The sequence below is a fragment of the Pseudomonas sp. FW215-R2 genome, assembly GCF_058789255.1.
In genome coordinates this window covers 56,830-114,500 of sequence record NZ_JBYTBO010000002.1, presented here as the reverse complement: position 1 = coordinate 114,500, position 57,671 = coordinate 56,830, and the positions used below count along the sequence as shown (strand labels likewise).

At 61.2% G+C, this 57,671-nt stretch carries 49 protein-coding genes and 1 tRNA gene (2 of these 50 only partly in view); 20 read left to right on the top strand and 30 right to left on the bottom strand.

Going from position 1 to position 57,671, the window contains the following annotated elements:
- On the top strand, positions 1–151 hold the final stretch of the coding sequence (locus AC3WRD_RS03035; protein ID WP_096817801.1) for a DUF2780 domain-containing protein. It extends 407 nt beyond the left edge of the window; only the last 151 of its 558 coding nucleotides appear in the window; its start codon lies beyond the left edge, outside the window; the stop codon is at positions 149–151.
- A 1-nt stretch (position 152) separates the two neighbouring features.
- Here AC3WRD_RS03035 and yihG read toward each other — a convergent pair whose 3' ends face one another.
- A complete protein-coding gene (gene yihG / locus AC3WRD_RS03030; RefSeq protein WP_102619756.1) occupies positions 153–1,040 on the bottom strand; it encodes a 1-acylglycerol-3-phosphate O-acyltransferase, YihG family in 888 nt (295 codons plus the stop codon).
- Between the two features lie 173 nt (positions 1,041–1,213).
- Here yihG and rloA2 point away from each other — a divergent pair, with 173 nt between their 5' ends.
- The 3 genes from rloA2 (at position 1,214) to creC (ending at position 3,892) form a co-directional block, all read left to right on the top strand.
- Positions 1,214–1,720 carry a retropepsin-like aspartic peptidase RloA2 gene (gene rloA2, locus AC3WRD_RS03025; RefSeq protein ID WP_102619757.1) on the top strand — a complete coding sequence of 169 codons (507 nt, stop codon included), beginning with the start codon at positions 1,214–1,216 and terminating at the stop codon, positions 1,718–1,720.
- A 73-nt stretch (positions 1,721–1,793) separates the two neighbouring features.
- Positions 1,794–2,474, top strand: coding sequence for a two-component system response regulator CreB (creB, locus tag AC3WRD_RS03020; protein WP_096817806.1), 681 nt, complete (start codon positions 1,794–1,796; stop codon positions 2,472–2,474).
- Complete coding sequence (gene creC, locus AC3WRD_RS03015) at positions 2,474–3,892, top strand: two-component system sensor histidine kinase CreC (RefSeq protein WP_102619758.1); 1,419 nt, start codon at positions 2,474–2,476, stop codon at positions 3,890–3,892. The genes creB and creC overlap by 1 nt, the downstream gene beginning before the upstream one ends.
- 24 nt (positions 3,893–3,916) lie before the next feature.
- Here creC and AC3WRD_RS03010 read toward each other — a convergent pair whose 3' ends face one another.
- Positions 3,917–4,927, bottom strand: a complete 1,011-nt coding sequence (locus AC3WRD_RS03010; protein WP_102619759.1) for an acyltransferase family protein — start codon at positions 4,925–4,927, stop codon at positions 3,917–3,919.
- 165 nt (positions 4,928–5,092) lie between these two features.
- Between AC3WRD_RS03010 and creD the strand changes: the two genes are divergently transcribed.
- Positions 5,093–6,463 carry a cell envelope integrity protein CreD gene (gene creD / locus AC3WRD_RS03005; RefSeq protein ID WP_102619760.1) on the top strand — a complete coding sequence of 457 codons (1,371 nt, stop codon included), beginning with the start codon at positions 5,093–5,095 and terminating at the stop codon, positions 6,461–6,463.
- Positions 6,464–6,550: 87 nt separating this feature from the next.
- Here the strand turns inward: creD and AC3WRD_RS03000 are convergent, their stop codons facing one another.
- The 8 genes from AC3WRD_RS03000 to AC3WRD_RS02965 form a co-directional block, all read right to left on the bottom strand.
- Positions 6,551–7,180 carry a glutathione S-transferase gene (locus AC3WRD_RS03000; protein ID WP_096817813.1) on the bottom strand — a complete coding sequence of 210 codons (630 nt, stop codon included), beginning with the start codon at positions 7,178–7,180 and terminating at the stop codon, positions 6,551–6,553.
- Between the two features lie 66 nt (positions 7,181–7,246).
- Entirely contained in the window at positions 7,247–7,426 is a 180-nt protein-coding gene (locus AC3WRD_RS02995) for a hypothetical protein (protein WP_096817815.1), read from the bottom strand.
- Positions 7,423–8,553 carry a PepSY-associated TM helix domain-containing protein gene (locus tag AC3WRD_RS02990; RefSeq protein ID WP_096817817.1) on the bottom strand — a complete coding sequence of 377 codons (1,131 nt, stop codon included), beginning with the start codon at positions 8,551–8,553 and terminating at the stop codon, positions 7,423–7,425. The genes AC3WRD_RS02995 and AC3WRD_RS02990 overlap by 4 nt, the downstream gene beginning before the upstream one ends.
- A 74-nt stretch (positions 8,554–8,627) precedes the next feature.
- Positions 8,628–11,054, bottom strand: a complete 2,427-nt coding sequence (locus AC3WRD_RS02985; protein WP_102619761.1) for a TonB-dependent siderophore receptor — start codon at positions 11,052–11,054, stop codon at positions 8,628–8,630.
- A gap of 122 nt (positions 11,055–11,176) precedes the next feature.
- Positions 11,177–12,148: a FecR domain-containing protein gene (locus AC3WRD_RS02980; protein ID WP_102619762.1), complete on the bottom strand. Its 972-nt coding sequence runs from the start codon at positions 12,146–12,148 to the stop codon at positions 11,177–11,179.
- The gene (locus AC3WRD_RS02975; protein WP_096817822.1) at positions 12,145–12,663 is read right to left on the bottom strand and encodes an RNA polymerase sigma factor; all 519 of its coding nucleotides are present in this window, start codon (positions 12,661–12,663) and stop codon (positions 12,145–12,147) included. The genes AC3WRD_RS02980 and AC3WRD_RS02975 overlap by 4 nt, the downstream gene beginning before the upstream one ends.
- A 111-nt stretch (positions 12,664–12,774) precedes the next feature.
- Positions 12,775–13,482, bottom strand: coding sequence for a 3'-5' exonuclease (locus tag AC3WRD_RS02970; protein ID WP_102619763.1), 708 nt, complete (start codon positions 13,480–13,482; stop codon positions 12,775–12,777).
- Positions 13,479–15,419: a putative nucleotidyltransferase substrate binding domain-containing protein gene (locus AC3WRD_RS02965; protein ID WP_102619764.1), complete on the bottom strand. Its 1,941-nt coding sequence runs from the start codon at positions 15,417–15,419 to the stop codon at positions 13,479–13,481. Before AC3WRD_RS02965 ends, AC3WRD_RS02970 begins: the two co-directional genes overlap by 4 nt.
- Positions 15,420–15,672: 253 nt before the next feature.
- On the opposite strand from AC3WRD_RS02965, the gene AC3WRD_RS02960 reads away from it, so the two are divergent.
- Positions 15,673–16,119, top strand: a complete 447-nt coding sequence (locus AC3WRD_RS02960) for a response regulator (RefSeq protein WP_096817828.1) — start codon at positions 15,673–15,675, stop codon at positions 16,117–16,119.
- A gap of 70 nt (positions 16,120–16,189) precedes the next feature.
- Here AC3WRD_RS02960 and AC3WRD_RS02955 read toward each other — a convergent pair whose 3' ends face one another.
- The gene (locus AC3WRD_RS02955; protein WP_102619765.1) at positions 16,190–18,367 is read right to left on the bottom strand and encodes a malate synthase G; all 2,178 of its coding nucleotides are present in this window, start codon (positions 18,365–18,367) and stop codon (positions 16,190–16,192) included.
- Positions 18,368–18,820: 453 nt separating this feature from the next.
- Here AC3WRD_RS02955 and AC3WRD_RS02950 point away from each other — a divergent pair, with 453 nt between their 5' ends.
- Entirely contained in the window at positions 18,821–19,339 is a 519-nt protein-coding gene (locus AC3WRD_RS02950; protein WP_011336250.1) for a glycine cleavage system transcriptional repressor, read from the top strand.
- A gap of 223 nt (positions 19,340–19,562) precedes the next feature.
- Here the strand turns inward: AC3WRD_RS02950 and rarD are convergent, their stop codons facing one another.
- The 5 genes from rarD to AC3WRD_RS02925 all read right to left on the bottom strand — a co-directional run bounded on the left by rarD (position 19,563) and on the right by AC3WRD_RS02925 (position 25,145).
- On the bottom strand, positions 19,563–20,450 hold the full coding sequence (gene rarD / locus AC3WRD_RS02945; RefSeq protein WP_102619766.1) for an EamA family transporter RarD: 888 nt from the start codon (positions 20,448–20,450) through the stop codon (positions 19,563–19,565).
- A gap of 66 nt (positions 20,451–20,516) precedes the next feature.
- Positions 20,517–21,491 (bottom strand): serine/threonine protein kinase, encoded by a 975-nt coding sequence (locus AC3WRD_RS02940; RefSeq protein ID WP_096817835.1) that lies wholly within the window; start codon positions 21,489–21,491, stop codon positions 20,517–20,519.
- 116 nt (positions 21,492–21,607) lie between these two features.
- Entirely contained in the window at positions 21,608–23,509 is a 1,902-nt protein-coding gene (locus AC3WRD_RS02935; protein WP_102619767.1) for a PhoX family protein, read from the bottom strand.
- A gap of 72 nt (positions 23,510–23,581) precedes the next feature.
- A complete protein-coding gene (locus tag AC3WRD_RS02930; RefSeq protein WP_102619768.1) occupies positions 23,582–24,346 on the bottom strand; it encodes a TOBE domain-containing protein in 765 nt (254 codons plus the stop codon).
- A 58-nt stretch (positions 24,347–24,404) separates the two neighbouring features.
- Positions 24,405–25,145, bottom strand: a complete 741-nt coding sequence (locus AC3WRD_RS02925; protein ID WP_102619769.1) for a ComFC family protein — start codon at positions 25,143–25,145, stop codon at positions 24,405–24,407.
- Positions 25,146–25,236: 91 nt separating this feature from the next.
- Between AC3WRD_RS02925 and bioB the strand changes: the two genes are divergently transcribed.
- From bioB to AC3WRD_RS02870, 11 genes are all read left to right on the top strand, one after another.
- Positions 25,237–26,292, top strand: a complete 1,056-nt coding sequence (gene bioB, locus AC3WRD_RS02920; RefSeq protein ID WP_085731680.1) for a biotin synthase BioB — start codon at positions 25,237–25,239, stop codon at positions 26,290–26,292.
- A 67-nt stretch (positions 26,293–26,359) separates the two neighbouring features.
- On the top strand, positions 26,360–27,538 hold the full coding sequence (gene bioF, locus AC3WRD_RS02915) for an 8-amino-7-oxononanoate synthase (RefSeq protein WP_102619770.1): 1,179 nt from the start codon (positions 26,360–26,362) through the stop codon (positions 27,536–27,538).
- A complete protein-coding gene (locus tag AC3WRD_RS02910) occupies positions 27,531–28,262 on the top strand; it encodes an alpha/beta fold hydrolase (protein ID WP_102619771.1) in 732 nt (243 codons plus the stop codon). The genes bioF and AC3WRD_RS02910 overlap by 8 nt, the downstream gene beginning before the upstream one ends.
- The gene (gene bioC / locus AC3WRD_RS02905; protein WP_096817846.1) at positions 28,255–29,067 is read left to right on the top strand and encodes a malonyl-ACP O-methyltransferase BioC; all 813 of its coding nucleotides are present in this window, start codon (positions 28,255–28,257) and stop codon (positions 29,065–29,067) included. The genes AC3WRD_RS02910 and bioC overlap by 8 nt, the downstream gene beginning before the upstream one ends.
- Positions 29,064–29,744 (top strand): dethiobiotin synthase, encoded by a 681-nt coding sequence (gene bioD / locus AC3WRD_RS02900; RefSeq protein ID WP_096817848.1) that lies wholly within the window; start codon positions 29,064–29,066, stop codon positions 29,742–29,744. The genes bioC and bioD overlap by 4 nt, the downstream gene beginning before the upstream one ends.
- A gap of 106 nt (positions 29,745–29,850) precedes the next feature.
- Complete coding sequence (locus AC3WRD_RS02895) at positions 29,851–30,147, top strand: pyrroloquinoline quinone biosynthesis protein PqqE (RefSeq protein ID WP_085731685.1); 297 nt, start codon at positions 29,851–29,853, stop codon at positions 30,145–30,147.
- 275 nt (positions 30,148–30,422) lie between these two features.
- Positions 30,423–32,228, top strand: a complete 1,806-nt coding sequence (locus tag AC3WRD_RS02890; RefSeq protein ID WP_096817852.1) for a phenylacyl-CoA dehydrogenase — start codon at positions 30,423–30,425, stop codon at positions 32,226–32,228.
- Between the two features lie 261 nt (positions 32,229–32,489).
- On the top strand, positions 32,490–34,604 hold the full coding sequence (locus AC3WRD_RS02885; RefSeq protein WP_102619772.1) for a cytochrome-c peroxidase: 2,115 nt from the start codon (positions 32,490–32,492) through the stop codon (positions 34,602–34,604).
- 208 nt (positions 34,605–34,812) lie between these two features.
- Positions 34,813–36,102 carry a GGDEF domain-containing protein gene (locus AC3WRD_RS02880; protein WP_096817856.1) on the top strand — a complete coding sequence of 430 codons (1,290 nt, stop codon included), beginning with the start codon at positions 34,813–34,815 and terminating at the stop codon, positions 36,100–36,102.
- A 90-nt stretch (positions 36,103–36,192) separates the two neighbouring features.
- Positions 36,193–37,989 carry an acyl-CoA dehydrogenase C-terminal domain-containing protein gene (locus AC3WRD_RS02875; protein ID WP_102619773.1) on the top strand — a complete coding sequence of 599 codons (1,797 nt, stop codon included), beginning with the start codon at positions 36,193–36,195 and terminating at the stop codon, positions 37,987–37,989.
- Between the two features lie 184 nt (positions 37,990–38,173).
- Positions 38,174–39,952 carry an acyl-CoA dehydrogenase C-terminal domain-containing protein gene (locus AC3WRD_RS02870; RefSeq protein ID WP_102619774.1) on the top strand — a complete coding sequence of 593 codons (1,779 nt, stop codon included), beginning with the start codon at positions 38,174–38,176 and terminating at the stop codon, positions 39,950–39,952.
- Positions 39,953–40,179: 227 nt separating this feature from the next.
- Here the strand turns inward: AC3WRD_RS02870 and AC3WRD_RS02865 are convergent, their stop codons facing one another.
- Complete coding sequence (locus AC3WRD_RS02865; protein WP_102619775.1) at positions 40,180–41,109, bottom strand: LysR family transcriptional regulator; 930 nt, start codon at positions 41,107–41,109, stop codon at positions 40,180–40,182.
- Positions 41,110–41,278: 169 nt separating this feature from the next.
- On the opposite strand from AC3WRD_RS02865, the gene AC3WRD_RS02860 reads away from it, so the two are divergent.
- The gene (locus tag AC3WRD_RS02860; protein WP_102619776.1) at positions 41,279–42,562 is read left to right on the top strand and encodes an aspartate aminotransferase family protein; all 1,284 of its coding nucleotides are present in this window, start codon (positions 41,279–41,281) and stop codon (positions 42,560–42,562) included.
- Positions 42,563–42,768: 206 nt separating this feature from the next.
- The gene (locus AC3WRD_RS02855) at positions 42,769–42,927 is read left to right on the top strand and encodes a YqaE/Pmp3 family membrane protein (protein ID WP_003228885.1); all 159 of its coding nucleotides are present in this window, start codon (positions 42,769–42,771) and stop codon (positions 42,925–42,927) included.
- Positions 42,928–42,930: 3 nt separating this feature from the next.
- On the opposite strand, the gene AC3WRD_RS02850 is transcribed toward AC3WRD_RS02855, so the two are convergent.
- The 13 genes from AC3WRD_RS02850 to AC3WRD_RS02790 all read right to left on the bottom strand — a co-directional run.
- On the bottom strand, positions 42,931–44,739 hold the full coding sequence (locus tag AC3WRD_RS02850) for a S9 family peptidase (RefSeq protein WP_102619777.1): 1,809 nt from the start codon (positions 44,737–44,739) through the stop codon (positions 42,931–42,933).
- On the bottom strand, positions 44,705–45,877 hold the full coding sequence (pqqE, locus tag AC3WRD_RS02845; RefSeq protein WP_102619778.1) for a pyrroloquinoline quinone biosynthesis protein PqqE: 1,173 nt from the start codon (positions 45,875–45,877) through the stop codon (positions 44,705–44,707). Before pqqE ends, AC3WRD_RS02850 begins: the two co-directional genes overlap by 35 nt.
- On the bottom strand, positions 45,849–46,124 hold the full coding sequence (gene pqqD, locus AC3WRD_RS02840) for a pyrroloquinoline quinone biosynthesis peptide chaperone PqqD (RefSeq protein WP_007959876.1): 276 nt from the start codon (positions 46,122–46,124) through the stop codon (positions 45,849–45,851). Before pqqD ends, pqqE begins: the two co-directional genes overlap by 29 nt.
- Positions 46,121–46,873: a pyrroloquinoline-quinone synthase PqqC gene (gene pqqC, locus AC3WRD_RS02835; protein ID WP_011336228.1), complete on the bottom strand. Its 753-nt coding sequence runs from the start codon at positions 46,871–46,873 to the stop codon at positions 46,121–46,123. Before pqqC ends, pqqD begins: the two co-directional genes overlap by 4 nt.
- 21 nt (positions 46,874–46,894) lie before the next feature.
- A complete protein-coding gene (pqqB, locus tag AC3WRD_RS02830) occupies positions 46,895–47,806 on the bottom strand; it encodes a pyrroloquinoline quinone biosynthesis protein PqqB (protein ID WP_102619779.1) in 912 nt (303 codons plus the stop codon).
- Between the two features lie 84 nt (positions 47,807–47,890).
- A complete protein-coding gene (gene pqqA / locus AC3WRD_RS02825; RefSeq protein ID WP_003444522.1) occupies positions 47,891–47,965 on the bottom strand; it encodes a pyrroloquinoline quinone precursor peptide PqqA in 75 nt (24 codons plus the stop codon).
- Between the two features lie 159 nt (positions 47,966–48,124).
- A complete protein-coding gene (gene pqqF, locus AC3WRD_RS02820; protein WP_102619780.1) occupies positions 48,125–50,551 on the bottom strand; it encodes a pyrroloquinoline quinone biosynthesis protein PqqF in 2,427 nt (808 codons plus the stop codon).
- Positions 50,552–50,589: 38 nt separating this feature from the next.
- On the bottom strand, positions 50,590–51,384 hold the full coding sequence (locus tag AC3WRD_RS02815) for a carbon-nitrogen hydrolase family protein (RefSeq protein ID WP_102619781.1): 795 nt from the start codon (positions 51,382–51,384) through the stop codon (positions 50,590–50,592).
- A 12-nt stretch (positions 51,385–51,396) separates the two neighbouring features.
- Positions 51,397–53,079 carry a flavin monoamine oxidase family protein gene (locus tag AC3WRD_RS02810; RefSeq protein WP_096817873.1) on the bottom strand — a complete coding sequence of 561 codons (1,683 nt, stop codon included), beginning with the start codon at positions 53,077–53,079 and terminating at the stop codon, positions 51,397–51,399.
- A gap of 146 nt (positions 53,080–53,225) precedes the next feature.
- Entirely contained in the window at positions 53,226–53,687 is a 462-nt protein-coding gene (locus AC3WRD_RS02805) for an Lrp/AsnC family transcriptional regulator (RefSeq protein WP_007959884.1), read from the bottom strand.
- Between the two features lie 308 nt (positions 53,688–53,995).
- Entirely contained in the window at positions 53,996–54,556 is a 561-nt protein-coding gene (locus AC3WRD_RS02800) for a PBECR2 nuclease fold domain-containing protein (protein ID WP_102619782.1), read from the bottom strand.
- Between the two features lie 203 nt (positions 54,557–54,759).
- Positions 54,760–54,836: transfer RNA gene (locus AC3WRD_RS02795), tRNA-Ile, on the bottom strand.
- A gap of 15 nt (positions 54,837–54,851) precedes the next feature.
- Positions 54,852–57,671, bottom strand: partial view of a bifunctional diguanylate cyclase/phosphodiesterase gene (locus AC3WRD_RS02790; protein ID WP_102619783.1) — the 3' portion only. It continues 927 nt past the right edge of the window; only the last 2,820 of its 3,747 coding nucleotides appear in the window; its start codon lies off the right edge, out of view — the gene reads right to left on this strand; its stop codon occupies positions 54,852–54,854.

Genomic DNA, 57,671 nt, shown 5'->3' with positions numbered 1-57,671 from the left:
CTTGAACAATGCCTTTGGGGCGTTGGGCATGGACAGCGGCATGGTTGGCCAGTTTGCCCCGATACTGCTGCAATACCTCGGTCAGCAGGGTGTCGGCGGCTCGCTGTTGCAAAGCCTGGGCAGCATCTGGGGCACCGGCGCCGGCAGTTGATTCAACGGCGCCCGCCGCGCAGTTCGGCGATGCGCTGATCTTTCTCGGTCCAGAGCTGGTTGACCCAGTTCTGGATCTTCTCGCGAAACACCGGATCGTTTTCGTAGTCGCCCTGCCACAGCGCCGGGTCGAGTTCACGAGTACGGATATCGATGATCACGCGCGGCACGTTACCGCTGATCAGGTCCCAGAAACCCGGAATCTTCGGCTGTGGATAAACCACGGTCACATCCAGAATCGCGTCCAGCTGTTCACCCATCGCCGCCAGCACAAACGCCACACCGCCCGCCTTGGGCTTGAGCAGATGGCTGAACGGTGATTGTTGCTGCGTGCTTTTGGCCGCGGTATAGCGCGTGCCTTCCAGATAGTTGACCACCGTCACCGGCTGACGCTTGAACAGCTCGCACGCGGCTTTGGTGATTTCCAGGTCCTTGCCGGCCAGTTCCGGGTGCTTCGCCAGGAACGCCTTGGTGTAGCGTTTCATGAACGGGTAATCCAGCGCCCACCAGGCCAGGCCCAGGAACGGTACCCAGATCAATTCTTTCTTGAGGAAGAACTTGAAGAACGGCGTGCGCCGGTTAAGGGTCTGGATCAGCGCCGGGATGTCGACCCAGGACTGATGGTTGCTGATCACCAGATACGACGTGTCGCCACGCAGATCATCGCCGCCACGAATGTCCCATTGCGTCGGGATGCACAGGCGGAAGATCAGTTTGTCGATTTCCGCCCAGGTCTCGGCGATCCACATCACCGCCCACGAGGCGTAATCGCGAAAGCGTCCCGGCAGGATCAGCTTGAGCAGGGCGAACACCATCAGCGGGCCGAACAGCACCAGGGTGTTGAGTAATAACAGCAGGGTGACGAAACAGCCGGTGAGCAGGCGGCGCATAAGCAACTCTATGAAAGCGGATGGGCGCGCCATGATAAGTGGCTTCGGGCGACAGGCCAAATCGCGGGTTACGAATGTTTCACCTTTGGCGCGTTAGCCTTGCGGGAACGATCAAGTGAACAGCGGTCTAAAATCTCGCGTCTGACGCCCCATTTCTCAAGGAAGCCCCTTACGTGAAATCCCTCCTTGCTTTGCTTTCCCTTGTTGCCCTGCCGGTGCTGGCCGCCGAGCCGACCCTGTACGGGCGTTACGAATACATCGCGCTGCCGGAAATCGGCGGGCAAGTGCTCAAGGCAAAAATGGACACCGGCGCGCTGACCGCTTCGCTGTCGGCCAAGGACATCGAGACTTTCACCCGCGACGGCGAAGACTGGGTGCGTTTCCGTCTCGCGACCAAGGACGCCAGCAACAAGGTGTTCGAACACAAGATTGCGCGGATCAGCAAGATCAAGAGCCGCTCCGACGAGGACGACGAGGATCGCGACACCACGGAAGCCGCCAAGCGCCCGGTGGTCGATCTGGAACTGTGCTTGGGCAACGTCAAGCGTACCGTGGAGGTCAACCTGACCGACCGCAGCCATTTCAACTACCCGCTGCTGATCGGTGCCAAGGCCTTGCGTGAGTTCGGCGCAGCCGTCAATCCGGCAAGGCGCTTCACAGCCGACAAACCCGACTGCTGAAACAAGTGGTCTCATTGACGTAACGTCAGGCTTGGGGCACCGTTCGCGCACTTAATCCACAGGCTCGGACGCCATGCCTCATATCCTGATTGTCGAAGACGAAGCGGCAATTGCCGACACGCTGATTTTTGCCTTGCAGGGCGAGGGCTTCACCACGACCTGGCTGAGCCTCGGCGCGGCGGCGCTGGAGCATCAGCGCCAGACGCCGGCCGACCTGATCATCCTCGACATTGGTCTGCCGGACATCAGCGGCTTTGAAACCTGCAAGCAACTGCGCCGGTTCAGCGAAGTACCGGTGCTGTTCCTCAGCGCCCGGGATGCCGAAATCGACCGCGTGGTGGGCCTGGAAATCGGCGCCGACGACTACGTGGTCAAGCCGTTCAGCCCTCGTGAAGTGGCGGCGCGGGTCCGGGCAATTCTCAAGCGCATGGCACCGCGTCCGCCGGCCGAAGCCTGGTCGGGGGTGTTTCGTATCGATCCCGAGCGTGTGCAAATCAGCTATCGCGGCCAGGCGTTGAGCCTGACCCGTCATGAATTCCGTCTGCTGCAATGCCTGCTCGAACAACCGGAGCGGGTGTTCAGCCGCGAGCAACTGCTCGACGCGCTGGGGGTGGCAGCGGATGCCGGCTACGAGCGCAGCATCGACAGCCACATCAAGAGCGTACGCGCCAAGTTGCGCCTGATTCGCGCCGAAGCCGAGCCGATCCAGACCCATCGCGGCCTCGGCTACAGCTACAGCCCGGGGCACAGCTGATGTCGCTGGGGCTGCGGATTTTCCTGGTGTACGTGCTGTTTATCGGCCTCACCGGTTATTTCGTGCTCAACACCGTGATGGAGGAAATCCGCCCCGGCGTGCGTCAGTCCACCGAGGAAACCCTGGTCGACACGGCCAACCTGATGGCAGAAATCCTCAAGGACGATTTCAAGGCTGGTACCCTCAGCCAGAATCGCTGGCCGGAACTGCTCCGCGCCTACGGCGAGCGCCAGCCGAAAGCGACGATCTGGGGCCTGCCGAAAAACCAGGTCAACCACCGCATCTACGTCACTGACGCCAAGGGCATCGTGGTTCTGGATTCCAGTGGCCTCGCGGTCGGCCAGGATTACTCGCGCTGGAACGACGTCTACCTGACCCTGCGCGGCGAATACGGCGCGCGCTCCAGCCGCAGCGACCCCGATGATCCGAACTCTTCGGTCATGCACGTCGGTGCGCCGATCCGCGACGATGGCCAGATCATCGGCGTGGTCACCGTGGCTAAACCCAACAGCTCGTTGCAACCCTATGTCGACCGCACCGAGCGTCGCTTGCTGGGGTATGGCGCCGGGCTGATCGTCCTGGGTCTGCTGCTCGGTGCGCTGTTGTCGTGGTGGCTGAGCCGGGCACTGCACCGTTTGACCCGTTATGCCGAGGCCGTGAGCGAAGGGCGTCGGGTGGAAGTGCCGCATTACCGTGGCGGCGAGCTGGAACAACTGGCGAGCGCCGTGGAACAGATGCGCACCCAGCTTGAAGGCAAGGCCTACGTCGAACGCTATGTCCACACCTTGACCCATGAATTGAAGAGCCCGTTGGCGGCAATTCGTGGCGCTGCGGAGTTGTTGCAAAGCGAAATGCCGCTGGCGCAACGGCAGCGTTTCGTCGGCAACATCGACAGCGAAAGTGCGCGCATGCAGCAGTTGATCGAGCGGCTGCTCGATCTGGCCCAGGTGGAGCAGCGTCAGGCGCTGGAAGAACGCGTCGCTGTGCCGCTCGCTGCGCTGGTCGATGAAGTGTTGCAGGCACAGGCTGCGCGCATTGAAGGTAAACAACTGCGAATCGAGTGCACCATCCCGGCGGATTTGTCGCTGATCGGCGAGCCGTTCCTGCTGCGTCAGGCTTTGGGCAATCTGCTGGAGAACGCGCTGGATTTCACACCGCCACGGGGGTTGCTGCGATTTGACGCCGAGCGGGTTGGCGAGCAGATCGAGTTCCGGCTGTTCAACGAAGCCGCACCGATTCCCGATTACGCGCTGGCGCGTCTGACCGAGCGATTCTATTCATTGCCGCGTCCGGACAGTGGCCGCAAAAGCACGGGACTTGGGCTGAATTTCGTCGAAGAGGTGGTCAAGTTGCACGGTGGCTCTCTGCGCATCGACAACCTTGACGGTGGCGTGCAGGTGCAATTGCACCTGCCGTGAACACTCGGGCGAGCCGTCTTGCGCTCAGGACGGCGTCATCACCTCATTGATCCGGGCCTTGCTTCGGCGGTGCACCCATTGCAGTGCCGGTCGTTCGATCCACAGCCAGGACGCGATGGCCAACACGATCACGATCAGCGCCGACACGATCATGGACGGCACGAACGTCAGCGACGTCTTGTTGATCACCAATTGCTGTACGGGAAACGCATACAGATAGATGCCGTAGGAGAGGTCGAACCGGCCACGAATGGTGCTATCGATATACAACAGGCCCAGGCTCAACGTGGCCAGGCAAATGCACAGCGTGACGACCACCCCGGTCAACGGGGTTCCCGCCGCCAACGGCATCAGGCCGAGACATGCCACCAGCGTCATTGCCATTCGATGTCTGGCGCCCAGGTATTGTTTGTAGAAGGCCAGGAGCGATCCGGCAAAAAAGGCGATACCGGCACAGCCATACACCGTCAGTTTCTGCGTCAGCGCCGAGGCGGGGCCATTGCCCAGCACATAGGTCGCAACACAGAACGCCACCAGCATTGCACCGGCCGTCGCAGCCCGGCGGTACAGACTCAGCGCGGCCGCCACCAGCAGATAAAAGGCGAATTCGATCTTCAGCGTCCACAGGCTGCCATTGAACGACTCGCTGAAGATAAAACCGTTGGTGATTTCATCGATTGCCGCGCGGCCGAACAGCGAGATGCGCAGGAAGTCGATCAGCGCCGCAGGACCGGTGATATAGCCGTCGGCAAATATCCCGCCCGCCACAAACGTCATGATGAACGCGCAGGCGATCAGCGCCGGGAAAATCCTCGCGACACGTTTGGTCAGGTAGTCGGTGACGCTGCTGGCATTGAGGAAACTATGGGTGATCAGCAGGCCGGAGATCGAGAAGAAGGCGATGACGGCGATGCCGCCCAATGAGTTGTAGCCGGCGATGCCTGGCTCTTCCAGGCCCCAAAGTGCGAAGTGGTGACTGACCAGCACCATCAGCGCGGCAAAATGCCTGATCAAGTCGAATGAGTTGTTTCGCAATTGAATAATCCTTGTTCGAACCTTGCCCTTATGGCGCGAAGTGGTCCTGCACTTGATGACGGAAAAGGCGTTTTACAGGTATTTCCACACAAAGCCCACACAACCTCCATCACAAACCCACACAGCGTTTACAGACTCGCTCCATTCCAACAAGGGAGCGTTCCGATGAACCGAAATCTGACATTCAAGCTCGGGGCCATTGCCCTGTTGATCCTGTTACTGCTGGTGCCGCTGCTGATGATCGACGGCGTCATCGATGATCGCCAGCAACTGCGCGATGGTGTGCTCGAAGACATCGCCAGAAGCTCAAGCTACAGCCAGCAGATCAGCGGGCCGGTGATGGTGGTGCCGTACCGCAAAGTGGTGCGCACCTGGAAAACCAAGGAAAAGACCGATGAGCGTTATCAGGAAATCGGCGAGGAACGTGGACGCTTGTACTTCCTGCCGGAGCGCTTCGAACTCGACGGCCAGGTGCAGACTGAACTGCGTGCCCGGGGCATCTATGAAGCGCGGCTGTTCCACGCCGACAACCGCATCAGCGGGCATTTTTCGCTGCCGGCGCAGTTGGGGATCAAGGAAGATTTTGCTGATTACAAATTCGATGCGCCGTTTCTCGCAATCGGCATCAGTGACATTCGCGGGATCGAAAATGCCCTGAAACTGGAACTCGGTTCGCAACGCCTGGACTTTGTGCCCGGCACGCAAGTGGGCTGGCTCGGCGAGGGCGTTCGGGCGACGCTGCCGGCACTCGATACAACTCAGGTCACGGAACTGGCCTTCGGCTTCGACCTGCGCTTGCAAGGCACTGGCTCGTTGCAAGTGTTGCCGGTGGGCAAGACCAGCCGCGTGAATCTTTCTGCCAACTGGCCGCACCCGAGCTTCATCGGCAACTTCCTGCCGGCCAAGCGTGAAATCACCGATCAGGGCTTCACCGCCGATTGGCAGACCTCGTTTTTCTCCACCAACCTGCAAGAGGCCATGAACCGTTGCGTCTCGGGCAACGATTGCGAGGCGTTCAACGGCCGCAGTTTCGGGGTGAGCTTCATCGATCCGGTGGATCAATACCTGAAGAGTGACCGGGCGATCAAATATGCGCTGTTGTTCATTGTCCTGACGTTCGCCGGTTTCTTCCTGTTCGAGATATTGAAAAGCCTGGCCGTGCACCCGGTGCAATATGCGCTGGTGGGTGTGGCGCTGGCGTTCTTCTATCTGCTGTTGTTGTCGTTGTCGGAACACATCGGGTTTGCCCTGGCGTATCTGCTGTCGGCCAGTGGTTGTGTGTTGCTGATTGGCTTCTATGTCTGCCACGTGCTGCACAGCGTGCGTCATGGCCTGAGTTTTTCGGCGGGATTGGCGCCGTTGTATGGCCTGCTCTACGGCTTGCTCAGCGCCGAGGATTACGCGCTGCTGATGGGCTCGCTGTTGCTGTTCGGCCTGTTGGGCGTGTTCATGGTGCTGACCCGTAACCTGGACTGGTATGGCGTCGGGCAGAAACCGGCCAAACCGCTGGAGTTTGATCTCGGAGCGGTGCAATGAGCCGGTTTGTGGGGTTGCGTGAGGATCAGCGGGAGGCAGAGGTATTGGTGACGCTGATCTTTGCGTCACTGCCTCCCGCCCCGCGCATCAAACCTTCGGCATTGTCGCAATCATCGATGGCCGCTGGCTCACTTCAAAGAACCAGTTGGCCAGTTGCGGGTTGGCTTCACGCCAGCCCAGATCCGGGAAGCGCAGATCCAGATAACCCAGTGCACAGGCCACGCTGATCGAAGCGACGTCGAAATGGCAGGTCAGTTCGGCGATGGCGTCGCGCTCCAGCAGCGCCAGGGTCCGGCGGATCTTGTCGCGCTGGGCCTCGAGCCACTCGTCCCAGTGCTTTTCCGGGGCACGCAGCACTTGCTCGTAACGCACCATGACCGAGGCGTCCATGATCCCGTCGGCCATCGAGGCCAGGGTCAGACGACGCCAGCGGGCCGAGCCGTCGCGAGGGATCAGCGGGTTGCCGACGTGCTGGTGGTCGAGGTAATCGAGAATCACCCGGCTGTCATGGATGACATTGCCATCAGCCAGGCGCAGGGCCGGGATCTTGCCCAGCGGGTTGTCTTCGTTCAGCGCAGTGCTGGGGTTGACCGGTGTCAGGACGCAGTCCTGCAAGGCGACGCGATCCTGCTGGCCGGTCTCGTGCAGCAGCACCATGACTTTGCGCACGAACGGGGACAGGGTGTTGTGGAACAGGGTCATGCTGGGAGCGGACATCGGCAGGGTCTCGGTCAAGGGCAATGAACGGGCAGCATAGCGCGTTGCCCGTCAGGCTCAAGCCATTCAGTGCCGTTGCAACAGACCGCGAAGGGCGAGTGCGGCTGGCACACCCAGACCGATCCAGCTCAAGCCATCCCAGATCCCGTCGCCCAGCAGGGCGGCGAACAACCCCGCCGCACTGAGTAACGCAATCACCAATGGCGTGCTGAAGACTTTCCAGAAATTCGACTGACGCGGTTTCATGCCGAAGCCTCCGCTGTTTCCAGCACCGGTTTCGCGGCCTTGCGCCGCACCACCCACAAGTACACGCCGCTGCCGAGGACGATGATGGTCAGTACATCGAGGGTGGCCCAGAGGATTTTCATCGGCATGCCGCCGTAGTCGCCAAAGTGCAGCGGCTGCGACATGCCCATGGCGTCCATGTACCACGGCCGTTCAGCGACCGCCGTGACCTGCAAGTTGCTGGCGTCGATCAGCACCGGCGTCAGCAGATGCGAGGTCAGGTGGGTGCCACCCTTCATGAACACCGAGTAGTGATGCTCGCTGGAAAACCGCGTGCCGGGGAACGCGATGAAGTCCGGTTTCATCCCCGGCGCGACTTCGCCGGCGATATCCAGCAGGCGAGTGGCCGGGGCGAGGTGAGTCAGCGGCGGCGCATCGCGGTAGGGCGCGATCATGGCGTTGAGCGAATCGTTGCGCCAGGCCGCGATGATCAGATCGGCACAGGCGCTGATCACTCCCGTCACACCGACCACCAGCGCCCAGGTCAGGGTCACCACGCCGATCAGGTTGTGCAGATCGAGCCAACGCAGACGGGTGGATTTGTCCCGGCGCACGGTGCCGAAGTCCAGGCGACGCATGAACGGTAGGTACAACACCGTCCCGGACACGATCGCCACCACGAACAGCACGCCCATGAACGCCAGCAGCAACTTGCCCGGCAGTCCGGCAAACATGTCGACGTGCAGGCGCAGGATGAACAGCATCAGGCCGCCGTTGGCCGAGGGTGTTTCCAGGGCTTCGCCGGTGCGGGCGTCGAGCATGAAAGTGTGCGAGGAATTCGGCTCGGTGCCGGCCGTCTTCGCCATGATCGTCAGCACGGTGTTCGGCTCGTCGTCTTCGAAGCCGAAGTACTGCACGACTTCACCGGGGCGATGGGCTTCGGCGGCTTGCACCAGTTGCGCCAGATTCAGGTGCGGCGTATCGGCCGGCATCTCGCGCACCTGGGGTGCGTCACCGAGCAGATGCTCGATCTCGTGATGAAAAATCAGCGGCAGGCCGGTCAGGGCCAGCAGCAGCAAAAACACGGTGCAGATCAGGCTGGTCCAGGTGTGGACGAACGACCAGCGACGGATTGTTTTACTTTTCATTTCATGACCTTCAAAAACACCAAAGCCGTCCACGAGGGACGGCCTGGTTGCAGGGCCTGTTTCAGCTCAAGCGCTTACCACTTGTAGGTGGCACTGGCGACGACGCTGCGCTGGTCGCCGTAGTAGCAGTAGAAGCTGTCGCAGGTGGAAATGTAGTCCTTGTTCAGCAGGTTGGTGGCGTTGAGTGCCAGCGACGCGCCTTTGAGGCTGTTGTCCAGGCGACCGAGGTCGTAATGCACGCTGGCATCGAACACGGTGTAGGCGTCAGCCTTGCCCAGCCAGGTGTTGGCCTTGTCGCCGTAGGTGTTGCCGGTGTAGCGCACACCGCCGCCGACGCCGAAGCCGTCGAGCACGCCGCTGTGCCAGGTGTAATCGGTCCACAGCGAGGCTTGCTGGTTCGGCATCAGTTGCAGGCGGTTGCCCTTGTCGGCGCCGTTCTGCACTTCGGACTTGGCCAGGGTGTAGGCGGCGATGACTTTCAGGTTGTCGGTGACATCGGAGGTGGCTTCCAGCTCCAGGCCTTTGACTTTCACTTCGCCGGTCTGGCTGGTGATCGATACGCCGTTGACGAAGGAGCTTACCGAGACGTTTTTCTGGGTCAGGTCATACACCGCGGCGGACAGCAGGGTCTTGCTGCCGGGCGGCTGGTACTTGATGCCCAGTTCCCACTGCTTGCCTTCGGTCGGTTTGAGCGATTCAGTGGAAGAGGCGTCGGCGCCACTGGTGGGCTGGAAGGATTCGGCGTAGGAAATGTACGGCACGAAGCCCGAGTCGAACACGTAGCTCAGTGCGGCGTTGCCGCTGAAGGCCTTGTCGCGATCGGTGTTGGTGGCGTCGGCCTTGTTGATGAACTTCGTACCGGTGTGCACCCAGTCTTCACGGCCACCGAGGGTCAGGCGCCATTGGTCGAGGGCCATCTGGTCCTGCACGTACAGACCGGTCTGGTAGGTCTTCTGGTCGTAGTCGTAGAAGGCGGTGGAGCGCGCCGGGCGTACGATCGGCTGACCGTAGATCGGGTTGAGCACGTTGGTGGTCAGACCGTCACCGAAGATCGAGGTGTAGTTGGTGTTGCTGCGCTGGTGATCCAGACCCAGCAGCAGCGTGTGGCGGATGTCGCCGGTGGCAAAGTCAGCCTGGAAGTTGTTGTCGACGGCGAACTGGCTGATGTCCTCTTCGACACTGGTGCTGGTGCGGCCGACGTTGCCAGCGTTGTCCACCTGGGTGTACGGATACGAACCCGGGGTCAGGCTCTGGAACGACAGATCCGACTTGGTGTAACGCAGGTTCTGCTTGAACTGCCACACATCGTTCAGGCGATGTTCGAAGGCATAACCGAGCGCGTAGTAGGTGCGGTCGTAGTATTCCCAGTCCGGATCGCCGAGGTTCTTGTGGTGGGAAACCTTGCCGAACGGCATGTCGATCTTGGTGCCCTGCACTGGCAGGAACTGGCTGGTGATGCCGGTATCGTCGCGGGTGAACTGGGTCAGCAGGGTGAACTTGGTGTCGTCGTCGATGTTCCAGGTCAGGCTCGGCGCGATGTTGTAGCGCTTGTTGTCGACGTGATCGACCTGCGTGCCGCTGTCACGTACCACGCCGCTGAGGCCGTAGAGGAACTGGCCGGCATCGTCGATTTTGCCGGTGCTGGCGAAGTTGATCTGACGGTGGTTGTCGCTGCCGTACTGCAACTGGATTTCGCTGCTCTGCACATCGCTTGGACGTCGGCTGACCATGTCCAGCAAGCCGCCCGGCGGGGTCTGGCCGTAAACCGACGAGGCCGGGCCGCGCAGCAGGGCGAGGCGGTCGAGGTTCCAGGTTTCCTGTTTCGGGTTGGCGTACACGCCTTTTGGCAGCGGCAGGCCATCGAGGAACTGGGTTGGTTCGAAGCCACGCACGCGCAGCCAGTCGGAGCGGGTGTCGCTGCCGTAGCTGCTGGCGGTGATGCCCGGCATGTAGCGCACGGCGTCATCGAGGCTGTGGACGCTGCGGTCGTCCATCTGCTGGCGGGTGGCGACGGAGATCGAACGCGGTGCTTCGACCAGCGCGGTGTCAGTCTTGGTGCCGGCGGCGGTGCGAGTGGCGGTGTAGCCTTCGACCGGGCCCCAGGCGCTTTCAGAGTTTTCCACACCGATTACCGAAGTTTCCGGCAGGGCCATCACGCCTTCCGGCACCGCGACCAGGGTGTACGTGCCGGTGCTGCTTTGTTCCAGTTGCAGGCCGGTGCCGCGCAGGGCGGCGCTCAGTGCGCCTGCCGCGTCATATTGGCCGTTGACTGGCGCCGACGTCTTGCCCGCCGCCAGCGACGGATTCAGCGACAGCGTGAGGCCGCCCTGGCTGGCGATCTGGTTCAGGGTGGTGGACAGCGGCGCGGCCGGCAGGTTGTAGGCGCGAACGCTCGACGCCTGTTCTGCGGCGATCAGTTGGCTGCTGGCCAGCGGGGTGCAGAGGGCAATGGCGACCGCCAGCAAACTGGGGCGCAACAAGGTGTCTAGCGAACGGGACATACGGCGGCTCCTGAATGGAAATATTTCTCAATTGCCTGTGTGCCGGACGAGAATCGAAAAGTGATAGGGCTGGATGAAAATAATTTCCATTAACGCGAAATGGACGGCGTTATGGCAGAGGATCAGGGCTTCGGATCAGCCTTGGCCACGGTGACCCACCACGGCGTGTGCTGCTCGATCTGCACCGGCAGGGTCGGGAGCAGGGCGCTCAACGCCTTGTCGGTATCGTGCAGCGGGAAGCTGCCGGTAATGCGCAGGTCGGCCACTTCCGGCGCTGTGCCCAGATGGCCACGACGATAGCGGCCGAGCTCGTGCACCAGGTCTTCCAGACGCGCGTTGTCCACCACCAGCATGCCGCGCGTCCAGGCATCGGCACCGGGGTTGAGCGCGACGACGGCGTCCAGGCCGTTGTCGCGGATCAGCACCTGCTGGCCTTCACGCAGGATCTGTTCCTGCGGATCGGATTGCGGGTGCGCCGCGACGGCCGACTGCAACACGCTCAGGCGCGTGCCCTGTTCTTCGCGTTTGACCAGAAACCGCGTACCCAGCGCGCGCATGCGACCCTCGCGGGTTTCGACGATGAACGGTCGTGCATCGCCATGTCCGGTCTCGATGAGGATTTCACCTTCCTGCAGCACAAGCAGCCGCTGCTGGTCATCGAACCGCACATCCATGGCGCTGTGGGTGTTGAGGTTGATCACGGTGCCGTCCGCCAGCCGTACGGTGCGTTGTTCACCGGTAGCGGTGCGCTGGTCGGCGAGCCAGTAATCCAGCGGCAGATAGTGTTCTGCGGCAAACAGCGACAGGCCGACCACCGCGACAACACTGGCCAGTCCGCTGCCAAGCTTGCGCACCCGGCGGCGGATGCCTTCGCGCGATTGCAGTAACGCGCTGCGGGCCGGGCCGTTGGCCACGCTGAAACGCTGGTCGAGCATGCCCAACTGACGCCAGGCACGGGCGTGTTCTTCGTTGGCGGCGTGCCATTTGGCGAATTCTTCGCGCTCCAGCGGGCTGCTGGAATCGAGGGTCAATTGCCAGGCAATCGCCGCGTCCAGCACATGGGCCGAGACCGGTTTGGAACTGGCCGGGTTCATGTCGGCTCACCGTACAGGGCGATGTAGCACTGGCGGATACCCTGGGCCAGGTACTGGCGCACGCGCGGCACCGACACGCCGAGTTTGTCGGCGATCTCGGCATGGGTCAGGCCGTCGAGACGGTTATAAAGGAATGCGGCGCGGGCCTTGGTCGACAATTGGCCGAGCAGACGATCGATAGCTTTGAGGTCTTCGAGGATCAGTTGTTGCTCTTCCACCGACGGCTGCTCGCCTTCGGGGATCAGCATCAGTTCGGCGAGATAGGCTTGTTCCAGGGCGGCGCGACGGAAGTAGTCGAACAGCAGACCCTTGGCGATGGCCACCAGAAAGGCCCGGGGTTCGCGGGGCGTCAGCAGTTCCTCGCGACCGAGCAGGCGGACGAAGGTGTCCTGGCTCAGGTCTTCGGCGCGTTGCGGGCAGGCCACGTTGCGGCGCAGCCAGCCCAGCAGCCAGCCGCGATGGTCGCGATACAACGCACCGACGAGCTCACTGTGAGGGCTTTGGGCTGACGACACGAAGGCACCGACTGGGAAATGTTAACTAACGAGAATTGTTCGCGATTGTGGCAGAGGTGGGAATGGTTAGCAATTGGCCACCGGTCGGGTTGTCGGGCGACAACCCGGGGCTCAGAACGAATGCGTCTGCTGGCGGCGCTTCCACTGACTCAGGCGTTGCTGCAAGTTCAAGGGGCTGTGAATCTGCTGCTGACGTGCCCGGCTGAACAGAATCAACGCCAGTTCAGCCGTGGCCAGTGCGTCGGCGCTGGCATGGTGGCGCTCGAACACTTCGAGCTTGAACCAGTCGATCCACTCGTCCAGCCCAGCCTCGCGGATATGCGCCTGGGGGCAAACCAGCGGTGCAATGTCGGCGACATCCAGAAACACTTGCTGCAACTTGTGGCCCAGGTGTTCTTTCACCGCCCGGCCCAGCATGTGCTGATCGAACGGCGCATGAAACGCCAGCACCGGACTGTCGCCAATAAACTCCAGAAGGTCGAGCAATGCCTCGGCCGGCTCGCTGCCGGCGGCAATCGCATTCGGCCCCAGTCCGTGGATCAACACGCTGGGGCTGAGTTTCAGTTCGCGACATTGCAGGGTGCGTTCGAACTGCTGGCTGAAGTCGATGGCGCCGTCCTCGATCACCACCGCGCCAATCGACAGTACCCGGTCCTTGTTAAGGTTGAGCCCGGTGGTTTCCAGATCCAGCACCACCCAGCGCTGTTCGCGCAGACTGCACTCGCTCAGTTCGCGGACCGCCGGCAGTTTCGCCAGACGTTGTTGTAGATCGTCCGGCAGAACCGGGCTGGCCGGACGCAGCCACGAGAACAGGCTCATAGCTGATACCGCAGGGTCAGGCTGCTTTGCAGGCGCTGGGCCTGGCGCAGGGATTCGCGCAGGATGCGCCGGTCCAGATGATTGAGGCTGTCGGGATCGACCCGGTTCGAATACGGCAGGTTTTCCCGGGTCTGGAGCTGATGCTGCTGCATGCGTGTCTGCTGGATAAAGTGATAAGCCTCCTCGTACGCGGCGCCATCCAGTCGGTCGATGACTTCTTTCTCCACCAACTGGCGGAAGCGTTCGAGGGTGTTGTTGGCGTCGATGCCATTGGCCAGAGCCAGCAGACGTGCACCGTCGACAAACGGCGTCAGGCCCTGGATCTTCAGGTCCAGCGTGGCTTTCTCGCCGTTCTTGCGGGTCAGCACGAATTCACGGAAACGCCCCACCGGCGGGCGGTTGCGCAAGGCGTTCTCGGCCATCATCCGCTGGAACAAACGATTGTCGCCGACCTGATCGAGAATCCCCCGACGCAATTGCTCGCAACCCTGTTCATCGCCCCAGACCACCCGCAGATCGAAATAGATGCTTGAGCCCAGCAGGTTCTCCGGCGTTGCCTCGCGAATGAACGCGGCAAAGCGTCGGGCCCATTCGGCGCGGGACAGGCACAGCTGCGGATTGCCGGCCATGACGTTGCCTTTGCACAGAGTGAAGCCGCACTGCGCCAGGCTGTTATTGATCTGCTGGGCGATGGGCAGCAACTTGCCGCGAATCTCCGCCGCATGGGCCGCATCCCGCGCATCGAACAGAATGCCGTTGTCCTGATCGGTGTGCAGGGTCTGTTCGCGCCGGCCTTCGCTGCCGAAGCACAGCCAACTGAACGGCACACCGGGGTCGCCTTTCTCCGCGAGGGTCAGCTCGATTACCCGGCACACGGTGTGATCGTTGAGCAGGGTGATGATGTGGGTGATCTGGGTCGACGATGCGCCGTGAGCCAGCATGCGCTCCACCAGTTGGCCGATCTCGCCACGCAGAGTCACCAGTTGTTCAATCCGCTGGGCGCTGCGGATGGTCCGTGCCAAGTGCACCAGATCGACCCGTTGCAGCGAGAACAGATCACGCTCGGAGACCACGCCGCACAGACGCTGATCCTTGACCAGGCAGACGTGGGCGATATGCCGCTCGGTCATGGCAATCGCCGCGTCGAAGGCGCTGTGATCCGGCGACAGATAGAACGGCGAGGGCGTCATGTGGCGTTCGATCGGTTCATCGAAGTCGCCAACGCCCGCAGCCACCACATGGCGCAGATCGCGCAGGGTGAAAATCCCCAGCGGCGCCTTGTGCTCATCCACCGCGACGATGCTGCCGACCTGTTGTTCGTGCATCAGCTTGACCGCTTCGCGCAGTGGAGTGGAAGGGCTGCACGTCACCGGATGGCGCATGGCCAATTCGCCCAGGCGGGTGTTCAGCGAATATTGGGTGCCGAGGGTTTCCACGGCTTTCTGCTGGACTTGCTGGTTGACCTGATCGAGCAGGCTGCTGACCCCGCGCAGGGCGAAGTCGCGGAAGGTGTTGGAGAGGGCGAACAGCTTGATGAACGCCAGTTTGTTCAGTTGCAGGCAGAAGGTGTCTTCGCCGGCCAGATGCTCGGTGCGGGTCGCCCGTTCGCCGAGCAGTGCGGCGAGGGGAAAACACTCGCCGGTGGTGATTTCAAACGTGGTTTCGGTGCCTCCCTTGGCCGTGTGCGGCCGCTCGCCGACCACCCGGCCCTGCTTGACGATGTAGAAGTGTTCGACCGGCCCGTCGGCGGGTTTGATGATGCTCTCGCCCTGACCGTAGAAGCGCAGTTGGCATTGCTCCACCAGATAGGCCAGGTGGGCGTGTTCCATCTGATTGAAAGGGGGGAAGCGCTGGAGGAATTGCAAAGTGCCCTGAATGTTCTGCAACACCGCGGTTTTCCCTGCCTGGGTGAAGGCGTCCGCTTTACTCATAACCATTACCGCAGTCTTTTTCGAATTGTTGTTATTGGATCGTTGCAGCCATGGTCGACCCCAGCGCGCGGGGTGCCCATTGGACGTAAGTCTAGGTTTGGCGTGCCGTTGGGTAGTTTTCGGATATGCCCTACACAAACAGTCGGAAATTCTCAGGTTAGCCCCTTGGAAAAAAATCCGACGAAGTGCACATTGAAGCTCTGCCCAGCGATGTCTGACCACTGTGCCAGGGGATCGATTTGAAAACGTAGAGAACGCCATGTCCGACCACGATATTTTGAGTGACGCCGAGCGGGAAGCGCTCAGCGCCGTCATGCTGGAACCCGACCTGCCGCCGCAGCGGGTACTGATCGTTGATGACGACAAGGACGCCCGCGAGTTGCTGTCGGAGATCCTGGCACTGGACGGCATTCGCTGCATGACGGCGGCCAGCGGCGAATCCGCGCTGAAGATGATCGAGGAAAAACCTTCCATCGGCCTGGTGATCACGGATCTGCGGATGGGTCATGTCGGCGGTCTCGAGCTGGTCCGTCAGGTGCGCGAGTCGGTACGGGCGGCGATGCCGATCATCATTGTCTCGGGTGATGCGGACGTGAAGGACGCCATCGCGGCGATGCATTTGAGCGTGGTGGACTTTCTGCTCAAGCCGATCGATACCGCCAAACTGCTTGGGCTGGTCAAGCATGAGTTGGGGATCGAGCCCTAGCTAATCCGACGCAAACAAAAAAGCCCTGATCGAAAGATCAGGGCTTTTTCATGTCCGGCATCAGCGCGGGTTACAGGCCATTGGCAGCCTTGAACTCGCGACGGCGACGGTGCAGGACCGGCTCGGTGTAACCGTTCGGCTGTTTGGTGCCCTCGATCACCAGTTCCACCGCCGCCTGGAAGGCGATGTTGCTGTCGAAGTTAGGTGCCAGCGGACGGTACAGCGGGTCGTTGGCGTTCTGACGGTCCACCACCGGCGCCATGCGCTTGAGGCTTTCCAACACTTGCGCTTCGGTGACGACACCGTGGCGCAGCCAGTTGGCGATGTGCTGGCTGGAAATACGCAGCGTCGCACGGTCTTCCATCAGGCCGACGTCGTTGATGTCCGGCACCTTCGAGCAACCCACGCCCTGGTCGATCCAGCGCACCACGTAACCGAGAATGCCCTGGGCGTTGTTGTCCAGTTCGTTCTTGATCTGCTCCGGCGTCCAGTTCGGGTTGACCGCCAGCGGGATGGTCAGGATGTCATCGACCGAAGCGCGAGCACGTTTGGCCAGCTCGGCCTGACGGGCGAACACGTCGACCTTGTGGTAGTGCAGCGCGTGCAGCGCGGCAGCCGTCGGCGATGGAACCCAGGCGGTATTGGCACCGGCCATCGGGTGAGCGATTTTCTGTTCGAGCATCGCCGCCATCAGGTCGGGCATTGCCCACATGCCTTTACCGATTTGCGCACGACCTTGCAGGCCGGTGCTCAGACCGATATCGACGTTCCAGTTTTCGTAGGCGCCGATCCACTTTTCAGCCTTCATGTCAGCCTTGCGCACCATCGGGCCGGCTTCCATGGAGGTGTGGATTTCGTCGCCGGTGCGGTCGAGGAAACCGGTGTTGATGAACACCACGCGCTCGCTGGCCGCCTGGATACAGGCCTTGAGGTTGACCGTGGTACGGCGTTCCTCGTCCATGATCCCGACTTTCAGGGTGTTGCGCTTGAGGCCCAGCACGTCTTCGATGCGACCGAACAGCTCGTTGGTGAACGCCGCTTCTTCCGGGCCGTGCATCTTCGGTTTAACGATGTAGACAGAACCGGTGCGGGTGTTCTTGCGCGAGGTGTTGCCGCTCAGGTTGTGCATCGCCGCGAGGCAAGTCACCAGGCCGTCGAGGATGCCTTCCGGCACTTCATTGCCGTGCTTGTCGAGGATCGCGTCGATGGTCATCAGGTGACCGACGTTACGCACGAACAACAGCGAGCGGCCGTGCAGGGTCAGTTCGCTGCCGTCGACCTTGGTGTAGGTGCGATCCGGGTTCATGGTGCGGGTGAAAGTCTGGCCGCCCTTGGAAACGGATTCCGCGAGGTCGCCCTTCATCAGGCCCAGCCAGTTGCGGTAGATCACTACCTTGTCGTCGGCATCGACGGCAGCCACGGAGTCTTCGCAGTCCATGATGGTGGTCAGTGCCGCTTCCATCAGGATGTCTTTGACTCCGGCGGGGTCGGTCTGGCCGACCGGGGTGCTGGCATCGATCTGGATTTCGAAATGCAGGCCGTTGTTCTTCAGCAGGATCGCGATCGGAGCCGACGCATCGCCCTGGAAGCCGATCAGCTGTGCATCGTTGCGCAGGCCGCTGTTGCTGCCGCCCTTGAGGGTGACGACCAGTTTGCCATCAGCAATCTTGTAGCCGGTGGAGTCGACGTGGGAGCCGGCCGCCAGTGGCGCTGCTTCGTCGAGGAATGCGCGGGCGAAGGCGATGACTTTGTCGCCACGCACCTTGTTGTAGCCTTTGCCTTTTTCCGCGCCGCCGGCTTCGCTGATGGCGTCGGTGCCATACAGGGCGTCGTATAGCGAACCCCAGCGGGCGTTCGAGGCGTTGAGGGCGAAGCGGGCGTTCATCACCGGGACCACGAGTTGCGGGCCGGCGGTACGGGCGATTTCGTCATCGACGTTTTGCGTCGTTGCCTGGAAATCAGCCGCTTCTGGCAGCAGATAACCGATCTCTTGCAGGAAGGCTTTGTAGGCCACGGCGTCGTGTGGTTGACCGGCACGGCTCTGGTGCCAGCCGTCGATACGGGCCTGGAAGTCATCGCGTTTGGCGAGTAGGGCTTTGTTCTTCGGCGCCAGGTCGTGAATGACCTTGTCGGCGCCTTCCCAGAATTTTTCGGCGGTGAGGCCGGTACCGGGAATGGCTTCGTTGTTCACGAAGTCGAACAGGACTTTGGCGACCTGCAGGCCACCGACTTGAACGTGTTCAGTCATTGCTTGCCTCACTCTGCTCAGCTATTTCGCTTTTCAGCTCTTCAATTTAACAATGAAGCCTCTGGCCATTTAAACCACAAACCCCTCGACCAGTACATGCCATCGCTGGCGGCTGGGCTGGGACCAATCAACGGCTTGGGGCCTTGCTGACGGGGCTTTCAGGGTTGCGAACGTGCCTTGGGCAGACATCGATCCAACGTTATGTAGTGCGCGCTGCGGCATACTACATGATGCATTGCGGTTGTGAAAATCAGACTAATTACGTCGTTCTGCGACCCCATGACGCATTGCGGTCACGGCGCGGAACGGGATGTTCTCAAAAAACCAATGGATTGTTCCAGTTAAATATAAAAAGTTGTACACGATTTGTGATTTCGAGCGTCTGAGGCGTCTGTCGAACGCTTGCCTATACTTGTTTTTCTATAACAAAAGTCATGACAAGAGGGCTGCGCCATGGATCACCTCGTACTCACCGTCTTCGCACCGGACAAGCCCGGGCAGGTCGAGCGCATCGCCCAATGCATCGCCGAACACGGCGGCAACTGGCTGGAAAGCCGCATGTCGCGAATGGCCGGGCAGTTTGCCGGGATTCTGCGGGTCGGCGTGCCGGCGGAGGCTTACGACGAATTAGTCGATGCCCTACAAGCTTTGTCGGCTCAGGGGATTCGCGTGCTGGTGGCCGAAAGCGGGATTGAACAGGCGTGCACCTGGAAACCGATCGCCATGGAACTGGTGGGCAATGATCGTCCGGGCATCGTGCGCGACATCACCCGGCTGCTGAGCGAGCAGGGCGTGAACCTCGAACGGCTGGTGACCGAAGTGCGTCCGGCGCCGATGAGCAGCGAGCCGCTGTTCCACGCCGAGGCGATTCTGGCGGTGCCACTGACTCTGTCGCTGGATGTGCTGCAATCTCGCCTGGAAACCCTGGCCGATGACTTGATGGTGGAATTGGTGCTGCGCACCGACCTGTGAAGACGGATCGGGTTATCCAGTTTAAACGTGCACCTGCCTGTGGATAACCTGTAGAGACCGACCGCCAGGCCACGTCCGCCGTGGCTTGGCGAAGATTGATCAAAAAACCGCCAGCATTCAGTGACTTGCGCACAAACGGCGGGGATCACGCTGTGGATAACCTTGGGAAGGAACGATACAGGCCACGAGATCCGTGGCCTGTGGAGGTTTGTGCGTTTTTTGATCAGCTGCGACGGCGCAGGCTCATCCACGCATCGACGCTGTATACCGCCAGACCGGCCCAGATAAACATGAAGGCAATCAGCGTACTCGACGACAAGTGCTCACCGAACAGCAGCACTGCCTGCAACAGCACCAGCGTCGGTGCCAGGTATTGCAGGAAGCCGATGGTGGTGTAGGGCAAATGCCGTGTGGCTGCGTTGAAACACACTAACGGCACCAGCGTCACCGGGCCGGCTGCCACCAGCCACCAGGCTTCGGAGGTGGTCCAGAACGCAGCTTGTGCACTGGTGGCGGTCGGATTGAACAGCAACCATGCAACGGCGATCGGCACCAGCATCCAGGTTTCCACCACCAGCCCCGGCAGTGCCTTGACCGGCGCCTGCTTGCGGATCAGCCCGTAGAAACCGAAGGTCAGTGCCAACACCAACGACACCCACGGCAGACTGCCGACCTGCCATACCTGTTGCGCCACGCCGACCGCCGCCAGACCAACCGCCAGCCACTGCATGCGCCGCAGGCGTTCGCCGAGGATCAGCATGCCCAGCAGCACATTCACCAGTGGGTTGATGTAGTAACCCAGACTCGCTTCCAGCATCCGGCCGTTGTTCACCGACCAGACGTAGGTCAGCCAGTTGGCCGCGATCAGGGTGCCGCTGAGCGCGAGAATCGCCAGGCGTTTCGGGTTGTCGCGCAGTTCCTGCCACCAGCCCGGATGTTTCCAGACCATCAGCAACAGCGCGCCGAACAGCGCCGACCACAACACCCGGTGGATGATGATCTCCACCGCCGGCACTTCGGCGATGGCTTTGAAGTAGAGCGGGAACAGTCCCCAGATGATGTAGGCACTCAGGCCCAGAATGTACCCGCGACGCGGGTTGGCGGCTTGCATGCAGAATCCTTGCTTAGGCAGCTAACAAAGCAGCGATTGTACGGGCAGTTGTATAGACGTGTCGTGTCAGAAAAGCTTCAACGGCTCTTCATTCAATGCCGCCAGTTGTTCACGCAACGCCAGCACCTGATCGCCCCAATACCGCTCCGTGCCGAACCACGGAAAACTGTGAGGAAACGCCGGATCGTCCCAGCGTCGGGCCAGCCAGGCGCTGTAGTGCATCAGGCGCAGGGCGCGCAGCGGTTCGATCAGCGCCAGTTCGCGCGGGTCGAAATCGTGGAATTCGTTGTAGCCGTCCATCAATTCCGACAGCTGTCCGAGGCATTCCTGACGATCGCCCGCGAGCATCATCCAGATGTCCTGCACGGCCGGGCCCATGCGGCAGTCGTCGAGGTCGACGATGTGGAACATCTCGTCGCGGCACATCATGTTGCCGGGGTGGCAATCACCGTGCATGCGGATGTTCTGATGCGGCGTGGCGGCGTAGGCGTCTTCCACGCGCTTGAGCAGGTCGCGGGCGACGGACTCGTAGGCCGGTAACAGGCTTTTGGGGATGAAGTTGCCTTCCAGCAACGTGTTCAGCGAGGCATGGCCAAAGTTCTGCACGGCCAGCGCTTCGCGATGCTCGAACGGACGCGTTGCGCCGACTGCATGAATGCGCCCCAGCAACTGACCGAGGCGATACAACTGGTCGAGGTTGCCCGGCTCCGGCGCCCGGCCACCGCGACGGGGAAACAGGGTGAAACGGAAACCGGCGTGTTCGTGCAGGGTCTGGCCATTGTGGATAAGTGGCGCCACCACCGGGATCTCGACGTCGGCCAGTTCGAAGGTGAACTGGTGTTCTTCGAGAATGGCTTCGTTGGTCCAGCGTTGCGGGCGATAGAACTTGGCGATCAGTGGTTCGGAGTCTTCGATGCCGACCTGATAGACGCGGTTCTCGTAACTGTTGAGCGCCAGAATGCGCGCGTCGCTCAGAAAGCCGATGCTTTCGACGGCATCGAGCACGAGGTCTGGGGTGAGGGTTTCAAACGGGTGGGCCATGCTGACTCCTGCGCGCGGCAGGCTGCCGCGTCCGGCCCAGCATGGTAGCGCAGACAAGCTGTCTTGAGGGGGATCGTTCCCGCGCAGAACGCGGGAACGATCTGACCGCTGCCGTATCAGGCGCCGACGATCCCGCCATCCTCACGGGTAATCGCCATCACCGAAGAGCGCGGCTTGCCGTTCGGCAAATGCTCGGGGAAGGTCGAGCCGCCGTTCTCGCCTGGATGCTGGATCCCGACAAACAGGGTTTTCTGATCTGGCGAGAAACTGATCCCGGTGACTTCGCAACCGATCGGCCCGACCATGAACCGGCGAATCTCTCCCGTCTTGGGATCGGCGCAGAGCATCTGGTTGTTGCCCATCCCGGCAAAGTCCCCGGCGTTGCTCGAATCACCGTCGGTGAGAATCCACAGTCGGCCGGCCTTGTCGAAACCCAGGCCGTCCGGGCTGTTGAACATGTTCTGCGGGGTGATGTTCGACGAACCGCCCTTCGGCGTACCGGCATGCACGCCCGGGTTGCCGGCCACCACGAACAGATCCCAGGCGAAGGTCTTGGAACCGTGATCGTCGCGGTCGGTGCGCCAGCGCAGGATCTGCCCGTAGACGTTCTTCTCGCGCGGGTTCGGGCCGCCCACCGGTTGCCCGTCTTCGCCGCGTTTGGCGTTGTTGGTCAGGGTGCAATAGACCTGGCCGTCTTTCGGGCTGACCACGATCCATTCCGGGCGGTCCATGCGCGTGGCGCCGACGACGCTGGCCGCCAGACGCGCGTGAATCAGCACTTCGGCCTGATCGGCAAAACCGCTGCTGGCGTCGATGCCGTTCTTGCCGTGGGTCAGTTCGATCCACTGGCCCTGGCCTTTCGGGTGGTCGGGGTTGCCGTCGCCCGCGTCGAATTTCGCCACGTACAGGGTGCCGTGATCGAGGATGTCGCGGTTGGCTTTCGCGTTGCGGTGGTTGATGCGGTCGCGGCTGATGAACTTGTAGATGAACTCGCCGCGTTCGTCGTCGCCCATGTACACCACGGCGCGACCGTCGTCGGTCTCGGCCAGGGCCGCGTTTTCATGTTTGAAGCGACCGAGTGCGGTGCGTTTGACCGGGGTCGATTGCGGGTCGAACGGGTCGATTTCCACCACCCAGCCGTGACGGTTGAGCTCGTTCGGGTTCTTCGCCATGTCGAAGCGTGGATCGAACGGATGCCAGTTGATCTCGCGGCTGGCGACCGACACGCCGTAGCGTTTCTGCGCCGGGTCGAACTGTTGCTGGGCGTTGCTGCTGCCGAAGCAGTCGGTGAAGTTCTCTTCACAGGTCAGGTAAGTGCCCCACGGGGTCTTGCCGTTGGCGCAGTTCTGGAAGGTGCCGAGGACTTTCTTGCCGTGCTTGTCGGCGCTGGTCTTCATCAACTCATGACCGGCAGCCGGGCCGCTGATGCGCAGCGGCGAGTTGCCGTGGATGCGACGGTTGTAGCGCGAGCCCTGAACGAACTGCCATTGGCCGTTCTTGCGCGCCACTTCGATCACCGACACGCCTTCGCAGGCCAGCGCCTTGCGCACGTTTTCCGCCGACTGCGGCTGGCCGCCATGGGGGTAGAGGTAGCGGTAGTTGGTGTATTCGTTGTTGATCGCCATCAGGGCGCGATTTTTGTCGTCCGGGAAGGCGAACAGGCTCATGCCGTCGTTGTTGTCGCCGAACTGCACTTCCTGTGCAGCTGCGGTGCCATTACCGCTCGGGTCGAAGGCCGGGCCGTTCTTGTGCAGGGGCTGACCCCAGCTGATCAGCACCGACGACTTGTAGCCCTTGGGCAGGCTGATGACGTCGGTGGTGGCGGCCGGAATGCTGTCGAAGCCGAGCAGGCGGCTGTTGCCGGCGCTGACACCGGTGGCCAGCGCGCTGCGGCTCAACAGGCTGCCGCCGAGGAACATCGCCGCGCCGCACAGTGCGCCGGCGCCGATGAAACCGCGACGGCTCATGCCGACCATTTTTTCCAGGTCAGTGGATTGGTTTTCTTCTAATAGGCTCACATCAGGCTCCCTGCTTGGTTTTGGCAGCCACCTTAATGAGAGGCGATGACGCTTTTGTTGCAGGAGCCGGCGCTAAAGCGGTGTGCCGATCAGCACATTGGACGGCGAGAACTGCACCTGCACCGGTTGTTCGACGGTCAGTCCGTGGGTGCGCAGGTGCAGCGGCTCAGCCAGGGCGCAGAGTGTCTGGCCATTGGGCAGGGCGACGCGTACTTCGCTGGGGCCGTCTTCGGCATCGAGAATGGCTTCGAGGGTACCGCTCAGAAGATTGTGACCAGATGTTGCAGCCTGTTCTCGCCCCAGCAACTCCAGCCAGCCGGCCTTGATCAGTGCCACCACTTCGGTGCCCGGTTGCAGCTCCAGATGCACGGTGCTGTCGTGGGTGATCTGCGCATCGATGCACAGGCCTTCGGCCAGTTCGAGACGGATCAGATCATTGCGGCCCTGGTGTTCGATGCTGACGACTTTGCCATGCAATTGATTGCGGGCGCTGGTCCGGAGCATCAAACGCCCCAGTAGATCCAGATCGCTGGCGTCTTCGGCAGCTTCCAGTACCTGAGCCTGCAAGGCTTGCAGCTTCTGATAAAGACGCAGCACCCGTTCGCCTTCGCTGGACAGTCTGGCGCCACCGCCGCCCTTGCCGCCGACAGCCCGCTCGACCAGCGGCTTTTGCGCGAGATTGTTCAACTCATCGATGGCGTCCCACGCCGCCTTGTAACTCAGGCCCGCGCTTTTGGCGGCGCGGGTGATCGAGCCCTGTTCGGCAATGTGTTGCAGCAGGGCGATGCGCTGCGGGCGGCGGACAATGTGCTGGGACAACAGGGAAGGCAAGGACATGTCGGGTGCTTTGTGCTGGGTTGATGGTGGAGGAAGTTGGCCGCTTGGCGCGTGTGAGTCAAGCCGCGTCGCCAGGTTTCGGTGTTCGGGCCAGGCAGTAGACGTCGACCCGCGTGGCACCTGCGTCCACCAGCAGCCGGGCCAATGCCTGGGCGGTGGCGCCGGTGGTCAGCACATCATCCACCAAGGCCAGATGCCGACCTTGTACGTGGGCGTCTGGCAAAAGTTCGAAGGCATTGCGCAGATTGCGTTTGCGCGCCTTGGCATCGAGTGCCTGCTGGGCGCTGGTGTCCTGAATTCGGCGCAGGATATTTTCTTCACAGGGCAGGTCCAGTTGCTTGCCGAGCCACCGTGCCAGCATTGCCGCCTGATTGAATCCACGTTGGCGCAGACGCTTGTTCGCCAACGGTATCGGTAACAAGGCATCGGGGCGCGGCAGGCCTTCGTCGAAGCGATGTTGCAGGTATTGTCCGAGAACATCGCCGAGCAGGCGACCAAACGGCCATTTCGCATTGTGCTTGAAGCGGGTGATCAGGCTGTCCACCGGGAAGCCGTAGGACCAGGGCACCGCCACGTGTTCGAAGGCGGGCGGATCCTTCAGGCAGCCGCCGCACGTCAGGCCCGCAGCGGGCAGCGGCAAGGCACATGTCACGCATTGATCACCCAGCCAGGGCAGTTCGGTTTCGCAGGCCACGCAGAGAGGTGTTTCGGTTTCCGCCGGCTCATCGCACAATAAACAGTGCTGGTTGTTATTTAACCAGATGTAAACCGGTCTATCTTGATGTGGTTGACAGTGCATGGCTCTTCCTTAAATATGCCGAACATCCGTGTCGTGCCTGTGGGTATTCCGTTTCCCCAGGCGCAAGCCAAGCATAACCAAGGAATCGCCCATGAGCGCCAGCACCACTGCCACCCTGCGTCACGACTGGTCTTTGGCCGAAGTCAAAGCACTCTTCGTTCAGCCATTCAACGACTTGCTGTTCCAGGCGCAGACGGTGCACCGCGCGCATTTCGACGCCAACCGCGTCCAGGTTTCCACCCTGCTGTCGATCAAGACCGGCGCCTGCCCGGAAGATTGCAAATACTGTCCGCAGTCCGGTCACTACAACACCGGTCTGGAAAAAGAAAAGCTGATGGAAGTGCAGAAAGTCCTCGAAGAGGCAGCCCGCGCCAAGGCCATCGGCTCGACCCGTTTCTGCATGGGCGCGGCGTGGAAGCACCCGTCGGCCAAGGACATGCCCTACGTGTTGAAGATGGTCGAAGGCGTGAAGGCCATGGGCCTGGAAACCTGCATGACCCTCGGCCGCCTCGATCAGGATCAGACCGAAGCGCTGGCCAAGGCCGGGCTCGACTACTACAACCACAACCTGGACACCTCGCCGGAGTTCTACGGCAGCATCATCACCACCCGCACCTACAGCGAGCGTCTGCAGACCCTGGCCTACGTGCGCGATGCCGGCATGAAAATCTGCTCCGGCGGCATCCTCGGTATGGGCGAGTCCCTCGATGACCGCGCGAACCTGCTGATCCAGTTGGCCAACCTGCCGGAGCATCCGGAGTCGGTGCCGATCAACATGCTGGTGAAAGTCGCCGGCACGCCGCTGGAAAACGCTGACGACGTCGATCCGTTCGACTTCATCCGCATGCTCGCCGTGGCGCGGATCCTGATGCCGCAATCCCACGTGCGTCTGTCCGCTGGCCGCGAAGCGATGAACGAGCAGATGCAGGCCCTGGCGTTCTTCGCCGGCGCCAACTCGATTTTCTACGGCGACAAACTGCTGACCACCGCCAACCCGCAGGCCGACAAGGACATGCAGCTGTTTGCGCGTCTGGGCATTCAGCCGGAAGCCCGCGAAGAACATGCCGACGAAGTGCATCAAGCCGCCATCGAGCAGGCGCTGGTGGAGCAGAAGAGCAGCGAGCAGTTCTACAACGCGGCAGTCTGATCGTCCGTTCTTTCAGGCGCTGCCTCGGGCGGCGTCTGCTGATTCATTTGCCACCCGTGAGGCTTGCATGTCTTTCGATCTCGCCGCACGCCTTGCTGCCCGTCGTGCCGAAAATCTCTATCGCCAGCGACCGCTGCTTGAAAGCCCCCAGGGGCCGCAAGTGGTGGTCGACGGTCAGCCATTGCTGGCGTTCTGCAACAACGATTACCTGGGCCTGGCCAATCATCCGCAAGTGATCGAAGCCTGGCGCGCCGGTGCCTCGAAGTGGGGCGTCGGCGGCGGAGCCTCGCATCTGGTGATCGGCCACAGCGGCCCGCATCACGCACTGGAAGAAGCTCTGGCCGACCTCACCGGACGGCCACGTGCGCTGTTGTTCACTACCGGTTACATGGCCAACCTCGGCGCGGTCACGGCGCTGATCGGGCAGGGCGATACGGTGCTGGAAGACCGGCTCAATCATGCGTCGTTGCTGGATGCCGGACTGTTGTCCGGCGCGCGGTTCAATCGTTATCTGCACAACGACGCCGAAAGCCTGGCCAAGCGTCTGGAGAAAGCCACCGGCAATACGCTGGTGGTCACCGACGGCGTGTTCAGCATGGACGGTGATCTCGCCGACCTGCCAGCACTGGCCCGAGAGGCCAAGGCCAAAGGCGCGTGGTTGATGGTCGATGACGCCCACGGTTTCGGTCCTCTGGGCGCGAACGGTGGCGGGATCGTCGAGCATTTCGGTCTGAGCCAGGATGACGTGCCGGTGCTGGTCGGTACCCTCGGCAAAGCGTTCGGCACGGCGGGCGCGTTTGTCGCTGGCAGTGAAGAGCTGATCGAAAGCCTGATCCAGTTCGCCCGTCCGTACATCTACACCACCAGCCAGCCACCGGCGTTGGCCTGCACAACCTTGAAAAGTCTGGAACTGCTGCGCAGCGAACACTGGCGTCGCGAGCATTTGCAGACGCTGATCCGCCAGTTCCGCCACGGCGCCGAACAGATCGGTCTGGAGCTGATGGACAGCTTCACGCCAATTCAGCCGATCATGATTGGCGATGCCGGTCGCGCCGTACGTTTGTCACAGATGTTGCGTGAGCGTGGGCTGATGGTCACCGCGATCCGCCCGCCGACTGTGCCCGCCGGCAGTGCTCGGCTGCGGGTCACGCTGACCGCCGCTCACAGCGAGGCGCAGGTGCAACTATTGTTAGAAGGACTGGCCGATTGCTTTGCCCAACTGAAGTCGGAGCCAAGCCATGCGTGATCGTCTGATTCTGCTCCCCGGCTGGGGCCTCGGTGTTTCCCCGCTGGAACCTTTGGCGGCTGCGCTGCGTGGGCTCGATGAGCACCTGACGGTCGAAATCGAACCGTTGCCGGAGCTGGAATCCAGCGATCCTGCGGACTGGTTCGACGAACTCGATGAGCGCATTCCCCAGGACGTCTGGCTGGGTGGCTGGTCGCTGGGCGGCATGCTGGCCTCAGAGCTGGCGGCGCGGCGTGGTGAACATTGCTGCGGCTTGCTGACGCTGGCGAGCAATCCTTCTTTTGTTGCCCATGACCAGTGGCCGAGCGCTATGCCGGGGGAAACCTTCGATGCATTTCTGGCCGGTTGCAGTGCTGATCCGCGTCAGACCCTCAAGCGTTTTTCGTTGCTGTGCGCTCAGGGTGCGCAAGACTCTCGCGGCTTGTCGCGACTGTTGCAGGGCGGCGCGCCGAATACTTCACCGATCGCCTTGATGGCGGGTCTGGAGTTGTTGGCGCAGATCGATACGCGCAATGCCTTGCAGGTGTTTCGAGGCCCACAATTGCATCTGTTTGCCGGGCTGGACGGGCTGGTGCCGGCGGAAGCCGCGGGCGAGTTGTTCGCCTTGCTGGCGGATGTCGAGGTCGGGCTGATCGAGCAGGCCAGCCATGCGTTTCTTCTGGAAGACCCCCACGGTGTGGCCGGTGCGATCCAGGCGTTTTTAAGTGAGTGTGGTGATGACTGATTTGTCTCTTGCTGCGCTGCCCGGCGGCTTGCCTGACAAGCGCCAGGTAGCGGCTTCCTTTTCCCGCGCAGCGGCCAGCTACGACAGCGTCGCCGAGTTGCAGCGTGATGTCGGCACGCAGTTGCTGAATCGACTGCCGGTGGATTTTCTGCCGTCGCGCTGGCTGGATCTGGGCTGCGGCACCGGGTATTTCACTCGGGCGCTGGCTGAACGTTTTGCGGGTAACGAAGGGCTGGCGCTGGACATCGCCGAGGGCATGCTCAATCACGCCCGGCCATTGGGCGGGGCCGCGCACTTTATTGCTGGCGATGCTGAGCGTCTGCCGTTGCAGAATTCGACCTGCGATCTGATCTTCTCCAGCCTCGCCGTGCAGTGGTGCGCAGACTTCGAATCGGTGCTCGGCGAAGCCTTCCGAGTACTGAAACCGGGAGGGATTTTCGCGTTTGCTAGTCTTTGTGTAGGGACGCTGTACGAATTGCGCGACAGTTGGCGTCAGGTCGATGGCCTGGTGCACGTCAACCGTTTCCGCGAGTTCGCTCGGTACGAGCAATTGTGTGCGGCCAGTGGTCTGCGCACGGTCAGTCTGGAGAATCGGCCGCATGTGCTGCATTACCCGGATGTGCGCAGCCTGACGCACGAACTCAAGGCGCTGGGCGCGCATAACCTGAACCCCGGTCGGCCGGGCGGATTGACCGGTCGGGCGCGGATTCTGGGGCTGGTCGAAGCCTACGAGCAGTTCCGTCAGCCGCAGGGCTTGCCGGCGACTTATCAGGTGGTCTACGCCGTGTTGGAGAAACCCGTATGAGCGCAGCCTATTTCATCACCGGAACCGACACCGACGTCGGCAAGACGACGGTCGCCGCCGGGTTGCTGCATGCCGCCCGATCGGCAGGGTTGAGTACGGCGGCGGGCAAGCCGGTGGCGTCCGGTTGTGTCGTGACGCCCAGAGGTCTGCGCAACTCCGATGCCTTGGCGTTGCAGGCCGAGTGCTCGTTGCCGCTGACGTATCAACAGGTCAATCCGGTGGCGTTCGAGCCGGCCATCGCGCCGCATCTGGCGGCCCGTGAGGCAGGCGTGGCGTTGACCGTGCAATCGCTGCTGGCGCCGATGCGCGAGATTCTGGCCATGAACGCCGACTTCACATTGATTGAAGGCGCGGGCGGGTGGCGGGTGCCGTTGGCGGATCAGGACAATCTGTCGGACCTTGCCATTGCGCTGAATCTGCCGGTGATTCTGGTGGTGGGCGTGCGTCTGGGTTGTATCAGCCATGCATTGCTGACGGCCGAGGCGATTGCCCGGGACGGGCTGCAACTGGCCGGTTGGGTAGCGAACATCATTGATCCGAAGACGTCGCGACTGGAAGAAAACCTGGCGACGCTGGCCGAGCGTATTCCGGCGCCATGTCTGGGGCGGGTGCCGAAACTCAAGGCGGTCAGCGCCGAGGCGGTCGCCGATCACTTGCAACTGGATCTGCTCGACTGATTTTGACTATGGGAAGGCACTGTGCCATTAGTGTTTTTGACGGGTGTTTTTCTGACGCCTCTGGTTCAATGGCACCCATTGATCCTTCCCAAGGATGAGAGCTCCCATGGAAATCTCCGGAAACACAGCTTTTTATGCAGGTCTGAGCAGCATTCAGACCGGGCAGAACCGTGTCGATCAGGCTGCCAGCCAGATCGCCAACAACACCATTGAGCGTTCGGTCACCAGCCAGTCTTCCGAAGCCCAGATTGATCGCCTGCGCGGCGTGGATCGCAGCCAGCAAATGGATCCGGGCAGCGCCATGGCCGAGATGGCCCAGGGCAAGTTTCAAGTGGAGCTGGGCACCAAAGTCGCCAAGGCTTCCGATGAAATGCTCGGTACGATCATCGATACATTCGCCTGATTTTCTGATATCCGCTTTGCCAGACGCCGCGACTGTTCGCGGCGTTTTTCGTTGTAAGTCCTTCTCCCTCAACTAATCTTTTCTCATTGCACATGGCTCGTCCGGGCGCATGTCGCGGTGCTGTGTCCGGCGTTCGAAAAATGTGATGACGAATGGCAAAAGATCGACGCTTGACAAGATTTCGGCGTAAACGTATGTTTCAAACAACTGTTTGACCGTCACAACAAATCAATGCGGTCGTTCATTCCCGGTTACATCAGCAGAGGTTTATCGCTATGCCTGACTACAAGGCCCCCTTGCGTGATATTCGCTTCGTTCGTGACGAACTGCTCGGCTACGAAGCGCACTATCAGAGCCTTCCAGCGTGCGCAGACGCAACGCCGGACATGGTTGACGCCATTCTCGAAGAGGGCGCCAAGTTTTGTGAGCAGGTGCTGGCACCGCTGAACCGCGTGGGCGACATCGAAGGTTGCACCTGGAGCGAGTCCGGCGTGAAAACCCCGACTGGCTTCAAAGAGGCCTACAAGCAATTCGTCGAAGGCGGCTGGCCAAGCCTGGCCCATGACGTCGAACACGGTGGTCAGGGTCTGCCTGAGTCGCTGGGTCTGGCTGTCAGCGAAATGGTCGGCGAAGCCAACTGGTCGTGGGGCATGTACCCGGGCCTGTCGCACGGCGCGATGAACACCATCTCCGAGCACGGTACTCCAGAGCAGCAAGAAGCCTATCTGACCAAACTGGTCTCCGGCGAATGGACCGGCACCATGTGCCTGACCGAGCCACACTGCGGCACCGACCTGGGCATGCTGCGCACCAAGGCCGAACCTCAGGCCGACGGTTCCTACAAAGTCTCCGGCACCAAGATCTTCATCTCGGCCGGTGAACACGACATGGCCGACAACATCGTCCACATCGTACTGGCCCGCCTGCCGGATGCACCGGCTGGCACCAAAGGCATTTCCCTGTTCATCGTTCCGAAGTTCATGCCGAATGCCGATGGCACTGTTGGCGCTCGCAACGCTGTGAGCTGCGGCTCGCTGGAACACAAGATGGGCATCCACGGCAACGCCACTTGCGTGATGAACTTCGACGGCGCGACCGGTTTCCTGATCGGCCCGGCGAACAAAGGCCTGAACTGCATGTTCACCTTCATGAACACCGCACGTCTGGGCACCGCGTTGCAAGGCCTGGCCCACGCCGAAATCGGCTTCCAGGGCGGCCTGAAATACGCTCGCGATCGCCTGCAAATGCGCTCCCTGACTGGCCCGAAAGCGCCGGAAAAGGCCGCTGACCCGATCATCGTGCACCCAGACGTACGCCGCATGCTGTTGACCATGAAGGCATTCGCCGAAGGCAACCGTGCGATGGTGTACTTCACCGCCAAACAGGTCGATATCGTCAAGTACGGCGTGGACGAAGAAGAGAAGAAGAAAGCCGACGCACTGCTGGCCTTCATGACTCCGATCGCCAAAGCGTTCATGACTGAAGTCGGTTTCGAATCCGCCAACCACGGCGTACAGATCTACGGCGGCCACGGCTTCATCGCCGAGTGGGGCATGGAGCAGAACGTTCGCGACAGCCGCATCTCGATGCTGTACGAAGGCACCACCGGCATCCAGGCACTCGACCTGCTGGGCCGTAAAGTGCTGATGACTCAAGGCGAGGCCCTGAAAGGCTTCACCAAGATCGTCCACAAGTTCTGCCAGAACAACGAAGGCAACGAAGCCGTTAAAGAATTCGTTGCACCGTTGGCTGCACTGAACAAAGAGTGGGGCGAGCTGACCATGAAGGTCGGTATGGCTGCCATGAAAGATCGCGAAGAAGTCGGCGCGGCCTCCGTGGACTACCTGATGTACTCCGGTTACGCGTGCCTGGCCTACTTCTGGGCCGACATGGCGCGTCTGGCTGCTGAAAAACTGGCTGCCGGTACCACCGACGAGGCCTTCTACACCGCCAAGCTGCAAACCGCGCGCTTCTACTTCCAGCGCATCCTGCCGCGTACCCGTACGCACGTGGCAACCATGCTGTCGGGTGCCAACAACCTGATGGACATGAAGGAAGAGAACTTCTCGCTGGGCTACTAAGCCTTAACGCGGTCGTTCTGAAAACCGCTGCTCCTTCGGGGGCAGCGGTTTTTTTTGTGCCCGGATTTCCCCAATCCCGGGGCTGATTCCCCAGCATTGATGACGGCTTTGCTCAGCCGAACCCCTGCGCCTATTGATTCAAGATGTTTCCAGAAGGGTGGCCAATTAATTGCACTGTCCGAATTACCGGTGCTAACGAGAACTGCCTGCTCAAAGAAGCATGACGCCCGGCACTTAACAACAACAGTCAGGGTGAAGCCTATGAACATCAGTCGACTCGCTCGTTTGACCTTCTGGTTACCCATCGCGCTGTCAGTCCACAGCGCATGGGCCGCCGACCCCGCCGAAGTCGATCCCCCGGTGCCGGAAGTCCCGTCGCTGCAATCGTTGCGCGGGATGGTGCCTCCCGATCCTTCCGGGACCGAAGGCGGACGCAAGGTCGACCTGATGACCGATTACGTACTCAACCGCTCTGCCGCGATCCTGTTGGGCAAGGCGTTGTTCTGGGACATGGAGATCGGCAGCGACGGCGCGACTGCGTGCGCCTCCTGTCACTACCATGCCGGTGTCGATCACCGCATCACCAACCAGCTCAACCCCGGCCAGGCCAACACCAACGCCAACGTCGCGTCGATTTTCAACAAGCCGTTTGTGGCTTCCGACATTCCCGGCGACGTGGCGACCTACGCCACGTTGTCCGGCGGCAAGGGTGGCCCGAACTACACGCTGAAAAAAACCGACTTCCCGACCCACGTGCTGAGTAATCCACTGGAGCGCAACTCGCCGATCGTTTACTCGACCGACGATGTGGTCGGTTCCCAAGGCGTGTTCGACGCCAACTTCGTCAAACCCAACCAGCCACGGTTCGACAAGTGCACCCAGCAGCCGGACGGCCTGTTTCAGGTCGGCGGCATCAACGTACGGCGCAGCACCGGTCGCAACGCGCCGTCGGTGATCAACGCCGCGTTCAACGTGCGCAACTTCTGGGACGGTCGGGCCAACAACGTGTTCAACGGATTTTCGCCGTTCGGCAATCGCGACCCGGATGCGGGGATCTACGTGACCAGCGAGCGCAGCACGGTCGCCACCAAAGTCAGGCTGGCGCTCAACGATGCGTCTGCCGCCTCGCAAGCCGTCGGCCCGCCCGGCAGCCCGGTGGAAATGTCCTGCGGCGGTCGCACCTTCGCCGACATCGGCCGCAGGATGCTCGACACCCTGATGCTCAAGCAGCAGCGGATTTCCTCCAGTGATTCGGTGCTGGGGCCAGTGTCCGGCGCACGGCGTCCGACTTATCGCGAACTGATCAAGAATGCCTTCCAGCCCCGGTTGTGGAACGCCACGCAAAACGTCTCGGTGGGCGGCGCGCCGTACACCCAGATGGAGGCCAACTTCCCGCTGTTCTTTGGCCTGGCGATTCAGATGTACGAAGCCACGCTGGTGTCCGATCAGGCGCCAATCGATGCCTACCTGCAAGGTGACCACACCGCGATGAACGCGCAGCAGGTCGAGGGGATGAACCTGTTCCTCGGCAAAGGCAAATGCGTCAATTGCCACGGTGGCGCTGAGCTGACCAATGCCGCCAGCCGCTTGCTGATGCACCCGCGTGAACGTATCGAGCGCATGGTGATGGCTGACAACCTGACCACCCTTTACGACAACGGCTTCTACAACACCGGTGTGCGGCCGACTTCGGAGGATCTGGCCCTCGGTGGCGCGGATGCCTGGGGCAATCCGTGGTCGTTCACCCGTCAGTACAACACCGTGTTGCAGGGTGGCCGGACGGTCGATCCACTGGATGTCGACGTGTGCACCTTCGAAGCACCGCTGAGTGCAGCGATACCGTGCGACGCCACGCTCAAGCCGAATGTCGGGTTCCGCGATTCGGTCGACGGCGCGTTCAAGACGCCGACCCTGCGCAACATCGCCCTGACTGGTCCGTACTTCCACAACGGCAGTCGCGCCACGCTCAAGCAGGTCATGGAGTTCTACAACCGTGGCGGCGACCGGCGCGGCGAGGATGCCAACAACACCAGTGGCTTCGAGCATCCGGCGGTGAATCAGCACAACACCTCCAACCTCGATCCGGACATGACGGCGCTGAACCTGACGCCTGACGAAATTGACGCCCTGGTGAAATTCATGGAAGTCGGCCTGACCGATCCGCGCGTTGCCTGGGAACGGGCGCCATTCGATCATCCGTCGCTGGTCATCCCGCAGGGCCACATCGGGGATGAGAATGCCGTGACCCAGCGCCCGGCCAGTCCGAAGGTCACGACTCGTCAGGCAACGGATGCATCGCTGAATCTCAAGCCTTACGGCGCTGAAGGCCGGCCGGCGGCGGAGGGGCCGTTGCAGCCGTTCTACAACGATCTTTGAGTGGAAATGATCGTCATGGCCATCAAGCATGATGGCCATGACGAAAGTTTCATGCTTCTCAGGCAAAAAACCTTGATTGAAGGCTCAGAAACCGAGGGATTCGGCCGTTAAAGAGACAGCCTGTGATCTGGATCACATTGTGTGTGCTTAACTGGCCACATTGCAGGCACAATGCCATCTCTTTGCCAAGACGGTCGGAGCTTTACCCTTGCCGCGTTCTTCCGCTGTACGTTTCAGTCATTTCATACCTTCACTGCTGTTGTTGCTTGCGGGGTTGGCGGCTGCGTACGTCAAAGACCTCAACGTGTTCTTCACCTCGCTGTTCAACGTGCTGCCAACCCTGGTGCTGTTGCTGGGCGGGTCGTATTGCGCGGTTTATCGACGCCAGCGCGAACTGTTTCTGATGGTCACGGTGTACATCGCCTACTTCCTGCTCGACACCCAGACCGACTATTACCGCGATAACGGCAAGGTGCGCGAAGACGCGGCCGTGGTGTTCCATCTGGTCTGCCTGCTGTTGCCCCTGTTGTTTGGGTTGTTCGCCGCGTGGCAGGAGCGCACGCACTTGTTTCAGGACATGGTGGCGCGGTTTGCCGTGCTGCTGGCGTTTGGCAGCGTGGCGCTGGGGCTTGAGCAAAGCTACCCACAGGCGTTGCTGATGTGGCTCTCGGAGATTCGCTGGCCAGCCCTGCACGGCGCATGGATGAGCCTGATCCAGATGTCCTATCCGGTGTTCCTCTCGGCGTTCCTGTTGCTGGCCTGGCAGTACTGGCGCAACCCGCGACCGCTGCACGCGGCGCAACTGGTGGGGTTGCTCGGAGTGTTCTGGATGCTGCCGAAAACCTTCATCCTGCCGTTTACCCTGAACATCATGTGCAGCCAGGTGATGCTGATGATTGCGGCGGCCGTAGCGCACGAGGCTTACCAAATGGCCTTCCGTGACGAGCTCACCGGCCTGCCGGGCCGTCGCGCACTCAACGAGCGCATGCAGCGTCTGGGGCGCAACTATGTGCTGGCGATGAGCGACGTCGATCATTTCAAGAAATTCAACGACACCCACGGTCACGACGTGGGTGACCAGGTCCTGCGACTGGTGGCCAGCAAGCTGTCCAAAATCAGCGGTGGCGGTAGGGCGTATCGCTACGGGGGTGAGGAATTCGCCCTGGTGTTTGCGGGCAAGACCCTTGAAGAGTGCATGCCGCACCTGGAAGTCATCCGCGAGTCGATCGCGTCCTACAACATCCAGTTGCGCAATCAGGAAAACCGCCCGCAGGACGATCAGCAGGGTCGCCAGCGTCGTGCCGGTTCCGGTGCGTCCAGTGTGTCCGTGACGGTGAGCATCGGCGTCGCCGAGCGTGTGGAGCAGCGTAACCCGGAGCAAGTGCTCAAATCCGCCGACGAAGCGCTCTATGCCGCCAAAGGGGCAGGTCGAAACTGCGTGATGGCGTTCGGTCAGAACCGTCGTGGCGCGGTGCGCATGGACAGCGCCGCAGGTTGAGTGATGACGGCGCATTCAGCGTCTGGACAGTGATTGTGGGGCAGGGTGGCCGGCAGTAGGTTGGAGAAATCTGCTGAAGGAGAAGCCACCATGCCCGAGTACAAAGCCCCCCTGCGCGACATGCGCTTTCTGATCGACCACGTCTTCGACTTCCACACCCAGTACGCGGCCCTCGGCGCCCACGACGCCAGCCCGGACATGGTCAACGCGATCCTCGACGAAGGCGCGAAGTTCTGTGAGAACGTTCTGGCACCGCTCAATCGCAGTGGTGACGAAGAGGGCTGCCATTTCGACAACGGCGTGGTGACAACGCCTACAGGCTTCAAGCAAGCCTTCGCACAATACGTGGAAGGCGGCTGGCACGGTCTGGCGGCAGACCCGGCTTACGGCGGTCAGGGCCTGCCGAGTTCGCTGGGGCTGGTGATCAGCGAAATGGTCGCCTCCAGCAACACTTCCTGGGGCATGTACCCGGGCCTGACCCACGGCGCCATGTCGGCGATCCACGCCCACGGCACCGAGGAACAGAAAAACACCTATCTGCGCAAACTCACAGCGGGCCAGTGGACCGGCACCATGTGCCTGACCGAAGCCCATTGCGGCACCGACCTGGGCATCATCAAGACCCGCGCCGTACCCCAGGCCGACGGCAGTTATGCGGTCACCGGCAGCAAGATTTTCATCTCCGCCGGCGAGCACGACATGAGCGACAACATCATTCATCTGGTGTTGGCCAAACTGCCGGACGCGCCGGCCGGGACCAAGGGGATTTCGCTGTTCATCGTGCCGAAATTCCTGCCGGATGCAGCCGGTGAGGCGGGGGAACGCAACGGCGTTTCCTGCGGTTCGATCGAACACAAGATGGGCATCAAGGCCTCGGCCACCTGCGTGCTGAACTTCGATGACGCCAAAGGCTTCCTGATCGGCGAGCCGAACAAAGGCCTGAACTGCATGTTCACCATGATGAACCACGCGCGCCTCGGCACCGGGATGCAGGGCCTGTGTCTGGGCGAGGCAAGTTTCCAGGGCGCAATCAAATACGCCAACGACCGTCTGCAGATGCGCGCCCTGACCGGCGCCAAAGCCCCGGACAAACCGGCGGATCCGATCATCGTCCACCCGGACGTTCGACGCATGCTGCTGACCATGAAAGCCTTCAACGAAGGCAACCGCGCGCTGACCTATTTCACCGCGCAAATGCTCGATGTCGCGCACCTGAGCCCGGACGCAGACGCGCGTCAGGACGCTGAAGATCTGTTGGCGTTCCTGACCCCGATCTGCAAGGCGTTCATGACCGACACCGGTCTGGAGGTGACCAACCACGGCATGCAGGTGTTCGGCGGCCACGGTTTTATCCGCGAGTGGGGCATGGAGCAACTGGTCCGCGATTGCCGGATCGCGCCGATCTACGAGGGCACCAACGGCATTCAAGCACTGGATCTGCTGGGGCGCAAAGTCCTCGGCAGCCAAGGCAAACTGCTGCGCAACTTCACCAAGATCGTCCACAAGTTCTGCGCCGCCAACGCCGGGCATGCGCAACTGGGCGGGTTTGTGGCGCAACTCGATAGCCTCAACCAGCAGTGGGGCGAGCTGACCATGCAGGTCGGCATGGCCGCGATGAAGAATCCGGATGAAGTCGGCGCCGCGTCGGTGGATTACCTGATGTACAGCGGTTACATCGTCCTCGGCTATCTGTGGTTGCGCATGGCGCTGGTCGCCCAGGCACAGCTGGAGTCGGGCGAGGGTGATGGCGATTTCTGCCAGGGCAAACTGGCGACGTGCGAGTTTTACTTCAAGCGGTTGTTGCCACGTACTGCGGCGCATCGCGCGGCGATCGAGGCGGGCAGTGATTGCCTGATGAAATTGCCGGCGCAGTTGTTCTCGCTGTAACACGCCACTGTTAAACAAAAGAGCCCGCTGATTGCGGGCTTCTTTATGGCTGATTGCTGGTGACTAAAAATAACAAATCAGTCACCGCCTGACTCTATGTGTCGCAAAAGTTGTTGGGTTACACTCCAGCTCAACGAAATCACCTTTCCACGAATCACCTGTTTAGATCTTTGCGAGGTTTGCCATGGCTGACTACAAAGCGCCGCTGCGCGATATGCGCTTCGTCCTCAATGAAGTGTTCGAAGTCGCCAAACTCTGGGCCGAACTGCCGGCCCTGGCCGAGACTGTCGACGCCGAAACCGTCGAAGCCATCCTCGAAGAGGCCGGCAAGGTCACCAGCAAAAGCATCGCGCCCCTGAGCCGTGCGGCCGACGAAGAAGGCTGCCACTGGGCCGACGGTGCCGTCACCACGCCGGCCGGTTTCCCACAGGCCTATCAGACTTATGCCGAAGGCGGCTGGGTCGGTGTTGGCGGTGATCCGGAATACGGCGGCATGGGCATGCCGAAAGCCGTGTCGGCCCAAGTCGAAGAAATGGTCAACTCCGCCAGCCTGTCCTTCGGTCTGTATCCGATGCTGACTGCCGGCGCCTGCCTGTCGATCAACGCCCACGCCAGCGAAGAGCTGAAAGCCGCTTACCTGCCGAACATGTACGCGGGGATCTGGGCCGGTTCCATGTGCCTGACCGAGCCGCATGCTGGCACCGACCTGGGCATCATTCGTACCAAGGCCGAACCTCAGGCGGACGGTTCCTACAAGGTCAGCGGCACCAAGATCTTCATCACCGGCGGTGAGCACGACCTGACCGAAAACATCATCCACCTGGTGCTGGCCAAGCTGCCGGACGCGCCGGCGGGGCCGAAAGGCATTTCGCTGTTCCTGGTGCCGAAGTTCATGGTCAACGCCGATGGCAGCCTGGGCGCGCGCAATCCGGCGAACTGCGGTTCGATCGAACACAAGATGGGCATCCAGGCCTCCGCCACTTGCGTGATGAACTTCGACGAAGCCGTGGGTTACCTGGTCGGCGAGCCGAACAAAGGCCTGGCTGCGATGTTCACCATGATGAACTACGAGCGTCTGGGTGTCGGTATCCAAGGCCTGGCTACCGGCGAGCGCTCGTACCAGAACGCCATCGAATACGCCCGCGACCGCCTGCAAAGCCGTTCGCCGACCGGCGCGCAGAACAAGGACAAGGTTGCCGACCCGATCATCGTCCACCCGGACGTGCGTCGCATGCTGCTGACCATGAAAGCCTCGAACGAAGGCGGCCGTGCGTTCTCCACCTACGTGGCGATGCAACTCGACACCGCCAAGTTCAGTGAAGACGCTGCCACCCGTAAACGTGCCGAGGACCTGGTTGCCTTGCTGACGCCAGTGGCCAAGGCGTTCCTGACCGATCTGGGTCTGGAAACCACTGTCCATGGCCAGCAGATCTTCGGCGGCCACGGCTACATCCGCGAGTGGGGCCAGGAGCAACTGGTGCGTGACGTACGCATCACCCAGATCTACGAAGGCACCAACGGCATTCAGGCGCTGGACCTGGTGGGTCGCAAGATCGTCGGCAGCGGCGGTGCGTTCTACAAACTGTTCGCCGACGAGATCCGTCATTTCACCGCGACCGCCAGTGCCGATCTGGGTGAGTTCACCAAGCCGCTGAATGACGCCGTCGACACCCTCGACGAACTGACCTCGTGGCTGCTGGACCGGGCGAAAACCAATCCGAACGAAATCGGTGCGGCGTCGGTCGAGTATCTGCAGGTGTTTGGCTACGTGTCCTACGCCTACATGTGGGCGCTGATGGCCAAGGCATCGCTGGGCAAAGAAGCGCAGGACGATTTCTACGCGAGCAAACTCGGCACCGCGCGGTTCTATTTCGCCCGTCTGCTGCCGCGGATTCACTCGTTGAGCGCGTCGGTGAAGGCCGGCAGCGAGTCGCTGTTCCTGCTGGATGCCGGGCAGTTCTGATGATGTAACGTCATGTAAGCAATCTCTTACATGACGTGCTGCTGTTCTCCCATAGGCGCAGATTGGATCCAGAGCTAATCTACATTTCATGGACGTCGCGCAGGAAGCGCAAAGCAACAACACGGACACGTAGGATTCTGCCAGGGTGGCGGAGTGAAATGGATGTCAGGGAAACAGTCTGCAAAGCCCCGCTTCGGCGGGGTTTTCTTTTGCCCGTAGAAAAGTTTTCAGCTCAGCGGATCCATGGCCGGCGTGCCTTTGAGCGGTTTGTCCTCGCGCTGCATCACTTCCTCCAGCAAGGTTCGCAGCAAGGCCAATGGCGCCTGCTGGCGTTGTACGTCGCGACACACCAGCCCGACCTTCAGCGGCACACGCGGCTCACTTAGCGGTTTCCACAGCAGATCCTGATCGTCGTACTCCTTTTGCGAACGACCGGGCAGCACCGTCGCCAGACGTGTGTGCGGCAGGCTGTCGAGAATCCCCACCATGTTGTTCAGTTCCGCCTGCACTTGCGGGCGACGTCCGAGGCTGGCCAGTTGCGCCTGCCAGATCTGGCGGATCTGGAATTCTTCGCCCAGCAGCAACATCGGCAGTTCGGCGGCCTGGCTCATTGAAACCTTCTTGAATTCACGCAGCGGATGATCCGCCGGGATGACCAGCGTCAGTTCATCTTCGTACAGCATCACGCCGTGCAGCCCGGGCTGGCGTGGCGGCAGATAACTGATGCCAATGTCCAGCGAGCCATTGAGCAGGCGCCGCTCGATCTCCAATCCGGTCAGTTCATAAATCTGTACTACCAGATGCGGCTGGGCCTTGCGCACCCGTTCCAGCATTTGCGGCACCAGACTGGTGTGCACGGTTTGCAGTACGCCAATCGCCAGCGTGCGCAGCGCCTGCCCCTTGAAGTTGCCCAGCGCCTCACGCGCGCGTTGCATGCCGTCGAGCAGTGGCAGGGCGTGGTTGTACAGCGTATGGGCGGCGAGGGTCGGCAGCAGGCGCTTGCTGCTGCGTTCGAACAGGGTGACGTCGAGGTTCTGTTCCAGATGGCGGATCTGCTGGGACAGCGCAGGCTGGGAGATTGACAGGCGCTCGGCGGCACGCCCGACGTGACCTTCTTCGTAGACCGCGACGAAATAACGCAGTTGTTTGAAATCCATAAGTAACACTTATCGAAAATGCTGGGAAATCGAAATGGCCGGCGGCCGTGTGTGAGCCTAGTCTAACCGCATCCACGGGGCTTACAGGGCCGGAAAGGGCAATGACCAGCAATTGTTTCGATAACGATTACATAGGCAGTTCAAAAAACCTCCAGCGAGGCTTTTTGCAATGAACCTGTTCAGCCTGCGGCGCCAGACACCAAGCCTCGATGACCTGGCTTTTGAAACCCATGAATCGGATGCCGCTGATGGCCTGAATGCCGAGCGGCTGATGCCCAGCGTCGAACGCCCGCAACAGGTGTTTGTTCGCGGCCAGGGTTCCTGGTTGTGGGACAGCAATGACCGCGCCTATCTGGACTTTTCCCAGGCCGGTGGCGCCAACAGCCTCGGTCACAGCCCTTCGGCACTGGTCAAAGCCATCGCCAGCCAGGCCCAGGCCCTGATCAACCCCGGCTTCAATCTGCACAATCGCGGCATGCTCAGCCTCGCCGAGCGTCTGTGTGCCAGTACCTCAAGCGATCAAGCATATTTGCTCAACAGTGGCAGCGAAGCCTGTGAAGCCGCAATCAAGCTGGCGCGTAAATGGGGTCAACTGCATCGCGGCGGCGCCTCGCGGATCATTGTCGCCAGACAAGGTTGTCACGGACGTAGTCTGGCGACGATTTCGGCGTCGGACAGTTGCAACCTGCACAATCGCTTTGCGCCGCTGCTGCCGGGCTTTGATCTGGTGCCGTTCAACGACCTGCCAGCGCTGCATGCCGCGGTCGATGCGCAGACCGTGGCGATCATGCTCGAGCCGATCCAGAGCGATGCCGGTGTGATTCCTGCGACTGAGCATTACCTCAAGGGAGTCGAGCGCCTGTGCCGTGAGCTGGGGATTCTGCTGATTCTCGACGAGGTGCAGACCGGCATCGGCCGCTGCGGCACCTTGCTCGCCGAACAGTCCTACGGCGTGCGCGCCGATATCGTCGTGCTCGGCAAAGGCCTCGGCGGTGGCGTGCCACTGGCTGCATTGCTGGCGCGAGGCAAGGCCTGCTGTTTCGACTCCGGCGAGTTGGGCGGTACTCATCACGGCAACGCGCTGATGACCGCTGCAGGGCTGGTGGTGCTCGACAGCGTGCAGGACCGCGCATTCCTCGAACAGATCCGGGACAACGGCCAGCATCTGCGCGAAGGGCTCGCTCGTCTGGCCCATCGTTATGAACATGACGAGTTGCGCGGGCAAGGGCTGTTTTGGGGACTGACCCTGTCGGAAGATTCCGCCGAGGCCGTCGTCAAAGCGGCGTTCCATGAAGGCTTGCTGCTCAACGCCCCGCAGGCCAACTGCCTGCGCTTTACCCCGGCGCTCACCGTCAGCAAGGCCAATATCGACGAAATGCTTCTGCGCCTGGCGCGCGCCTTCTCCCGGGTACGTACTGCGCAACTGCAATGCCGCAAAGGGATTGCCGTCTGACCTGAAGTTTCCCACCCGAATTCAAGAACCGTCTCGCGGTATAACGCACGCCCCACGCCTGATTCTTTTGGCGTGGGGCGTTTTTTTGTGGCCGGGTAATGGCAATCAGATGGCGTGATTGCGGTTTGCACTGAACCCTGACAAACGGCACAGGTCGATTAGCTTGTATGGCTCAGTCGAGCCAACCCCCAATCAGGAGCTGCCCCATGGACTTCATTCGAATCATCATCGCCATTCTGTTGCCGCCACTGGGTGTGTTTCTGCAGGTCGGGTTCGGCGGTGCGTTCTGGCTGAACATTCTGCTGACGCTGTGCGGTTACATCCCGGGGATCGTGCATGCGGTGTACATCATCGCCAAGCGCTGAGTTTCAGTCCGCCAGGCCCATCACTCGCCGGTAGAAGCGCCACTCCTGCTCCAGCGCATGGGCCTGATTGACGGCCCGGCGGAAGCCGTGACGTTCGTCGGCGTAGTAATGCGCTTCGACCTCGATGCCGTTGTGCTCCAGGGCTGCGACCATGTCGCGGGTCTGTTGCGGCACAACGACGGCGTCCAGTTCACCCTGAAAGAAAATCACCGGTACGCGAATATTGCCTGCATGCAGCAATGGTGTGCGGGCCGCGTAGCGTTCGGCATCCTGCTCGGGATCGCCGATCAGCCAGTCCAGATAATCGCCTTCGAACTTGTGTGTCGCGCGGCCCAGGGCGACCGGGTCACTGACGCCGTACAGGCTGGCGCCAGCGCGGAACACCTGATGGAACGCCAGGGCACACAACGTCGTGTAACCACCGGCGCTGCCGCCACGGATGAATGCACGCTCGCCGTCGATCATGCCGCGTTCAGCCAGATTGGCCACCACTGCGCAAGCATCCTCGACATCCACTGCGCCCCAACTCAGATGTAGCGCCTGTCGATACTCCCGGCCATAGCCGCTGCTGCCACGGTAGTTGAGGTCGGCGACGGCGAAGCCGCGTTGCGTCCAGTACTGGATGCGCGGGTCGAGCATCGGGTAGCACGCCGATGTCGGGCCGCCATGGATGAACACCACCAGTGGCGGTTTCTCATCGCCATTCGTGGTCGGGTAAAAGAAGCCGTGAGCCTCGCCCGAACCGCTGGGATAGCGGAGGGTTTGCGGGCGGCTGATGCGCTCGGCAGGCAGCGGTGCAATGCCGCCGGCCAGCACTTTCACTTCACGCGACTCGCGATCGATGGCGAGTACCGCTGAAGGGCTGATCGGTGAGGCGGCGATGCAGTAAATGAACTGATCATCGACAGCCAGATGACGGAAGCGACTGTAGTCCCCGGTGAAGTCTTCGCCGTTGAGTGCCAGACGACCAAAACCGCCTTCGCTCCAGCTCGCCAAAAAGCCTTCGTCGATGGGCAGCCAGGTGCAGCCACCAAGTTGCCATGGGGCCGGCGCGTGATCGGCTGCGGCACAGGGTAGCGGTTGCAAGCCGTCTACAGACTCGCTCCACGGCTGCCAATATCCGTTAAGGTCGGTCAGGTAGCCCAGTCGGCCATTGGCATCGAAGCGCGGTTGCTGGATCGACTCTTCAAGCGTTTCACCGGCCACGCAACGTGGGGCAGAAAATCCATTACCTGTGCGCTCGGCGAGCATCAAACGGGTGGACGTCCACGGTTGATGCGGGCGGCTCCACTCGATCCACGCGAGGCGCTGGCCATCCGGGCTGATGATTGGTGCCGCGTAGAAGTCCGCACCTTCTGCCAGTAAATGCTGGGTGCCGTCCGCGAGATCAATGGCAATTAGCCGATGGCGATCACCGTTCTCTTCAACGGCCAGCACCTGCCCGTTGGCAAAGTGCAGATCACCATATCGGCACTCGCCCGACGTCAGAACCTCGGGCTCTCCATCCAACGTCTGGCGATACAGCTGTTGATCCGCCTCGTTGACGAAAACCAGTCCATCAGGCGTCAGACAAAACGCCCCACCACCATATTCGTACACCCGGCTGCGCACGCTGAAACCCGCAGGCGTCAGACATTTCGCCGCGCCATCGCGCCAGTGCCAGATCCGGCATGCGGCGTCTGCGGGGCGGTATTCATTCCAGAACAAGCCATGGGCACCGAGCTGCAATTCGGCGAAGTCCACACCTGCAGCAACCGCGGCAGTGGCGCTGAAAGGCTCAGCCTTTGGCGATGAGGCGCGAGTTTCGTTCATTGCGAAAGGCCAGTTGTTCGATGGTCTGGGTGGCGTGCTCGGCTTCTTCGCGGGCCTTGAGGATCACACCGTGATGTTCGGACTTGCTGCACACCGGGTCGGCATTGCTGGCATCGCCCGTGAGCATGAACGCCTGGCAGCGGCAGCCGCCGAAGTCCTGTTCTTTCTCGTCGCAGGAGCGGCACGGCTCGGGCATCCAGTCATAACCGCGAAAGCGGTTGAAGCCGAACGAGTCGTACCAGATGTGCTGCATGCTGTGGTCGCGGACATTGGGAAATTGTACCGGCAGCTGTCGGGCGCCATGACAGGGCAGGGCGGTGCCGTCCGGTGTGACCGTCAGAAAGATGCTGCCCCAGCCGTTCATGCAGGCCTTCGGGCGCTCCTCGTAATAGTCCGGGGTGACGAAAATCAGCTTGCACGGATGCCCTTCGGCTTCCAGTTTGGCGCGGTATTCATTGGTGATGCGTTCGGCGCGGACCAGTTGTTCCTTGGTCGGCAACAGGCCGACACGATTGAGCTGCGCCCAGCCGTAGAACTGGCAGGTGGCGAGCTCGACGAAGTCCGCTTCGAGCGCGATGCACAGCTCGATGATGCGGTCGATCTTGTCGATGTTGTGCCGATGGGTGACAAAGTTAAGCACCATCGGATAGCCGTGTGCCTTCACGGCGCGGGCCATTTCCAGTTTCTGCGCGAAGGCCTTTTTCGAGCCGGCGAGCAGGTTGTTCACTTGCTCGTCGCTGGCCTGGAAACTGATCTGGATGTGGTCGAGCCCGGCCTTCTTGAAGTCGCTGATCTTCTGTTCGGTCAGGCCGATGCCGGAGGTGATCAGGTTGGTGTAGAAACCCAACTGGCGCGCTTCACGGATCAGCTCGGCGAGGTCCTGGCGCACCAGCGGTTCGCCCCCGGAAAAGCCCAGTTGCGCCGCGCCCATCTCCCGCGCTTCGCGAAATACCTTGATCCACTGCTCGGTGCTCAGCTCTTTGCCCTGCTCGGCGAAATCCAGCGGATTGGAGCAGTACGGGCATTGCAGCGGGCAGCGGTAAGTCAGCTCGGCGAGCAGCCACAGCGGCAGGCCGACTTCCGGTTTGGCCGGGACTTGCACCGATGACTCAGGCAAGTTCGATCCAGTGCTGCGCACGGGCAACCTCCATGAATTGCTCGATGTCGTCACCGAGCTCGGGCACGCCGGGGAACTGTCTGTCGAGTTCGGCGATGATCGCCGCGACATCCCGTTCACCGTCGATCAGACCGCCGATCAGCGCGGCGCTTTCATTGAGTTTGATCATGCCTTCCGGGTACAGCAGCACATGGCCTTTCTGCGCCGGTTCGTACTGAAAGCGGTAGCCGGGACGCCAGGTCGGGGTCTTGCTGCGGTCGAAACTCATAAGGCGATTCCTTTATGCCAGACCCGTTGATCGGTGACGCTGTGATACGGCGGGCGGTTCAGTTCGTAGGCCATGCTCATGGCATCGAGCATGCTCCAAAGGATGTCCAGTTTGAACTGGAGAATTTCCAGCATGCGCTCCTGACCCTCGCGGGTCTTGTAGTGCTCCAGCGTGATCGCCAGACCATGCTCGACATCGCGCCGGGCCTGACCGAGACGGGTGCGGAAATATTCGTAGCCGGCCGGGTCGATCCACGGGTAATGCTGCGGCCAGCTGTCGAGACGCGACTGGTGGATCTGCGGCGCGAACAGCTCGGTCAGCGAGCTGCTGGCGGCTTCCTGCCAACTGGCGCGGCGGGCGAAGTTGACGTAGGCGTCGACGGCGAAGCGCACGCCGGGCAGCACCAGTTCCTGGGAACGCAATTGATCCGGATCGAGACCGACGGCCTGGCCGAGGCGCAGCCAGGCTTCGATACCGCCGTCTTCACCGGGCGCGCCGTCGTGGTCGAGCAGGCGCTGAATCCATTCGCGGCGGATCTCGCGATCCGGGCAGTTGGCGAGGATCGCCGCGTCTTTCAGGGGGATGTTCACCTGATAGTAGAAACGGTTGGCGACCCAGCCCTGGATCTGCTCGCGGGTGGCCCGGCCTTCATACATCGCCACGTGATACGGGTGATGAATGTGGTAATAGGCGCCCTTGGCGCGCAGGGCCGCTTCGAATTCGGCGGGGGACAGCGGGGTGTCGGTCATTGCGGTTCTCCGGGGCATTCGTTACAGGACAATGCTCATGCCGTCATACGCCACTTCAACATTGCGCCGAACCAGTTCCGCGCGCTCCGGGGAGTCTTCGTCGAGAATCGGGTTGGTATTGTTGATGTGAATAAGCACCTTGCGCTGCTCGGGAAGCTGTTCCAGCACTTCGAGCATGCCGCCGGGGCCGTTCTGCGCCAGGTGGCCCATTTCGCGGCCGGTGCGGGTGCCGACGCCACGGCGCTGCATTTCATCGTCGTCCCACATCGTCCCGTCCACCAGCACGCAGTCGCTGCCGGCCATGATGTCCAGCAACGGCGCGTCGACCTTGCCCAGGCCCGGGGCATAGAACAGTTTGCCGCCGGTGCTGAGGTCTTCGACGATCAGGCCAATGTTGTCGCCCGGGTGCGGGTCGAAACGGTGTGGCGAATAGGGCGGTGCGGCGCTGCGCAACGGCAGCGGGGTGAAGCGCAGGTTCGGGCAGGCGGCGACGGTGAAGCTCTGGTCGAGTTCGATGCGGTTCCAGTCCAGCCCGCCGTTCCAGTGCTTGAGCATGGTGAACAACGGGAAACCGGTGCTCAGGTCTTCGTGGACCATGTCCGTGCACCAGACCTGATGCGGGCAGCCTTCGCGCAGGCTGAGCAGGCCGGTGGTGTGGTCGATCTGGCTGTCCATCAGGATGATCGCGCTGATGCCGGTGTCACGCAGGGCTCGGCCCGGTTGCATCGGGGCGAAGCCCTGAAGCTGCGCGCGGATGTCCGGCGAGGCGTTGCACAGCACCCAGTTCACGCCGTCATCGGAGATGGCGATGGACGATTGGGTGCGGGCCTTGGCATTCAGGCTGCCGTCGCGAAAACCGGCGCAATTGACGCAGTTGCAGTTCCACTGCGGAAAACCGCCACCGGCGGCCGAACCCAGAATCTGGACGAACATGAACGCTCCATCATTTCAACGCTGAAAATAAAACGCCCCGGCGAGCCGAGGCGTTGCACTGCAGTGTTCTGCTTGAGGCAGGACTCAGCGGCTGGCGAAGTACATGGTGACTTCGAAGCCGATGCGCAGGTCGGTGTAAGCAGGTTTGGTCCAGGCCATCGGGTGACTCCTTTTTCAGGTGGGTGAGATAGCGCTATCCATAGGTATAGTCCACGGCAGCGCAGGGATGTTCCAAATAGTTAGGTGGCTATGTTACTCAAAATTTCAGGGGGTTGGCCCGTGAATCTTTGAGAAAGCTCCTTGCAGCCCCGGTAATGATCATTTTGCCGCTTGCCAGGGCGTGCCCGGCGCAAGGTTGTTGGACAGGCCGTGCCAGCCGCCCTCGGCGCGGATCAGGCGTTGTACGGCGGCCAGTAATGCCGGGCGATCCAGTTGAGCGATGGCGCAGCGCAGTTGTGCCAGATAATCCGACGAGTGGCCGGCGAGTCGGGCCTGCCACAGGAACTCGGCCGCAGCTTTGCCGGACAGGACGCTGTCATCTAACTGATCGGCAAGCGTCTGGCGTTGCTGGGTGAGGCTGGCGTCATCGAGTTGTTCGATCAGGGCTGGCAGGCCATCGAGAAACTGCTGAATGTGGTCGAGCAATTGCGCGGCGGTAGCCGAGGGCGATTGCACGCCGAACAGCAATCCGCTCTGGCCATGAATCTGACGCAACCCGCTGAACACCGCGTAACCGAGTTGCAGTTCGACTCGCAGGCGTTGGTAGAAAGGTGTCTGGCACAGGTGCGCGAGCAGGCGCCACGCGGCTTCATCGGCGATTTCGTGGCTGGCGGTCGGGCAGAACAGCAGCAAGGCGTGTTCGCTGGAGTCGCTGTCGATTTGCTGCCACAGGTATTGGGCATTGGTTGCCCAGGGGGCGGGCAATTGACTGTCCGGGATGCCGGGGATGCGGCTCAGGGCCAGGCCCATGGCGGATTGGGTCTGTGGGTTGAGTCCCAACGCCAGGCCGTCCCAGCGCGAAGTTGTCCACAGGTGCGTGGCATTGTCAGACGTCGTTCGCGATTGCAGGACGTGTTCGGGTAATGCCTTGAGCAATTGGCGAATCGGCATCAACGGAGTTTCCGGTTCACTTCGCGCGGAATCGGGATCAACTTGCGTCAGATGTTTCAGCGCATGCTCGAGGACGCTGGGCAATATGTCCTGCAGACCGGTCACCTTCAATAGCCACTGATTGCCCGTGGTGCTGAACGAAAGCTCGACCCCGGCCTGGCGTGCTTCATCCGACACTTCCCGCAGACTGCGTTGCAGTTTCGCTTGCAGCTCGGCCGTGGCCGCCGCTTCCATCTGCCAGCGCACATACACCGCACCTTCGTCAGCGTTATCCGGCAGCGCCTGGCTGAATTGCATCGGCGAGCGTTCACGACGGCTGCGCGAGCGATCCTGAGCGAACGTGCGCAGGCCACGGTGGGCGCTGGTCTGGCCGCGGATCAGGCCGGCGTTGGCCAGCGGTTCGGCTGTACGCAAAAACGGGTTGGCGGCGGGCAGATGCCAGTGGCCGCTGAAGTTATCCACAGTGCCAATTTTGCCGAGAATCTCTTTGAGCGCCGCAACGGCCGATTCGGACAAGCCGCTTTCGAGTTGTTCGCTGTCGAGTCGCGCCAGATTCAGTGCACCGCTGACTTGCTGCTGACGTTGAAGCTGCGCCGCATATTCCTCACGCAATACCGGCCAGTCCTGCTGTGCGGCGAAGAAACTCAGCCAATCCAGCCATTGCTCGCGAATGGCATCGAGTGACCCGCAGGGTGCAGTGAACTGAAGATGCAGCAAGGCTTGCCCTGCGAACTGGTACTGCACGCAGGCCTGCAAACCATTCGCGAGACCCTGCTGCTGCAAATGCGCGAGCAATCCACCGGGTTTGGCGCTGTTCAACCAGTGACAGAGAAACGCCAACGCTTCGGCCGACGACTCCGGCAGATCCTCCAGCGCAAACAGCAGATTGCCGCGCCGCTCGCCGACCTGTTGATAACTTGTCTGTGGGTTGTCCATCAAGCGAGCTGGGGCTGCCTGTGCAGTTTTATCCCCAGCGGTCAGCGCGGCGGCAAACTGCTCGGCCAGCACTCGCAGCTCTTCAATGCTCTGCGACCCGACCAGACTCAGGGTCATCTGCCCCGTGCGGTAAAACTGCTGATGGAAGTCTTTCAGTGCTTGCTGAAACTCCGCTTGTTCTACTGGCAGGCTGTCGCGGTTCCCTGCATGAAAGCCGCGCAACGGATGCTCTGCTGACAATCCCTCGAACAGCGCCTCTTGCTGCTGAGCTTTGGCGTCCTGGGACCACGCGACAAACTCTGCCTGCAACACTTCCCGTTCCCGCAACTGATCGTCCGGATTCATACGGGGATGGGTGAGCATGTCTGACAGACGCTCCAGCCCACCGTTGAAGGACGCTGGCGGCAACTCAAAGAAGAAATCGGTGGTGCGCTCGCGGGTGCTGGCATTCACCTGGCCGCCGTGACCTTGCACGTAGGCCATCAGCCCTTGGCTTGCAGGAAAACGCTCGGTGCCGAGAAACAGCAAATGCTCAAGGAAATGCGCCAGTCCCGGCCACGCCAACGGCACGTCATGACTACCGGCAGCCACCCGCAACGCGGCGGCGCTGCGCTTCAGGCCGGGCACGTGACGCAGGGTCACGCGCAAGCCGTTGGCCAGGGTTTCGGTGTGGGGGCGGGGATGAGTCGGCGCAGGCATGGGCACTTCCAGAACAGTGAAGTGCCAATGCTAGCGGATTAGCGCTTGTTGAGCGCGTCGTAAAGTTCGGGGCGGCGGTCGTTGAAGTAGCGGTTGGCGCTGCGGGAATCGACCATCAACTGGCGATTGAGCTCACCGACGATCAGTGCTTCATCCAGTCCGGCCTGGGCGATGCGGCTGCCATCCGGCGCGGCGATGCTGCTTTGTCCGCAGTAATGGATATCGCCTTCATGGCCGCAGTAGTTGGCGTAAGCCACGTAGCACTGGTTTTCGAAGGCGCGGGAGCGCACAGAAACGTCAGCAATGAAATCAAAAGGAATCATGTTCGCCGTCGGCACCAGAATCAGCTCGGCACCTTCAAGGGCCAGGCGCCGGGCGTTCTCCGGGAACTCCAGGTCGTAGCAGATCAGGAACCCGAGCTTCCAGCCGTTGAGTTCGACGATAGGAAACTCGCCATCGCCGGGGCTGAACATCGAACGATCCAGATCGCCGAACAGATGCGTCTTGCGGTAATTGCACAGGCGCTCGCCGTTCGAATCGATCAACTGCACGGCGTTGTAAATCTGCTCATCCGCCGTGCGCTCGGGGTATCCGTAGAGAATCGCCAGGCCGGCAGCCTTGGCGATCCGCCCGACTTGTTGCGCCCATTCACCGTTGTAGACCTCGGCCAGCGTCGCGACCGCTTCCTTGCCGATGTTGTAGCCGGTCAGGAACATTTCCGGCACCACCAGCAGGTCGGCGCCTTTGGCCTCCATCGCCAGTTGTTGCAGGCGCTGGAGGTTGGCGGCGGGTTCCAGAGGCAGCGGTGGGCATTGGTAAAGGGCTACACGCATCAGGGATTCCTCTTACTCGGGCAGGGCGATCGGGCCGATGTCGTTGAACACATCACCCGGGCCGGGGTTCTCTTTATGTGTGGACCCGCCGAAGTGCTTCATGATTCCCCACACCGCGTTGAGCGAAGTCTGCACTGCGCCTTCGACCCAGGCTGGCGTCCACGACACGTCGTCGCCAGCGATGAAGATCCCGCGCTGCTCCGCCGGCATGTCGTCCTGCATGAAGTGCGCGTACATGCGCTGGTTGTAGCGATAGTGGCCGGGCAGGGCGCCCTTGAATGCGCCGAGGAAGTGCGGGTCGGCTTCCCACGACACGGTGATCGGATCGCCGATGATCCGCGCGGCGATGTCGACTTTCGGGTAAATCTTCTTCAGTGCATCCAGCGCCAGTTTCACGCGTTTTTCCACCGGGTGCGGGAGCATCTTCAGCGCGTCGCTCATCCACGAGTACGACAAGCAGATCACGCCCGGTTTGTCGTCGCCGTTGTCGAACAGGTAGGTGCCACGGGTCAGGCGGTCGGTGAGGGTCATGCTCATCAGGTCGCGGCCGGTTTCCGGGTCCTTGTCCTTCCAGAACGGCCGGTCGACCATCACGAATGTCTTCGACGATTGCATGTAGCGAGTGCGGTCCAGCGCCATCCACATTTTTTGCGAGAACAGGGTTTCGTCGCATTCGATCTGGGTGGTCAGCAGCCAGCTCTGGCAAGTGGTCAACACGGCGGCGTATTCGCGGGTGTCACCGTTGTTGTCGGTGACCGCGAAACGTCCGTCAGGCGCGTGGGCGATTTTCTTCACCCCGGAGCGCGGCGCGCCATGGTGCAACGATTTCAGGCTGGTGCCTTGCGGCCAGTGCACGCAGCGCTCCGGCGCATGACGCCAGATGCCTTGCGGCACTTGTTCCACACCGCCGACCACCAGGTGCTGGTGATCGTCGCAGTTGGTCATCACCACACGGAAGATTTCCAGCATCGAGTTGGGGAAGTCCGAGTCCCAGCCGCCGGTACCGAAACCGACCTGGCCGAACACTTCGCGGTGATGGAACGACAGCTTGGCGAAGGCTTTCGACGTGGCGACAAAGTCGTAGAACGTGCGGTCGTCCCACAGCGGCACCAGGGTGTTCCACAGTTCTTTGAGGCGTGGCACGTCGCGGTCGCGGATTGCTTGCTGGATATCGGCGAACTGCGAGCCGGCCTCCAGAGCATCAGCCCATGCGTCAGCCACTTCCTGGAACAGTGCAGGAAGATCCTTCAGGCTCTGTGCGTAATGGGTTTTACCTTCCAGGTCGATCACGGTACTGCCGGAGGCCGGCGTCAGCGGGTTGGGGAAAGGCTTGGTCTCCAGACCGAGTTTGTCGACGTAGTGATAGAACGCGGTGGAAGACACCGGGAAGCGCATGCCACCGAGCTCGGCGACGATGCCGTCAGTGCCGTTGAATGCCTGGGAGCGCAAACGGCCGCCAAGCTTCGAGGCCTCATAAACGACGGGTTTCAAGCCCAGTTTCATCAGCTCGTAAGCCGCCACCAGACCTGCAATGCCGGCACCGACGATCGCCACTTCGGCGCCGTGATTATGCTCGGGAATGCTGCCGAGACCGGCCGGGTGTTCGATCCAGTCGTCGAAGGCGAAAGGAAAGTCCGGGCCGAAAATGGTGATCGGTTTCTTACCGTCTGCAGGATGGCGATTGTTCTTGTTCATGGCTGACCTTGCTGGCGACCCGACGCTGGATGCGCGTCTGAGTATAGGAAAAGATGCCAGCCATTCTAGGGAGCGTAGAACACGTTAATAAGACGCAAAGTGTCGTCGTTTTGAGCGTTGGTGCTGCAATCTGACGAATATAATGATCAGACTGGATGTCCGCGATCAATTTTGCTGCTGAGGATGATTGAGGTCGTGGTCTTCTCCACGCCGTCTACGCTGCCGATCTGATCCAGCAATTGATCCAGTTGTTCCGGCGAGTCGGTTCGCAGCCACGCCACATAATCAAATTCGCCACTCACCGCACACAACTGCTGCACCTGGGCCATCGCACTCAACCGCCGCAACACCTCTTTGCCGGAGCGCGGCTGCACCTTGATCCCGACATACGCCTGCAACCCGCCATCCACGACGCGCTGGCCCAGGCGCACGCCATAACCGGTGATGACTTTGGCCTTTTCCAGTCGCGCCAGCCGCGAAGTCACGGTCGTGCGTGCGATGCCCAGTTGCCTGGCCAGCATTGCCACGCTTTCACGGGCGTTGATTTGCAGGGCAGCGATCAGCTGGCGGTCGATTTCATCAAGCACGGGTGGGCGGATGTCGGGCAAGGGCAGGCTCCAGCGGTACGGATCAATGGGGCTGCATGTTACAGGCTCGTCACGCGAGGCGCTTGTGAGCGCTGATTGAATGGCTGGGGTCAGGCAGTCGCTGGGTCGGGGGATTTTACTGAAACAAAAGAACGGACAAATGATTTGACTTGCCTGCTGCCTTTATCAAAAATGGCCTCAAGAGCGCGAAATCCGCTGCCTTGCAGGGCTTCAGCGGACGTAGGTACCTCAGCGATGCTGCAACATCGGTGTAAGGTGAGACCTCTTCATCCCATTTCCTGAGGATGCCAATATCAGGATTCAAATACTCAAGGGGAGCCAACAGGCTCCCCTTTTTGTTTGTCCTGAAGAACGTATCTCTTGTAGAGAAGTTCGCCCTGGCGGTGCTTGTTCATCGCTCTTGCCGGGGCATGCATGAAGTTCCACAGGACGTGTCCGTGCCTGACATCCACCACGACGAGCATGTCATTCTTTGCCTCGTAGGCGTTGATGAAGGCTAGGCGGTATCCGCCGTTGTCGTACAGGATTCTCCAAATTTCAAAAGGTCCCGTCAGCGTATCAATGGCATGCCGAACGTAGCGCTCTCGTGAGTCAGCGCGTTTTTCGACGATGTGGGCGAGTTTGTCCCTCATCACCGCAACGTTTCCGATCGGCGTGAGGATGGTCACTGCCAGTAGCGCCTCGTCGATGAAGCCGAAGTGAGCCAGGAGAATCTTGAGGGCGCCTTGCGCATCGTCTGCCCTTTTTACCTCATCGATTACCGCTGACCGAAACTCCCTGGCCAGCGTTCGCAGGTCGGGCAAAGCTAAGTCGATCCATGTTTGTTGGCCACCTGCTTCTTTGACCAGTGGCGCAGCACTCATGAGCATGAAAGTAATCCTTGGCGGGCAGCGGCGCCCGGAGATTACTCGCTCGGAGAAAAGGCCAACAAGGCCGAAAACTGAGTAGAAACACAGCTTGGGAAATTACCTACAGACCTTGCGGTAGTCTTCCGAACATTGCGTTGTTGAATACCGTAATCGCCAAACGACAGGCGAAAAAAAGCCGCACATATGCGCGGCTTTTTCATGTTTGGTGGGCCCACACGGACTTGAACCGTGGACCAAAGGATTATGAGTCCTCTGCTCTAACCAACTGAGCTATAGGCCCTCAGTAGGCCGCGGATTATAGCGACGGTTTCTCGGCTGTGCTATCCGAAAAATCTGATACGGCTATGCGAAGAAACGTCGCGGCGAATTCCTCGGGTGGCAGCGGCAGGCTGACGATGTAGCCCTGGATCTGTTCACAGCCTTCGGCGGCGAGGAATTGTTGTTGGGCCTGGGTTTCCACGCCTTCGGCGATCACAGTGAATTGCATGCTGCGGCCCAAGGCGATGATGGCGCGGACAATCGCCGCGTCGTGCGGGTCGTCGGGCAGGCCACGGACGAAAGACTGGTCGATCTTGAGGATGTCCAGCGGCAGGCGTTTGAGGTAGCTCAGCGAAGAATAACCGGTGCCGAAGTCGTCGATGGCCAGCTGCACGCCGAGGTGTTTGAGTTGATGCAGCACCGCCAGGGCTTCTTCGGCCTGGCTCATGATGAAGTTTTCGGTAATTTCCAGTTGCAGTAAATCCGGCCTGAGGCGGTTGTCCTTGAGCAGTTGTTCGATGCGTCCGAGCAGGTTCGGCTGGCGCAGCTGTGCGCCGGCGAGGTTGACCGACAGTGGGCCCAGGGATTCGTAAATCTGGTTCCACTCGAACATCTGCCGGCAGGCGGTTTCCAGCACCCAGTCGCCGATTTGCAGGATCATGCCGTTCTCTTCCGCCAACGGTATGAAGTGCTCCGGAGGCACTTCGCCGAAGGTCGGGTGACGCCAGCGGATCAGGGCTTCGGCGCCGACCAGAGAGTGATCGTCGAGGCTGATTTTCGGTTGGTAGTAGAGGTACAGCTCCTCGCGTTCGATAGCCCGGCGCAGTTCATGTTCCAGCGCCACCCGTTCGCTGGCCTGGGCGGTGAGGTCGCGGGTGTAGCTTTCGACGCGGTTGCGGCCCTTGGCCTTGGAACGGTACATCGCCGCATCGGCGTTCTTGATCAGGGTGGCGACGTCACAGCCGTCACGGGGATAAAGACTGGTGCCGATGCTGGCGCTGATGAAAAACTCGTGCTCGCCCGCCTGGAACGGTGCGCCGAAACAGTTCAGCAGTTTGGTGGCAATGTTGTCGGCATCACCGGCCTGTTGCAGCCCTGGCAGCAGGATGATGAATTCGTCACCCCCCAGTCGCGCCACGGTATCGATGTCGCGCAGCTGTTCTTTGAGGCGTACGGCAATGCCCTTGAGCAGCAGGTCGCCAACCGGGTGGCCGAGGCTGTCGTTGATGTGCTTGAAGCGGTCGAGGTCGAGGAACAACACTGCGCCCAGGCTGCCGTTTTCCTGCTGGCTGTTCAGCGCCATCTGCAGACGGCTTTCGAACAGCGTGCGATTCGGCAGGCCGGTCAGCGGATCGTGGTGGGCCTGGTAATCGAGTTTGGCCTGGGCGTGCTTGAGGCTGGAGATATCGGCAAACACCGCGACGAAGTGGGTGATGAACTTGTCGCGATTGCGCACGGCGCTGATGGTCAGCCAACTTGGGTATAACTCGCCATTCTTGCGTCGGTTGGAAATCTCGCCTTGCCAGTGGCCTTCGTCAGTCAATTGATGCCACATCGCCGCGTAAAACGCGCTGTCGTGCAGCCCTGAGGCCAGCAAGCGCGGGGTATGCCCGAGCGCCTCGCTTTCGCTGTAACCGGTGATTTCGGTAAACGCACGGTTCACCGCACTGATGTGCTGTTGAGTGTCGGTGATCAATACGCCTTCAGCGGTGCTCTCGAACACGGTCGCGGCCTGTTGCAGTTTTTCCTGCATCAGGTGGCGCTCGGTGATGTCCCGGGCGATGGTCAGCATGCAGTCTTCGTCGCCGATCGGCAGTGGACGGCTGGACACCTCGCAGAGGCGGATCTGCCCGTCGCTGCGGCGGATGTGGCAGGTGAAATCGCGAACGAAACCATCACGGTGCAGCAGATCAAGCATCTGTTTGCGTTCGTTGAGGTTGACCCAGATCCCCAGATCCAGCGCCGAGCGGTCCACCGACATGGCGCTGTTGAAACCGGTGATGCGGCTGAAACCTTCGTTGACCTCCAGCAGCAGGCCATCGCTCTGACGCGACAGCAGCAGTCCGTCCGGCGAGGCGTGGAAGGCCTTGGCGAACTTCTCTTCGGAGGTTTGCAGTTGTTGCTGGGTTTCCTTGAGTGGAGAAATGTCGCGCACCACCACGACCAGCGCCGGTGTGGTGTCGAGTTCGAACGGTTCGGCAGAAATCAGCCCGGTGAACACCTGGCCATTGTTGCGACGAAAGGGCATCTCCAGGTTGCGGATGCTGCCAGCCTGCAGGCGCTGCAGCAGGCCCGGCCCGACGCCGGGAATGCCCCAGATGTTGAGTTCGGTAGCGGTCTGGCCGATGACTTCTTCAGCTCTCAGCCCGATCTGCTCTTCAAAGGCCTCGTTGACCTCCAGCAGGCAGCCGTCGGACAGCCGTGCAATCACCAGAATGTCCGGGCATTGCTGGAACACCGAGGCGAATTTCTGCTCCGACAGGCGCAATGCTTCTTCGGTGCGCTTGGTTTCGCTGATGTCGATCATCAGGCCGCGCATCACCGGCTCGTGACCGTGTTCGATCAGGCTGACGATATCGCGCACCCACAAGCAACGGCCGTCAGCGGTGATCACCCGATAATCGAGGCTGTGATCGCGCCCGGCAAGGACTTCGTGATCGCAGAAGCTTTGCGCGCGGGTCAGGTCTGCCGGGTGGATGATGTTGCGCCAGAAGCCCGGTATCAGCCAGTGCGACAGTGGATAACCGAGCAGATCCTCGGCGTGGGGCGAAACGTAGCTGTAGGTGAAATCGCTGATTCGCGCTTCCCAGGCGATGGCCGACAGGCTCTCCACCAGTCCGCGATAGTGGTATTCGCT

What these genes read in the sequence shown, in the direction of transcription:
- yihG (WP_102619756.1), bottom strand. Translation starts at nt 1,040, where the DNA reads ATGCGCCGCCTGCTCACCGGCTGTTTCGTCACCCTGCTGTTATTACTC.
- creB (WP_096817806.1), top strand. Translation starts at nt 1,794, where the DNA reads ATGCCTCATATCCTGATTGTCGAAGACGAAGCGGCAATTGCCGACACG.
- creC (WP_102619758.1), top strand. Translation starts at nt 2,474, where the DNA reads ATGTCGCTGGGGCTGCGGATTTTCCTGGTGTACGTGCTGTTTATCGGC.
- creD (WP_102619760.1), top strand. Translation starts at nt 5,093, where the DNA reads ATGAACCGAAATCTGACATTCAAGCTCGGGGCCATTGCCCTGTTGATC.
- AC3WRD_RS03000 (WP_096817813.1), bottom strand. Translation starts at nt 7,180, where the DNA reads ATGTCCGCTCCCAGCATGACCCTGTTCCACAACACCCTGTCCCCGTTC.
- AC3WRD_RS02995 (WP_096817815.1), bottom strand. Translation starts at nt 7,426, where the DNA reads ATGAAACCGCGTCAGTCGAATTTCTGGAAAGTCTTCAGCACGCCATTG.
- AC3WRD_RS02990 (WP_096817817.1), bottom strand. Translation starts at nt 8,553, where the DNA reads ATGAAAAGTAAAACAATCCGTCGCTGGTCGTTCGTCCACACCTGGACC.
- AC3WRD_RS02985 (WP_102619761.1), bottom strand. Translation starts at nt 11,054, where the DNA reads ATGTCCCGTTCGCTAGACACCTTGTTGCGCCCCAGTTTGCTGGCGGTC.
- AC3WRD_RS02980 (WP_102619762.1), bottom strand. Translation starts at nt 12,148, where the DNA reads ATGAACCCGGCCAGTTCCAAACCGGTCTCGGCCCATGTGCTGGACGCG.
- AC3WRD_RS02970 (WP_102619763.1), bottom strand. Translation starts at nt 13,482, where the DNA reads ATGAGCCTGTTCTCGTGGCTGCGTCCGGCCAGCCCGGTTCTGCCGGAC.
- AC3WRD_RS02965 (WP_102619764.1), bottom strand. Translation starts at nt 15,419, where the DNA reads ATGGTTATGAGTAAAGCGGACGCCTTCACCCAGGCAGGGAAAACCGCG.
- AC3WRD_RS02960 (WP_096817828.1), top strand. Translation starts at nt 15,673, where the DNA reads ATGTCCGACCACGATATTTTGAGTGACGCCGAGCGGGAAGCGCTCAGC.
- AC3WRD_RS02955 (WP_102619765.1), bottom strand. Translation starts at nt 18,367, where the DNA reads ATGACTGAACACGTTCAAGTCGGTGGCCTGCAGGTCGCCAAAGTCCTG.
- AC3WRD_RS02950 (WP_011336250.1), top strand. Translation starts at nt 18,821, where the DNA reads ATGGATCACCTCGTACTCACCGTCTTCGCACCGGACAAGCCCGGGCAG.
- rarD (WP_102619766.1), bottom strand. Translation starts at nt 20,450, where the DNA reads ATGCAAGCCGCCAACCCGCGTCGCGGGTACATTCTGGGCCTGAGTGCC.
- AC3WRD_RS02940 (WP_096817835.1), bottom strand. Translation starts at nt 21,491, where the DNA reads ATGGCCCACCCGTTTGAAACCCTCACCCCAGACCTCGTGCTCGATGCC.
- AC3WRD_RS02930 (WP_102619768.1), bottom strand. Translation starts at nt 24,346, where the DNA reads ATGTCCTTGCCTTCCCTGTTGTCCCAGCACATTGTCCGCCGCCCGCAG.
- AC3WRD_RS02925 (WP_102619769.1), bottom strand. Translation starts at nt 25,145, where the DNA reads ATGCACTGTCAACCACATCAAGATAGACCGGTTTACATCTGGTTAAAT.
- bioB (WP_085731680.1), top strand. Translation starts at nt 25,237, where the DNA reads ATGAGCGCCAGCACCACTGCCACCCTGCGTCACGACTGGTCTTTGGCC.
- bioF (WP_102619770.1), top strand. Translation starts at nt 26,360, where the DNA reads ATGTCTTTCGATCTCGCCGCACGCCTTGCTGCCCGTCGTGCCGAAAAT.
- AC3WRD_RS02910 (WP_102619771.1), top strand. Translation starts at nt 27,531, where the DNA reads ATGCGTGATCGTCTGATTCTGCTCCCCGGCTGGGGCCTCGGTGTTTCC.
- bioC (WP_096817846.1), top strand. Translation starts at nt 28,255, where the DNA reads ATGACTGATTTGTCTCTTGCTGCGCTGCCCGGCGGCTTGCCTGACAAG.
- bioD (WP_096817848.1), top strand. Translation starts at nt 29,064, where the DNA reads ATGAGCGCAGCCTATTTCATCACCGGAACCGACACCGACGTCGGCAAG.
- AC3WRD_RS02895 (WP_085731685.1), top strand. Translation starts at nt 29,851, where the DNA reads ATGGAAATCTCCGGAAACACAGCTTTTTATGCAGGTCTGAGCAGCATT.
- AC3WRD_RS02890 (WP_096817852.1), top strand. Translation starts at nt 30,423, where the DNA reads ATGCCTGACTACAAGGCCCCCTTGCGTGATATTCGCTTCGTTCGTGAC.
- AC3WRD_RS02885 (WP_102619772.1), top strand. Translation starts at nt 32,490, where the DNA reads ATGAACATCAGTCGACTCGCTCGTTTGACCTTCTGGTTACCCATCGCG.
- AC3WRD_RS02875 (WP_102619773.1), top strand. Translation starts at nt 36,193, where the DNA reads ATGCCCGAGTACAAAGCCCCCCTGCGCGACATGCGCTTTCTGATCGAC.
- AC3WRD_RS02870 (WP_102619774.1), top strand. Translation starts at nt 38,174, where the DNA reads ATGGCTGACTACAAAGCGCCGCTGCGCGATATGCGCTTCGTCCTCAAT.
- AC3WRD_RS02865 (WP_102619775.1), bottom strand. Translation starts at nt 41,109, where the DNA reads ATGGATTTCAAACAACTGCGTTATTTCGTCGCGGTCTACGAAGAAGGT.
- AC3WRD_RS02860 (WP_102619776.1), top strand. Translation starts at nt 41,279, where the DNA reads ATGAACCTGTTCAGCCTGCGGCGCCAGACACCAAGCCTCGATGACCTG.
- AC3WRD_RS02855 (WP_003228885.1), top strand. Translation starts at nt 42,769, where the DNA reads ATGGACTTCATTCGAATCATCATCGCCATTCTGTTGCCGCCACTGGGT.
- AC3WRD_RS02850 (WP_102619777.1), bottom strand. Translation starts at nt 44,739, where the DNA reads ATGAACGAAACTCGCGCCTCATCGCCAAAGGCTGAGCCTTTCAGCGCC.
- pqqD (WP_007959876.1), bottom strand. Translation starts at nt 46,124, where the DNA reads ATGAGTTTCGACCGCAGCAAGACCCCGACCTGGCGTCCCGGCTACCGC.
- pqqC (WP_011336228.1), bottom strand. Translation starts at nt 46,873, where the DNA reads ATGACCGACACCCCGCTGTCCCCCGCCGAATTCGAAGCGGCCCTGCGC.
- pqqB (WP_102619779.1), bottom strand. Translation starts at nt 47,806, where the DNA reads ATGTTCGTCCAGATTCTGGGTTCGGCCGCCGGTGGCGGTTTTCCGCAG.
- pqqF (WP_102619780.1), bottom strand. Translation starts at nt 50,551, where the DNA reads ATGCCTGCGCCGACTCATCCCCGCCCCCACACCGAAACCCTGGCCAAC.
- AC3WRD_RS02815 (WP_102619781.1), bottom strand. Translation starts at nt 51,384, where the DNA reads ATGCGTGTAGCCCTTTACCAATGCCCACCGCTGCCTCTGGAACCCGCC.
- AC3WRD_RS02810 (WP_096817873.1), bottom strand. Translation starts at nt 53,079, where the DNA reads ATGAACAAGAACAATCGCCATCCTGCAGACGGTAAGAAACCGATCACC.
- AC3WRD_RS02800 (WP_102619782.1), bottom strand. Translation starts at nt 54,556, where the DNA reads ATGCTCATGAGTGCTGCGCCACTGGTCAAAGAAGCAGGTGGCCAACAA.